Consider the following 56,020-nt stretch of genomic DNA (forward strand, 5'->3'; position numbering starts at 1 on the left):
CCCGCGCGCGCCGGCGGCGCGGGTGCGCCCCCCCCCGGGCGCCGGCCCCCCCCGCCCCCCCCCGGGGGCCCCCCCGGGCCAGGTGTTCGTCAACACCTACGGTGCCGCGGGCGGCGTCGAGCTGCCCTTCGGCGGCTGGAAGCGCTCGGGCTACGGCCGCGAGAAGGGCGTCGAGGGCCTGCTCGGCTACACCCAGACCAAGACCGTCGTCGTGGGGATCTCGTGATGCTGCCCCTCGACGGGATCACGGTCGTCTCCTGCGAGCAGGCCGTCGCCGCGCCGATGGCCACGCGCCACCTCGCCGACCTCGGCGCCCGGGTCATCAAGATCGAACGCCCCGGGACCGGTGACTTCGCGCGCGACTACGACGAGACGGTGCAGGGCATGTCGAGCCACTTCGTGTGGCTCAACCGCTCCAAGGAGAGCGTCGCGCTCGACCTCAAGGCGCCCGGGGCGGTGGAGTCGGTCCTGCGGCTGCTGGAGCGCGCCGACGTCTTCGTGCAGAACTTCGCCCCCGGGGCGGCCGAGCGGCTCGGCCTCGGCACCGAGGCGCTGCGGGCCCGCTTCCCCCGGCTGGTCACGTGCTCCATCTCCGGCTACGGGTCCTCGGGGCCCTACCGCGACGCCAAGGCCTACGACCTGCTCATCCAGTCCGAGACGGGCCTGGTCGCGGTCACCGGTACCGAGGACGAGGCCGCGAAGAGCGGCATCCCCGCGGCGGACATCGGCGCCGGCATGTACGCGTTCTCCGGGATCCTCGCCGCGCTCTACGAGCGGGAACGCACCGGCGAGGGCACCGACGTCGAGGTCAGCCTGTTCGACGCGCTCGTCGAATGGATGGGCTACCCGCTCTACTACGCCGGCTACGGCGGGACGGCGCCCGCGCGCACCGGGACCCATCACGCCGCGATCGCGCCGTACGGCACGTTCGTCGCGGGCGACGGGACCGAGGTGGTCCTCGCGATCCAGAACGAACGCGAGTGGGCGCGGTTCTGCGAGCGGGTCCTGCTGCGTGCGGACCTCGCGGCCGACGCCCGCTTCTCCACCGGTGCGCGGCGGGTGGCGCACCGGCCCGACCTGCACGCGGAGATCGCGAAGGTCCTCGACGGCCTCACCGGCGAGGAGGTCACCCGACGTCTGGAGGACGCGGACGTCGCGTACGCCCGGCGCCGCGGCCTCCAGGAGGTGCTCGACCACCCGCAGCTCGCGGCCCGCGACCGCTGGAGGACGGTCGACTCACCCGTCGGCCCGCTCCGCGCGGTGCTGCCCCCGATCTCCTTCGCGGGCCGCACGGCCCGCATGGACCGTGTCCCCGCCCTGGGCGAGCACACCGACGTGGTGCTCGCCCGACTCGACCGGGATGGGCCGGAACCATGAGCGGAACCCGAACCCGTGGCCCGGGCGCGGCTCCCACGGCGGGCATGCGCCGGGGTGGCCGTTGACCGACCGGGGTGCGGCTATGGTGGCGGCACGAGCCCGCAGATCATGGCCCGGGCACCGCTGATGGTTGGGGGTTCGGTCGATGCGCGCGGGTCTCCCGACCAAACGCGACCAGATCGTCGACGAGCTGCGCCGACAGATCCTCGCCGGTGACCTCCCGCGGGGGGCTCGGATGCCCCAGGACGAGCTCGCCCGCGAGTTCGGGGCGAGCATCACCCCGGTCCGGGAGGCCCTGCGCCTGCTGGAGGCCGAGGGCCTGGTCGTCGCGGAGCCGCACCGCGGGGTGCGGGTGGCCGGCGTCGACGTCGACCAGGTGACCGCCACCTACGTCGTCCGGCGCCTCACCGAGACCTACGCCATGCGGCGGGCGACACTACGCCTGTCCCGCCGCGACCTGACCCGGGCGCGCGGGCTGCTGGAAACCGGCGCCGCCGCCGCCGATCCGGCCGCCGCTCGCGACCGCAACCGCGAGTTCCACTTCCTGCTCTACGAGCGGTGCGGCATGCCCGGACTCGTCGAGCGGATCGCGACGATGTGGCAGGCGTTCCCGTGGGACCTGATGCTGCACTCCGAGGCCCGTTCCGCCGCCTCGCACCGCGAGCACCTCGCCATGGTGGAGGCGCTGGAGGTCGGCGACCCGAATGCCGTCGCCGCCGCCACCGAGCAGCACCTGCGCAACGGCTTCGCCGCGATCCTGCTCCAGCTCAGCGGCCGTGAGGGGCCGGACCCGTTCGACGTCGACGTCGACTGAACCCGCAACTGGCGGTCCGACCGACGAAGGGAACGCCGAGTGAGTGCACGTTTCGCCGAGCTCGACTGGAGCGACTCCCCGCTGGGGGCGATCAGTCTGCGGAGGCGACGGGAGCCGTCGCTCGGGATCGACGTCTACGAGGCGAAGCTCGGCGACGAGTTCCTCATGTCGAGCCTGTTCACCGTGGCCGAGGTCGAGCTCGCCCGCCTCGGCCTCGCGGCGACGTCGGGCGGCGACCTCGACGTCGTCGTCGGGGGGTTGGGCCTGGGCTACACCGCACAGGCGACCCTGCAGGATCCGGCCGTCCGCTCCGTGGTGGTCGTCGAGGCGCTCGGCGAGGTGGTCGGGTGGCACGAGCGCGCGCTGCTCCCCGACACCGCGGGCCTGGCGGCGGATCCGCGGGTCCGGCTGCAGTGCGGCGACTTCTTCGCCATGTCGGATTCCGGCCCCGGATTCGATCCGGACCGGCCCGGACGGCGGTTCGACGTGGTGCTGCTCGACATCGACCACACGCCGCAGCATGTCCTGCATCCCAGCCACGCGGCCTTCTACAGTGCCCGGGGGCTGCGTCGCCTCACCCACCACCTGCACCCGGGCGGTGTCTTCGCGCTGTGGTCCGACGCTCCCCCCGACCCAGGGTTCGAGGAGCTGCTCGCGGAGGTGTTCGGCCGGTGCGAGTCCCACGTCGTGACGTTCGCCAACCCGCTGACCCGGGGGACCTCGGCCAACACCGTGTACGTCGCGAGGTGACGGGGGATCGGCCCCGGCCGCCCGTCGTGACGACCTGGTCGCGCCCGTCGCAGGCGGTCGGGCTGTTCGTGCGGGGCCGCACCGCGCGCACGGCGGCGCCGGTGGCCCTGGTGGTCGGCACGATCCTGTCGGCGGTGAACCAGGGTGACGTGCTGCTCGCCGGCGCCGGCCCCGGCACCTGGGTCCGGGTCGCGGTCAACTACCTGGTGCCGTTCTGCGTCGCGAGCCTCGGGTTCCTCTCGGCCCGCCGGGTGCCGGCGGACGGCGCGACCGAGCGGGACCCGGTACCGAACCGTTCCGGTGACGATCCCGGACGCCGGGGGTGCGGGCAGGACCCGGGTGGCAACCTGTACCCGCCCGCTCCCCGGAGGAAGGACAGCCCCGTGCCCCACCGACCGCACACCGTGGCCTTCGACGTCGTCGAGACCCTCATCTCGCTCGAGCCGCTGCACGACCGTTTCGTCGACGTCGGCCTGCCCGGCCCGGCGTGGCAACGCTGGTTCGACCGGATGCTGCGCGACGGTATGGCGCTGACGCTGGCGGGGGACTACGCGCCGTTCCCCGAGGTGGCGGCGTCGGCGCTACGGGTGATCGGTGGTGGCCGGCTCTCCGACGACGACGTCGCCCACGTGCTCGACGGCTTCGCGACGCTGCCCGCCCAACCCGACGCCGAGCAGGCGATGCAGGTGCTCACCGAGGCCGGGATCTCGGTGACGTGCCTGACCAACGGGGCCCGGGAGTCCACCGAGGCGTTCCTCGGCCGCAGCGGCCTGGACCGCTTCGTCGACCAGGTGATCAGCGTCGCCGAGGTGCGGATGTGGAAGCCGCCGCGCGCGGTCTACGACCACGCGCTGGCCCGAATCGGCCGCCCGGCGGCGGACGTGGCGCTGGTGGCGGTGCACGCCTTCGACTGCCACGGGGCCCACGCGGCCGGGCTGACCACCGGGTGGGCCGCGCGGCTGGAGCGGCACTACGCGGAGATCTTCACCCGGGCCGACGTGATCGGTGACGATCTGGTGGACGTGGCCAGGGCTCTTGCGGCCCTGCCGGCCCCGGCCTGACCGAGCAGCGCCCGACACGACGCAGCGGTGCCCGGCGCGGCGGTCGTGGCCGAACTGGTGGGATGGCCGGGTGGACTACCCCTTGCTGGTCGGGAAGGACTATCCGGCGTCGTCGCGGTTCGAGCCGGCGAACCTGCTGCGGGAGGCCCGCCGGCAGCGGGGCCTTCCCGAGGTGCGGGTCCCGGAGGTGTGCCTGCTCGACCCGGACGGTGACATCGTCCGGTTCCTGTCCGGAACCGGCCGCGGGCGCCGGCACCCGGGTTGGGCCTGCTACCACACCGACATGTGGACGGCCGATCTCGACGGGGTCGCGCTCGGGGTGGTCGGGATGGCGGTCGGCGCGCCGTTCGCGGTGCTGGTCGCGGAGCAGTTGGCCGTGTCCGGCGCGGAGCTGGTCGTGAGCATCACCTCCGCGGGACAGCTCGCCCCGCTGCCGCGCACGCCGTGCTTCGTGCTGATCGAGCGGGCCCTGCGCGACGAGGGCACCAGCGCGCACTACCTGCCTCCCGCCCGCTGGGGGCGGCTCGACGACCGGCTGCGCGCCCGCCTGGAGGGCGCGTTCGGGGAGCTGGGCGAGCCGGTCCTGGCCGGGGCGTCGTGGACGACCGACGCCCCGTACCGGGAGACCGCGACGGCCATCGACGCGGCGCAGGCCGCGGGCGTCGTGTGCGTGGAGATGGAGGCCGCGGCGCTCTACGCCTACGCGCAGGCCCGTGACCGTCGGGTGGTCTGCCTCGCCCACATCACCAACACGATGGCGACCGACGGTGACGACTTCGAGAAGGGCCGCGACAACGGCGCACCCGATGCCCTCGCGGTCGCCCGGGCGGTCGCGCTCGCCCTGCGGTGATCGCTCAGCCGGACGCGGTGGCGACCGGGAGCCCGGCCAGGCGCCATTCGAGCATGCCCTGTTCCAGGCGCAGGGCGCGGCGGCCGTGCCCGGTGAGCAGCCGGACGGCATCGTGGGCGAACACGCAGTACGCCCCCCGGCAGTAGGCGACCACGTCGACGTCGGCGGGGAGCTCGGCGATCCGGTCGGCGAGCTCGTCGATCGGGATGGACCGGGCTCCCGGGATGTGTCCGGCGAGGTACTCCGTGGTGGGGCGCACGTCGAGCACCACGACCTCGCCCGCGCGGGCGCGGCGGAGCAACTCCGCCCGCCCGAGCTCCTCGTCCGCGTCCTGTCCGAGATAGCGGGTGCGGGCGGCGGTGACGTCGGGCAGGTGCGTGTCGGCGACGTCGCGCACGTGCGCGTACAGCGCGGCGACGTCGTCGCCCGCCAGCCGGTACCGGATCGTCGTGCCGGACCGGCTGGTGGCGACGAGACCGGCGCGCTTGAGCGTCTGCAGGTGGGCCGAGGTGGTCGTGACCCCGAGCCCGGCGGTGGCGGCGAGATCGGCGACGCCGCGCGGGCCCTGGGCCAGCAGGTCGAGCAGTTCCAGGCGCTTCCCGCTGGCGAGTGCCCTGCCGACCCGGGCCAGGTGCTCGAACAGCTCAGCCTTGGTGCGTGCGTCCCCCATGGGCATCCTCCAACATTCTGTGGAATACGCTAGCAGGAGTCATCCCCCGGCCGTCGTGACCACCTCCCGGGCCGAGGGGGCGACCAGCCACCGGTCGCCGATCTCGACGGTCGGCGCGGTCGCGTCCCCGCCCGCCCCGGCGCGGACCGCGTCCGCCGCGCCGGGGGCACGCCCGATGTCGACCTGGGCGAACGACACCCCGCGCCGGCGCAGGCCGCGGACCAGCCGGGCGCAGCGACCGCACCCGTCGCGCGTGTAGACCGTGGCCAGGGGCGCCGTGGTGGCCGGGCGCCCGGCGAGGTGGTCGACCACGAACCGGGCGTCGGCCCCGACGCCCCCGACCAGGTGCGAGGTGATCGAGGACTGGTGCGGCATGCCGACGACGTACAGGCCGGGGGCGCCGGTCACACCGCGGTGGTGGATCAGCCCACCCGCGTCGTCGCGCACCGGGAGCCGCACGAACCGGTGGTCGGGCCGGAACCCGGTGCACCAGACCACCCCCGCCACGCGCAGCGTGCGGCCGTCGGCGAGCAGGGGCAGTCCGTCGCGGGTGCCGGCCACCCGCGGCACCCGCCGGACCCCGGCCGCCTCCAGATCGCCGGGCCGGATGCGCCCCAGGGGCTCCGCCCCGCCGCGCAGCCCCCGCCGCGCCAGCGTCGAACCGGGCCGGCCCAGCCCGCGCATGAGCGGGTAGGTCCAGGTCCCCAGCGGCGGGACGTGGCCGACGTCGCGTCCGGCCAGGTACACCTGCCGATCCGGGGACGCGAGGTCGACCGCGATCTCGGCACCGGAGTTGCCGGCCCCGACGACCAGGACCGGACCGGTCGGCAGCTGCTCGGGCCGCCGGTACTGGCCCGAGTGCACCTGCAGCACGGCCGGATCGATGTCGGCGGCGAGATCGGGGACGTGGTGGCGACCGTGTGCGCCGGTGGCGACCACGACGTCGCGTGCCTGCCACGCCCGGCCGTCGGTCGCGACCACCCGCAGGTCGGCACCCGCGCGGTCGACGGCGACGACGACGGTGGACAGCTCGACGGGGAGCGCGAAGCGACGGGCGTAGGCGGCGAGGTAGTCGGCCATCGCGTCCTTGGTCGGCGACTCGCGCCGGTCGGCGGGGAAGGGCATGCCCGGCAGGTGGCTGAACCCGGCCGGGGTGAACAGTCGCAGCGAGTCCCACCGCCGCCGCCAGCTCCCCCCGATCTCGGAGTCCGCGTCCAGCACGACGAACGCGCGGCCGCACCGGCGCAGGTGGAAGCCGACGGCCAGCCCGGCCTGGCCCCCGCCGATCACGACGGTGTCGACGTCCTGCGGGTCGGTCATGACACCGGCCTGCGGGCGGCGAGTCGCTCCACGATCCCACCGGCGAACCGCTCCCGCTGCTGCACCAGCAGACCCTGCGCCAGTACCTCCTCCGCCGGGCGCCGGCGGAAGTGCTCACCCATCAGCGGGACCGAGGCCACCTCGGCCAGGCGCTGCACGGCCCGCACCGGCGCCGCCGTCGCGGCCACGTGGTCGGCGAGCAGCAACAGCCCGCCGGGGCGCAGCACCCGTACCATCTCCGCGATCGCCCGGCGGGGGTCGGGGATCCCGCAGAGCGAGAACGTGCACACCACGGAGTCGAACGACGCCTCGGGCAGGTCGAGGGCCTCGGCGTCCCCCACCCGCAGGTCGGCGTCGCGCCCGAGCTCGGCGGCCCGCCGCCGGGCCAGCTCGACCATGGCCGGGCTCAGGTCCACCCCCAGCAGGGACACCCCGGCCGGGTAGTGGCCGAGGTTGAGGCCGGTGCCGACGGCGACCTCCAGCACCGCGCCCTCGGCCTTCCCGCACACCCACGACCGGCTGTCCCGGAACAGCACCCGGTCCAGGAACCGCATCGACGCGTCGGTCTTCGGCGCCGCCCGGTCCCAGTACCGCGCCCACCGCTCCCGCTCCGCACCCGTCGGCATGTCCGGCACCCCCTGACTCGATGTTTACTTCAGCATATACATGCTGGCGCCTACACTGGGCGGATGATCGCGAGCGGGGGGACCGGTCCGGCCCGGTCCGCGGCCTCCGCGCCGCGGCTCCCGCGCGCCGCTCGCCGCGAGCAGATCCTGGCCGCGGCTACCGAGGCGTTCGCCCGTGGCGGGTTCGCCGGGACCGGTCTGGAGGCCATCGCCACCGAGGCCGGTGTGACCCGGGTGATCCTCTACCGGCACTTCGACTCCAAGGCCGACCTCTACCGGGCCGTTCTCGCGCGGGCGCGGGACAACCTCGGCGCCGCCGTCGGACCGCCCGGCTACACCGGGCAGATCGTCGACGCCCTGCTCGCCGGCGCGGCCCGCGACCCCGCCGGGTTCCGGTTGCTGTTCCAGCACGCGGCCCGGGAGCCGGAGTTCCGCGCCGAGGCCGACCGCCACCGGGAGGAGATGTACGCCGCCGCCCATCAGCAGCTCGCCCCGATGATCCCGGACCCGGGCTGGCTCCGCTGGGCCGCGCACCTCACCCCGGCCGCCACGATCACCGCGATCGCGGCCTGGCTGGACGCGGGGCAGCCGGAACCGGACCGAGCCGCGGAGCGCATCCGGCACGCCCTGGTCGGGATCGTCGACGCCGCACGTCGCGGGCCCGGTCGAACCGGGTAGCCGGGCGAGGTGCTCAGATGCCGATGCGGTCGGCCAGCGTCGTCCGGCCGGGTCCGGGCCGGTCCCCGGCGACGCCCGCGCCCGGCCATCGCCGTGAACGGCGCCTCGGCAGGCCGCGACGACCGGGCCCTGCGGTCGCTCCCGCGCCGACGTCGCTAGCCTGCGCACCCAGCCACACCGACCGCGGAAGTGCCGCTTGTCCACGTTGCGCCGCGTCCTGGTCCTCGGGGCGCTCACCGTCATCGCCGTGCTGCTGGCCGGGCTGTCGCTGCTCGATCCCTTCCACCTGCGCCACGCGTCCTGGTTCACCGCGGGCACCGTGCTGCTGGCGATCGTGCTCGCCACGGCCACCCTGACCGTCGCGGTCACGATCTATGTCGCCCGGGTGCTGGTCCTGATGCTCGGGGGCACCCTGGCACTGGGCTGGGCTGTGATCGCCTGGCTGTCCATCGGCCTGGACGAGGAGGGCCGGTCGGTGTCGGAGGTGGTGTCCGGCGGGCAGCGCCTGGTGGTTCTCGAGGGCCTCGAGCGCTTCTCCCCGGACCCGGTGACCTGGGTCGTGCTGCGGGCCGGGAACGGGCCCTTCGAGCAGGAGGCACCCGTCTGGCAGGGGCTGCCCGAGGGCGGCGGGCCCGACACGGTGGCCTTCCGCGGCTCCGACGAGCTGGAGATCCGCAGCGGCACCTGCGTGCTGGTGTCGCGGGTGGAGCCGGTGACGCTGCGCGTGGACCCCGTCCACCGGGCCTCCGCCGCCTGCTGAGCCCAGCGGCTCCCGGGTCGCCTGGAGCGGTCGTGGCGAGGGGAACCGTCCGGGTCACGTCCGGGGCTCGGCCGTACGGGCGTATCCGGCGCGGCCCGGCGCGGGTCGGGGGTGCTCCGGTGTCGGCACGGGCTTACATTGTGGGGATGCCTCAGTCCGGTCCGGCGCAGTCGACGAATCTCGACGAGCAGCTGTGCTTCGCGCTGTACGCCGCGTCTCGGGCCATGATCAGCAGCTACCGTCCCCGGCTCGACGCACTCGGACTCACCTATCCCCAGTACCTGGTGATGCTGGTCCTGTGGGAGCGCGAGGAGGCCACCGTCACCTCGATCGGTGCGGCGCTGCAGCTGGAGACCGGCACGCTGTCGCCGCTGCTCAAGCGCCTGGAGTCGGCGGGGTTCGTCGCGCGGCGGCGTCAGGAGGTCGACGAGCGCTCGGTGCTGGTGTCGCTCACCCCGGCGGGTCGGGCGCTGCGCGAGCGGGTGCCCGCGGTGCAGCGCCAGGTGGTCGAGGCCACCGGCATGTCCGGCGCGGAGATCGCCGAGCTGCGCGAGGCCCTGCACCTGCTGACGGTGCGGCTGCGGGCCGCCACGAACCATGAAAGTTCAACTTTCATCGCGTAGGATGGTCCTCGTGGCGGACGACGGGAAGTGGCTCACCGACGAGCAGCTCGACGCGTGGCTCTCCTACGTCGCGGCGTCCGCGTTGCTCGAGGCCGCCCTCGACCGCCAGCTCCAGCGCGACTCCGGGCTCCCCCACGCCTACTACCAGATCCTGGCGATGCTCTCCGACGTGCCCGGTCGCACGCTGCGGATGAGCGACCTGGCCGCCGCCACGCAGAGTTCGCAGAGCAGGCTGTCGCACGCCGTCGCCCGGCTGGAGCGCAACGGCTGGATCCGGCGCATCCCGTGTCCGGACGACCGGCGCAGCACCCTGGCCCGGCTCACCGACGCCGGGTTCGCGGTGCTCGCCGCGGCGGCGCCCGGGCACGTCGACGCCGTCCGCAGGCACCTGTTCGCAAGGCTCACCGCCGAGCAGGTCGGCCAGCTGCGGGAGATCAGCCGCGCGGTCCTCTCCGGGCTGGCGAGCTCGGGTGACCTGCCCGGTGCCTGTCCGGGGAGTCCGTCACCGCTGGCCGGGTGAGGCCCCATGGCAGAGTTGGCGCCATGGGAACACTGGTGCTGCTCCGCCACGGCCAGAGCACGTGGAACGCGCTGAACCTGTTCACCGGATGGGTGGACGTGCCGCTGTCGGAGACCGGGGAGCAGGAGGCCCGCCGCGGCGGCGAGCTGCTCCGCGACGCCGGGCTGCTGCCCGACGTGCTGCACACGTCACTGATGCGCCGGGCCATCTCCACCGCGAACCTGGCCCTCGACGCGTGCGACCGGCACTGGATCCCGGTGACGCGCGACTGGCGGCTCAACGAGCGTCACTACGGCGCGCTGCAGGGCAAGGACAAGAAGCAGACGCTCGCGGAGTACGGCGAGGAGCAGTTCATGGCGTGGCGCCGCTCCTACGACACCCCGCCGCCGCCCATCGAGGACGGCACCGAGTTCGCGCAGGACACCGACCCCCGCTACGCCGACCTCGGCCCCGACCTCCCCCGCACCGAGTGCCTCGCCGACGTGGTGAAGCGGTTCCTGCCGTACTGGGAGTCCGCGGTCGTCCCCGACCTGCGGGCCGGCAAGGTCGTGCTGCTCGCCGCGCACGGCAACTCGCTGCGCGCGCTCGTCAAGCACCTCGACGGCATCTCCGACTCCGACATCGCCGGGCTCAACATCCCCACCGGCATCCCGCTGCGCTACGACCTCGACGAGTCGATGCGCCCGACCGTGCCCGGCGGGCTGTACCTCGACCCGGACGCGGCGGCGGCCGCCGCCGCGGCGGTGGCGGCCCAGGGCCGCTGATCCGGGGACCTGTCCGCCGGTCACCTGGCCACCCGGTCCCCGCCCGGTCGCCGGGTGGCCGTGCCGCCACGGGAAGGTGCTCGCCGCACCGGTGAACGGGGCGTGAACGGGCGCGGAAATGTCGCTGTCCACGGCGTCACCGCCGTCACGCCGGGGCCTCATGACTGGCCCTGCACGGCCCCGGCCTGCCTACGATGCGGCCCGTGACCGCGCTGCTGTGCGTGCTGATCGCGGCCGCTGCCCTCCTGCTCGGCGTCGCCGTCGGCCTGCGGATGGCGAGGCGGCGCGATGCCGCCGTCCCCGAACCCGCTCCGCCGGTGCCCGGCCCGCCGATGGCCGATCTCCTGGAGCGGGTCTTCCGCTCCTCCGACACCGGGCTCGCGGTGCTGACCCGGGCCGGGGACGTGACGCTGCACAACCCGCGCGCCGTCGAACTCGGACTGGTGCACTCCGGGCGGCCCGACGCGCGGGCGTGGGCGGGGTGCCAGGAGGCGCTGAGGTCGAGGCAGCCGGTGGAGGTCGATCTCTCCCCGCTCAACCAGCGTGGCCGCAGGCCCGCCGCCGTCGTCGCGCACCTGCGGCCGGTCGGCGACGGCTACACCGTCGCCGAGGCCACCGACACCTCCGACGCCGTCCGGCTGGAGGCCACCCGCCGCGACTTCGTCGCCAACGTGAGCCACGAGCTGAAGACCCCGGTGGGCGCGGTCGGGCTGCTGGCCGAGGCCGTGCTCGACGCGGCGGACGACCCGGTCGAGGTGCACCGGTTCGCCACCAAGATCCTCAAGGAGTCGACGCGGCTCGGGGCGCTGGTCACGGAGCTGATCGCGCTCTCCCGGCTGACCGGGGCCGAACGGCTGCCGGAGCTGTGCGTCGTCGACGTCGACGAGGTGGTGCGCGAGGCCATGGCGCGCAGCAGGCTCTCGGCGGAGTCGGCGAGCATCGACATCACCGTGGACCGGCCGACCGGCCTGGAGGTCGAGGGCGACCGGACGCTGCTGGTGACCGCGCTGTCGAACCTGATCGAGAACGCGATCGCGTACTCGCCGGCGGAGGCGTCGGTGTCGGTGTCGCGGCGCAGGTCCGGCAAGTGGGTGGAGATCTCGGTGACCGACCGGGGCATCGGCATCGCCCCCGAGCACCAGACGCGCGTGTTCGAGCGGTTCTTCCGCGTCGACCCGGCCCGCTCCCGGATCACCGGGGGCACCGGGCTGGGGCTCGCGATCGTCAAGCACGTGCTGGCCAACCACGGCGGCGAGGTGCGGTTGTGGAGCAGCCCGGGCACCGGGTCGACGTTCACCATGCGCCTGCCGGCGCACACCGCGGAGCTCGACGAGGTCGACTTCCCGGCCGAGTCGGACGAGCTGGAGGAGATCTCATGACCAGGGTGCTCATCGTCGAGGACGAGGAGTCCTTCGCCGACCCGCTCGCCTTCCTGCTGCGCAAGGAGGGCTTCACCACCGCGGTGGCGACCACCGGCCAGGACGCGCTGGAGGAGTTCGACCGCAACGGTGCCGACATCGTGCTGCTCGACCTCATGCTCCCCGGCATGAGCGGGACCGACGTCTGCAAGGCGCTGCGCACCCGCTCCGCCGTCCCCGTGATCATGGTGACGGCGCGGGACAGCGAGATCGACAAGGTCGTGGGCCTGGAACTGGGCGCCGACGACTACGTCACCAAGCCCTACTCCGCGCGGGAGCTCATCGCGCGCGTGCGCGCCGTGCTGCGGCGCGGGGGTGAGGCGGGACCCGAGGTGGACGGCCCGGGCGGCTGGGGCAACGGCGCGGTGCTGGAGGCCGGGCCCGTGCGGATGGACGTGGAGCGGCACGTGGTGTCGGTGGGCGGTGCGGACGTGGCGCTGCCGCTCAAGGAGTTCGACCTGCTGGAATACCTGCTGCGCAACGTCGGCCGGGTGCTCACCAGGGGACAGCTGATCGACCGCGTCTGGGGTGCGGACTACGTCGGGGACACCAAGACGCTCGACGTGCACGTCAAGCGGCTGCGCAGCAAGGTGGAGACGGACCCGAGCGCGCCCAAACACCTGGTGACGGTCCGCGGCCTGGGCTACAAGTTCGAGGGCTGAGGTAGCCGACCACGGCCCGGCGGCATGCCGTGAACCCGCCGATCAAGGGCAGATGGTCGCCCGTGGATCACCCGGCGCCGCCATCTGCCCTTGATCACCGCGGTCGGGGTGGGTTGCTGCGGCTGGGCGCAGGTTGTCCACATGGCTGCGTGGCCGTCCACAGATTTGCCGACGGCCCGCCGAAGTGGTGCGCCGGCCCCCATCGTCAGGTTCGTGCGATCACCACTGCGCGAGCTCGCGGCTTCGCAGCGCGGCGCGTTCAGCACCGCACAGGCCATGCGTTGCTATACCCGGGCCGAGGTGCGGGCCCGCGTGCGGTCCGGCCGCTGGGTCCCCGTGTTCACCGGCAGCTACCGCCTGGCCGAGAGCGAGCCGGACGCGCGCCTGCGCCTGGCCGCCGCGGGCCTGAGCATCGGGCGCCCCGTCGCCGCCTGCCTGCACACGGCGGCCGAGCTGCACGGCTTCGGGGTCCTCGACACCGGCGTCACCGAGGTGGCGGTCGACCCCGGGGCGCCGTGCCTGCACCGCGACGGGCTGTGGCCCCGCCAGCTCGTGCTCGCGGCAACGGACCTGACCCGCCTGTGGTGCGGTGCGTGCGTCACCACCGCCGACCGCACCGCGATCGACCTGTCCCGCACGCTGTCCCGGCTCGACGCTCTCCCCGTGCTCGACGCCGCCCTGCAGACCGGGAAGTGCACCCCGGAGTCGCTGGCCGCGGAACTCATCCGCCACGTCGGGTTGCCGGGGGTGCGGCAGGCCCGCGAGCTCGTACCGCTGGCCCGCACCGGGTCCGAATCGCCGCAGGAGTCGCGGATGCGGCTGCACTGCCACGACGCCGGCCTGCCCGAGCCCACGGTCCAGCTCCCGGTGCTCGACGCGCGGGGCCGCGTGCACCGGTGGCTGGACCTCGGCTGGCTGCGGGAGAGGGTCGGCCTGGAGTACGACGGCGAGCAGGCCCACGGCAACGATCGGCGCCGGGCCGACCGGCGCCGGCACAACGTCCTGGCGGACGACGGCTGGGCGATGTTCTACGCCACGGACCAGGACGTCCACGACCCACGCACGCTCATGGCCCAGATCGATCGGGCGATCGCCCGCCGATCAAGGGGAGACGGTCGCTCGCGGTGATCCACCGGCGACCATCTGCCCTTGATCGGCGGGGTGCGCAATCGGCGGGGTGCGCACCGGCGACTGCGTGCGGTGTGTGACGGGTTCGGTCACGGGTTCGTCACGGCGCGCAGTAGCCTGGGCCGGTGCGCCTGGGTGTGCTCGACGTCGGGTCCAACACCGTCCATCTGCTCGTCGTGGACGCGCACCGCGGTGGGCACCCCACCCCCATGACGTCGGAGAAGGACGAGCTGCGGCTCGCGGAGAACCTCGACCGCTCCGGGGGGCTCACCAAGGCCGGGGCCGACGCGCTGGTCCGCACCGTCGGGAAGGCGGGTGCCGCAGCCACGCGGGCTGGCTGTTCCGACCTGCTCGCCTTCGCCACCTCGGCCCTGCGCGACGCCACCAACTCCGCCGCGGTGCTCGCGAGGGTCCGCGACGAGACCGGCGTCGCGCTGCAGGTCCTGCCGGGCGAGGACGAGGCGCGGTACACCTTCCTCGCGGTGCGCCGCTGGTACGGCTGGTCCGCGGGCCGGCTGCTGGTGCTCGACATCGGCGGCGGGTCGCTGGAGCTCGCGGCGGGACGTGACGAGCATCCCGCCGTCGCGGCGTCGCTGCCGCTGGGGGCCGGCCGGCTCACCCGCGAGTGGTTCCGCTCCGACCCGCCGTCACGGCGCGAGATCGACGCGCTGCGCGCTCACCTCGACGTCGAGCTCGCCGGGGTCGCCCGCAAGGTGCGGCGGGCAGGTAGCCCGGACCTCGTGGTGGGCACCTCCAAGACGTTCCGCTCGCTCGCGCGACTCACCGGCGCGGCGCCGTCGAGCGCAGGCCCCCGCGCCCGGCGCCTGCTCACCGACGTCGGGCTGCGGCAGCTGGCCGCGTTCATCACCCGGATGTCGGCGGGCGACCTGGCCGAGCTGGAGGGCGTCAGCCCGAGCCGTGCGCACCAGCTCGTAGCGGGTGCACTGGTGGCGGAGGCCGCGATGCGGGCACTGCGGATCACCCAGCTCGAGATCTGCCCGTGGGCGCTGCGCGAGGGCGTCATCCTGCGGCGACTCGACACATTGGACGCGTCGACGCACCCGCCCTCGACACAGACGGACCGTTCGGCGCAGAACACGCCGGACGCACTTGGACGCTTGACGACGTACGAGGCACGGTGTACTGGATGAGTTCCGAGACCGACCACCCACGTCAGCGCACCGTCGCCGAGCTCCTTGCCGAGCACGGCGGCGGTACCGGTGCGACCGGTCGCCGTCGCCGCCGCCGGGAGCCCGACGAGCCGGACGAGGGCCCCGCCCCGCCCGGCGCGGGCACGTTCGCCGGTCAGGCTCCCGCCGGCGAACAGCGCGCCCCCGAGCGCCGCGTCCCGGTGCTGCCGGACCGGTCGGTGCTGCGGGAGCCGGTGCCCCGGACGCCGCACGCTCCGCCGCCGGCCCCCCCGGCGGCGCCCCGGCCGGCCGTCGAGGACGTTCCGCTGTTCACCTCCGGCCCCGATCGCGGTCCCGAGCGCGAGCACCCCACCGACGTGATGCCCCGCTTCCGTGATGCGGCGCCGGCGGTGGATGAGGACCTCACCGGCCCGATGCCGCAACAGAACGGCGTCGATCCGGACGGCGTCGACGAGGGCCCGTCCACCATGATCGGTGCCGCACCGGTCGGGGCCGAGGCCTGGCACGACGCGCGCACCGCGGACGCGCGGCGGGCGGGCACCTCCGTCGACGACGCCCCCCCGCTGCCCCGCGGCCCGGTCGACGCCGACGACGGTCCCGCCGGGCTCGACCCGGACGACCCCTTCGCCGACGAGCCGTCGCCCGTCGATCTCGAGAAGCACGACGACGCGGTCGAGGCGCCGAAGCCGCGCGAGCGACGGCTGGGGCGGGCGGCCCAGGCGAGTGCGGGGCCCGCGTGGGCCACGGTGATGATGCAGTGGATCGGCGGCGCGCTCGGCGGCGCGGTGCTGTGGGTCGCGTTCCGCTTCCTGTGGCGCAACCTGCCGGTCGTCGCGCTGGCGTCGGCGGTGCTCGTCACGGTCGGGCTCGTGGTGATCGTGCGCGCGTTGCTGCACAACGACGACCGCCGCACCACGATCTTCGCGGTGCTGGTGGGGCTGCTGCTCACCGTGTCGCCCGCGATCCTGGTACTCCTGGGCAGATGACCGCGCCGCCGCCCGTCGCCCTCTCCACCGCCTCGGTGTACCCGGAGCCGGTTGCGGCGGGCTTCGAGGTGGCCGCGGAGCTGGGCTACGACGGCGTCGAGTTGATGGTGTGGTCGGACCCGGTCAGCCAGGACGTCGCGGCGGTCGATCGGCTCGCCGAGACCCACGGCGTGCCGGTACTGGCCCTGCACGCCCCGTGCCTGGCCGTCACGCAGCGGGTGTGGGGCGCCGACCCGCTGGTCCGGCTGCGGCGTTCGGTCGATGCGGCCGCGCGGCTCGGCGCGTCCACGGTGGTCATGCACCCGCCGTTCCGCTGGCAGCGCCGTTACGCCGCGGCCTTCGCGGACGAGGTCGCCCGTGCGGGCGAGCACGCCGGTGTCGCGATCGCCGTCGAGAACATGTTCCCGCTGCAGCGCGGCGGGCTGCGCACGGTGCCCTACAGCCCCGGCTACGACCCGACCGCCGTCGGTCACGCGCACTACACGCTCGACCTCTCCCACACCGCCGCCGCCGGGTCCGACGCGCTCGCGATGCTCGACCGCATGGGTGAGCGACTCAGCCACCTGCACCTCACCGACGGCAGCGGATCGCCGCGGGACGAGCACCTCGTGCCCGGGCGCGGCACGCAGCCGTGTGCCGAGGTGTGCGAGCGGCTCGTCGCGTCGGGCTTCTCCGGGGTGGTCGTGCTGGAGGTCAGCACGCGGCGCTGCCGCACCCGCTACGAGCGCACGTCGTTGCTGGCCGAGTCGCTGCTGTTCGCCCGGCTGCACCTGCAGCCCGCGCGCGACGCCGATCACACCGACCGGGTGTCGCTGCCCCTGCGGTGATAGAGCTGTCCCCATGACGACCGGGACGGAGACCGCGCCGCCCTTCCGCCGCGCCATCGCCATCGAGCCGCGGGGTGCGGGCCGCTACGTCGCCGAGCTGGGCCCGGACTGGACCGTCGGGCCCAAGGCGCACGGCGGGATCCTGCTGGTGCTGCTGGTACGCGCCGGTCTGGCCCGGCTGGCGGCCGACGCCCCGGGCGCGGCGCCGGACCCGTTGGCGGTCGCCGCCGACTTCCTGCGCGCCCCCGACCCGGGCCCCGTCGAGCTGCAGACCGAGGTGCTCAAGATCGGGCGGACGGTGTCGGTCGTCTCCGTGCGGATGACGCAGGCGGGCCGGACGATGCTCGCGGCCACCGTCACCGCCGGGGTGCTGCCCGGCGACGAGCCGCTGTGGGTCGATCTGCCGGACCTGCCGGCCGAGCCCCCGGCCGACGCGATCGACCCGGCCGCCGGTGCCACGGTGTTCGGCCTCGCCGGTTCCTGCGACCTGCGATTCGACGCCGCCACCGCCGCGTTCGCGCGCCACGAGCAGGCACCGCCGGTCCTCCACGGCTGGACGCGGCCGCGCGACGAGCCCGTGGACGTCCTCTACGCGCTGCTGGCCGGCGACATCCTGCCGCCCACGGTGTTCAACGTCGCCGGCCGCTTCGGCTGGGCGCCCACGGTCCAGCTCACGGCGCTGCTGCGGGCCCACCCCGCGGAGGGCTGGCTGCGGCTGGAGAGCCGGTCGACGGTGGTGGCCGGCACCTGGTTCGACGAGGACGTCACGGTGGTCGACTCGGCGGGCCGTCTGATCTGCCAGGCACGCCAGCTGGCCCTGGCCCCCCAAGTCACGTCCTGAACCCGGTCGTCGCCGCGCCGCCGTCGCCGTCGGGGTCGCCGTCGGGGTCGCCGTCGGGGTCACAGCAGGGTGGCTCTACTCCGGTCCAGTCGGAGCACAGCCACCCCGCTGTGACCGGGCGCGGGCCGGGGCGGGCGCCGGCGCGGGGTTACCGTGCTCCCATGACGCGTATCGCGGTGCTGGGGGCGGGCAAGATCGGCGAGGCCTTGCTGGCCGGGCTGCTGGCGGCGGGGCGGTCCCCGGCCGATCTCGTGTTCACCGAGCGGCACCCCGAGCGGGCGGCCGAACTGGGCGCTCGGCTCGGGGTGGGGTCGGTGGACGTCGCGGGCGCGGCGCGACACGCCGAGATCGCGGTCATCGCCGTGAAGCCGCAGGACATCGTGCCGGTGCTCGCCGAACTGGCGACGGCGATCACGCCCGGCACGCTGGTGGTGTCGCTGTGCGCCGGGGTCCCGCTCTCGGTGATCGAGGGCGCGCTGCCGGCCGGCACCGCGGTGGTGCGGGTCATGCCGAACACACCGATGCTCGTCGGGGAGGCCATGAGCGCGGTGTCCGGCGGAGCGCACGCCGACGACGCGCAGCTGGCCGCGGTCGAGAAGATGCTCGGGGCGGTGGGCCGGGTGGTGCGGGTCCCGGAGTCGCAGCAGGACGCCGTCACCGCACTCTCGGGATCCGGGCCGGCGTACTTCTTCTTCCTGGTCGAAGCCATGATCGACGCGGGGATCCTGCTCGGTCTGCCGCGCGCTGTCGCCGCCGACCTCATCGTCCAGTCGGCGTTCGGGGCGGCCCGGATGCTGCGCGAGTCCGACGACCACCCGGTGATCCTGCGGGAGGCCGTCACCTCGCCCGCGGGCACGACCATCGCCGCGATCCGCGAGCTGGAGAAGCACGGCGTGCGGGCCGCGTTGATCGCCGCGATCGAGGCCGCCCGCGACCGATCGGCGGAGCTGGGTCGCGCGGCGGCACGGGCTTGACCCGAACGGTTGACCACGCTTCACCCGGACGCGAGGCTGAATTCCCCGCCAGAGTGGTACCGGGTGTCGAAGTCGTCACACGGGCACCGCTAAGCTCACACAGAACACCAGGGCACAGGTCTGGTGACCCACGAAAGCGGTGATCGGATGGCGTCCGAGCAGCCTGAGCTCCATCTCGCCCAGGTCCAGTTCCTGACCGTGGCCGAGGTCGCGGCGGCGATGCGTGTGTCGAAGATGACGGTGTACCGCCTCATCCACTCCGGCGAGCTGCCGGCGGCGCAGGTCGGCCGCTCCTTCCGCGTGCCCAAGCGGGCGGTGGAGGACTACCTGCGCAATGCCTACTTCGACGCGGGCTAGCGCCGTCCGCGCCGGGCATCCCGCGCAGGCTCCCCCGTCCCGCGGCTGGTGCCCCGACGGTCCCGGGAGACCACCCCGGTAGGGTGGAGGTTCGGTCTTGATCCGTACCACCGTCCCCGACCAGGAAGGGCGCCAGCATGGGCTCAGTCATCAAGAAGCGCCGCAAGCGGATGTCGAAGAAGAAGCACCGCAAGCTCCTGCGCAAGACCCGCGTGCAGCGTCGCAAGCTCGGCAAGTGACCGGCGGCCGGCAGGGGACTGCCGGCCGGGCCGGTCGAACCATCGGGCCGGGGTGTCGGTGCCCACGACCCGGCCCGCGGTGAGCGCGCAGGGTCTAGCATCGGCCACTCACCGCAATCGAGTAGTTCCCGGAGTGGGTCCGTGCCGCCTTCCGTCGTCCTCGTCACCGGGGTCAGCCGTTTTCTCGGCGGGCACCTGGCGGCCCGGCTGGCCGCCAATCCCGACATCGACCGGGTGCTCGGCGTCGACACCGTGCCCCCGCCCCGCGACCTGCTGAGGCGCATGGGGCGTGCGGAGTTCGTGCGGGCCGACATCCGCAACCCGCTCATCTCCAAGGTCATCGAGCACGCCTCGGTCGACACCGTCGTGCACGCCTCGCTCTCGGCGAACCCGGCGTCGTCGGGCGGGCGGGCGACGATGAAGGAGATGAACGTCATCGGCACGATGCAGCTGCTCGCGGCGTGCCAGAAGGCGCCCACCGTGCAGCGCATGGTGCTCAAGTCCACCACCGCGGTGTACGGCTCCAGCCCGCGCGACCCGGCGCTGTTCGTCGAGACCACCACGCCCAAGGACCTGCCGTCGGGCGGGTACGCGAAGGACGCGGTCGAGATCGAGGGCTACCTGCGCGGGTTCGCCCGCCGGCGTCCCGACGTCGGGGTCACGGTGCTGCGATTCTCCAACTTCATCGGGCCGCGCATCGACACCGTGCTCACGCGCTACTTCGCGCTCCCGGTGATCCCGACCGTCCTCGGCTACGACGCCCGCGTGCAGCTGCTGCACGAGGAGGACGCCCTCGCGGTGCTGGAGCGGGCCACCAATGCCGACCTGCCCGGCGTGTTCAACGTGGCCGCCGACGGGGTGCTGCTGCTCAGCCAGGCCATCCGCCGCGCCGGACGGGTCGCGCTGCCGGTACCGACCTTCGCGGTCGGACCGGCGAGCCGGGTCTTCCGCGGCGCGCGGCTCGTCGACTTCTCGCCCGAGCAGATGCGGTTCCTCAACTTCGGCCGGGTCGTCGACACCGGGCGGCTGCGCCGCCAGTTCGGTTTCACGCCACGCTGGACCACCACCCAGGCCTTCGACGACTACGTGCGCGGCCGGGCCCTGCGCCCGGTCGTCTCGGCCGAGCGCATCGAGTCGGTCGAGCGAGGCGTCCTCGCGGCCGCGCGGAGCCTGCGATGACGAGGGGAGCGGCCGTGCCGGACGCCAAGGTCATCCCGCTGCACGCCGACGAGACCGGGGGACGCACGCGCTGGCGGCTGGGCTCCGGCCCGCGCGCGGCGCGCCCGGAGCCCGTCGCCGCGCCCGCGCCGGAGCCCGAGCCCGAGGCGACCACCCAGGAACTGCCGCCGGAGTGGGAGGAGGCGCTGGCCGAGACGCTGGCGTTCCTGCGCCGCAGGCTGTCGGGCGAGTACGCCGTCGACGACTTCGGTTTCGACGCCGAGCTCACCGACAACGTCCTGCTCCCGGCGTTGCGACCGCTCTACTCGCGGTGGTTCCGGGTCGAGACCATCGGCATGCACCACGTGCCCGACACGGGTGGCGCGTTGATCGTCGCCAACCACTCGGGCACGGTCCCGCTCGACGCGCTGATGACCTCGGTCGCCCTGCACGACGAGCACCCCGCGCAGCGGCACCTGCGGATGCTCGGCGCCGACCTGATGTTCAAGCTCCCGGTGCTGGGCTCGCTGGCCCGCAAGCACGGCAGCACGCTGGCCTGCATGCCCGACGCGGAGCGGTTGATGTCGGCCGGTGAGGTCGTCGGCGTGTGGCCGGAGGGCTTCAAGGGCATCGGCAAGCCCTTCCGGGACCGCTACAAGCTGCAGCGTTTCGGCCGGGGCGGTTTCGTCTCCGCCGCGCTGCGCACCGGCGTGCCGATCATCCCGTGCTCCATCGTGGGGGCGGAGGAGACCTACCCGAAGATCGGCGACATCGCGCCGCTGGCCCGGCTGTTCGGGGCGCCGTACTTCCCGGTGACGCCCACGTTCCCGCACCTGGGGCCGCTGGGGATGGTCCCGCTGCCGTCGAAGTGGTACATCGAGTTCGGTGAGCCGATCTGCACCGAGGGCCTGGGCGCCACCGAGGCCGACGACCCGATGCTCGTGTTCAACCTGACCGACCAGGTACGCGAGACCATCCAGCACACCCTCTACCGCCTGCTCAGCCAGCGCCGCAACGCCTTCCTGGGCTGACGGTCACCCGCCCGTACCGCTCAGCGCTTGCGGACGACGAACCCCGCGGCGGCGGCCACCGCGCCCGCGCCGAGCACCGACGGCACGCCGATGCGGGCGGCCTTGCGCCCGGTCCGGAAGTCGCGGATCTGCCAGCCGTGCTTGCGGGCGGCGTCACGCAGGTCGCCGTCGGGGTTGACCGCCACAGCGGTGCCGACGGCCGAGAGCATGGGGACGTCGTTGACGGAGTCGGAGTACGCGGTGCAGCGTCGCAGGTCCAGCCCCTCGGTGGCGGCCAGCGCGCGTACCGCGTGGGCCTTGGCCGGGCCGTGCAGGATCTCACCGACCAGCCGCCCGGTGTAGACACCGTCGATGCTCTCCGCCACCGTGCCCAGCGCCCCGGAGAGCCCCAGCCTGCGCGCGATGATCAGCGCCAGCTCGACGGGCGTGGCCGTGACCAGCCAGACCCGCTGCCCGGCGTCGAGGTGCATCTGGGCCAGCGCACGGGTGCCGGCCCAGATGCGGTCGGCCATCAGCTCGTCGTAGATCTCCTCGCCGAGCGTGGTGATCTCCTCGACACCGCGGCCCGCCACGAATGAGAGGGCGGTGTCGCGCCCGGTGGTCGTCGAGTACGTGCTCTCCCGGCCCCCGATCCGGAACTTCACCTGCTGCCAGGCGAAGCCGACGAGGTCGGAGGTGGTGAAGAACTTGCGCGCGGCGAGCCCGCGCGCGAAGTGGAAGATCGAGGCACCGACCATCATCGTGTTGTCGACGTCGAAGAACGCGGCGGCCGTGAGGTCGGTGAGCGGGACGTCGCCGGGTCCGCTGTCGCCCGCGGCGACCGCCGCCGCCGCCGACGCCTCTCCCGCCCGCACGGCCGGGTCGAGAGCCGTGGACGCGTCGATCGGGGTGCCTCCCGGTGTCGTGCCCCCCGGCGTCGTGTCTGCTGCTCCTGCCACCTGCGGTCCTCCGAATGGCACGACGGTCTGGCGGCTCACCATAACGAAAGGGACCGCCGCGGAGATGCCCCACGACGGTCCCGGTCGTACCCGGGTGGTGCCTGGCGCGCGCACCAGGCACAGGTCAGCCGATGCTGACGCCCGGCATGCCGGGGAGCAGCGGCGGCAGCTGGATCGGCGGCACCAGCGGCAGCGGGACCGACACCTGGTCGTCCCGGTCGCTGCCGTCGCTGCCGCCGCTGGTGGACAGACCGTCGCCGTCGGTGCCCGGGAGCGGGAGCCCGTCCGGCCCGAGCTCGGGCAGCACCCCGCTGTCGGGGGCGTCGGACTCCTGCGGGGTGCTGGTCCCGGGGCCGGAACTCGGGGCCGACGAGCCGGTGCCGCTGTTGTCCGGCGTGGTGGTGGGGCTGCTCTCGTCGACGGCCGTGTCGGGGTCGTCGGCGACGGCCGGGCGCGGGCTGCAGGTGCCCTCCGACGGCAGGGGGCCGAGATCGTCGGTGACGTTCGAGGTGACCTCGGAGCACTCCGACCGCGCCTCGAGGGCCTCGGTACGACCGAGCAGGCGGTCGAGCAGGGCGATCGAGGTGTCCGCCTCGGCGACCGCGGGCTCGGGCAGCGAGGAGCGCAGCACCGCCAGGCGCGCGACCTGCTCGGAGGCCCAGGTGCGCAGGTCGGCCAGCGCGGCCGGGCCCGACGCGTCCTCGGCGGCCAGCAGCATCCGCGAGCCCTCGCCGGTGGACGAGTCGAAGTCCCGCATCGCGGTCTCGACCCGCTCGGCGTCCGCGGCGTCCCCGGAGTCCCGGCCGACGAGCTGCTCCACCTCGTTGATGCGGGTCGTGGCCAGCTCGAGGTGCCGCTGGGCGCGGGCGGTGTCGTCGAAGGTCAAGGCCAGCGCGGTGTTCTCCGAGATCCGCTTCATCGCGTACAGCATGTCGCCGGGGAGCGCGTCGCGGCTGGCGACGGAACCGAGGGTGGCGAGCGCGACGAGGGCCGCGAGCGCGGAGGCGCCGACGACCGCGACGCGGCGGCGCAGCCCGCGGGAGCCGGGGCGCTTCGAGGCACGTGACCGGCCTGCGGGCCGCGTCGGCAGGCTGTGGCGGCCCGCCCGCCCGGCGCGCGACGGGGGTGCGCCGGGCGAGCCGGCGTCGTCGTCGGCCGCGGCCGCCTCGGCGACGACGGTGGGCGCCGGCTCGGGATCGGCGTCGGCGATGCGGCCGATCACGGCGGTGTCGTCCTCGGCCGCCACCGGCTCGATCGGCGCCGTCAGCTCGGCCGCGGCGGGCGCACCGCCCGACGGGAAAGCCCCGTCGGTGTTCGCCGCCATCAGGGCGGCCATCAGCCGCTGCTTGGCCTGTGCGCGATCGGTGGGGTGCGGATCGAACGCCGCTCCACGCGTACGCAGCATCGCCACGATGTCGAGATCACGTGCGAGCTCGACGTCCGCGACCGACGCGGGGGATCTCCCCTGGTCGATCGCAGCGGCGAGCCGCTCTGCGTCCCCGTTACGGTCGGGGCCCTGTCCCGCGGACATGTTGGCCGTCCTCACTGCAATCCTGCACTGGGTGTCCCCGGGCTCGATTCTGGGCCCGGTCGTGCTGCGCTTTCTCGACGTTCACCAGTACAACGACGCTGCGCGCTCGGGGATACGGCTGTGAGACCGTTCACCGCATCGAGTTGTTCGTTCGCCGCACCCGTAACGCGGATGCCTGCAGAACCGATAGAAGGGCCGGTCATCGGAGCCCCTCCGGAAGTAGCTGGGCGAGCCGGCGTACCGCCCGGTGCTGCAGGGCCTTGACCGCACCCTCGTTGCGATCCATGATGCGCGCCGTCTCGGCGACCGACAGGCCCTGCAGGAACCGGAGCTGGATGCATTCCTGCTGGTCGGGGTTGAGCTTGCGCACGCACCGGATCAGCTCGTCGTTCGTGGCGCCGTCGAGCACCTGCTGCTCGGGTCCGTGCGTGCTCGGCGAGATGTCCACGATGTCTGCCGTGGTCGACTCGAGCCGGAAACGGCTGGACTTCACGTGATCGAAGATCAGGTTGCGGGCGATGGTGACGAACCAGGCCGCGATGTCGCGGCCCTGGTAGGTGACCGAGCTGATCCGGCGCAGCGCCCGGACGAAGGTCTCCTGGGTGATGTCCTCGGCGAGTGTCCGGTCGTTCATGCGGAACAGGACGTAGCGGAACACGACGTCGTAGTAGCGCTCGAACAGCTCGCTGAAGGCGCTCATGTCGCCCTCTTGCGCGCCCTTGACCAGCGTCCAGGCGCCGTTGTCGGTGGTCTCGGGCTCCGAGTCCGGTTCCGGCTCCGCCGCGGCGGCGGCCACCTCGGCGACGACCTCGGCGGCCGGCCTGGCCAGCTCGCCGGAGTTGTGGGCACGGGGCCGGGGCAGCGGCATGGCCGCTTCGGCCGTAGGTGGCTCCTCGGTCCGGCGGCCGGATCTCGTGGGTGCGTCGAGCGGCCCGCCCGCGGCGGAGCGGGCGGCGGCATCGGTGCGGAGCAGCCGGGGCGGTCGCATCGGGTGGGTCATGCCCCCCGACCGGTCCGGTGACCGCGCCGGGCGGGGCGCTGCGGAACTGCCCGCGGTGCGCTGTCGACAGGCTGCATGCCACTCCCTTGGGTGAATCGCGCGTCTACGGGGGAGCTGACGCGTTGAACCGTCTGAAGTGGGGTGAGCATACGGGCGGCCGGGTGTGTGCAAGCACGCAGCATCCACTTGCGGTGCTCCTGTTCCGGTGAGCGGACGGTCACGCGCGGTCAGCGTCATGGTGTCGCGTGTGTTGCCGCGCCCGCGGCGCGTCGATCGTCACGGCGTCGTGCCGCCGACCGTCCGAGTGTCCGTGCCAGACTCGGCATGCGGTGGCCGTACCCGCGGCCCCGCCGCAACGCCGAGACACGCCGAGACGGACCGACCGCGACAGGAGAGCCGTGGACAGCCCGACCAGGTCCGAGGTCGCCGGAGAACCCACGCACCTCGCGCAGCTCGTCACGCGCGCCGCGGCGCGCACCCCCGACCACTCCGCGATCGTCGACACCACCTCCGGAATCACGTTGACCTGGGCGGATGTCGATGCGGCGGTGTCCGCGGAGGCCGCCAGGCTGCGCGCTCGCGGGGTGTCGCCGGGTGACCGGGTGATCGTGCGTCTGGCCAACGGGGCGCCGTTCTGCATCGCGGTGCTCGGGGCGGTGCGGGCGGGCGCGGTGGCCGTCCCGACCGGTCCGATCGCCGTGCCCCGTGAGCTCGACATCGTCTTCGCCGACTGCCGACCGACGGTCGTCGTGGCCGCCTCCGACGACGGCGACGCCGGCACCTGCGCGGCGACGGTCGGGGCCACCCTGATCGGGCCTGCGGACGTGTCCGCGCGTGTCGCGGACGCCGCGCCGGTCACGCACGGTGGCGACCCCGAGGACGTCGCGCTGCTCGTCTACACCTCGGGCACGACGGGGTTGCCGCGCGGCGTCCGCCTGTCGCACCGGGCCCTGCTCGCCAACCGGCGCCAGGCCGCGGAACTGCGACCCGCCCCCGTCACGGCGGTCGACCGGGTGCTGCTCGCGCTGCCGCTGTTCCACGTCTTCGGGCTGGCCGCGGGCTTCCTGCAGGTGTGCTGGGCGGGGGCCACCGCGGTCCTCACCGAGCGCTTCGACCCGGCCCACACGGCGCAGCTGCTCGTGGCCCACCGCGTCAGCGGGGTGGCGGGCGTGCCGTCGATGTTCCGGTCGTTGCTGGACCTGCCCGCCGACGAGTTGCGGGCTGCCACCGCGGGCCTGCGCCTGTGCACCTCGGGCGGCGCCCCGCTGCCGGCACGATGGCTCGCCGACTTCCGGGAGGCCACCGGCTTGTGGATCTTCGAGGGCTACGGCCTCACGGAGGGCGGGCCGGTCGTCACGACCAACGGGGTGGACGGCGCTGCGAAGCCGGGCTCGGTCGGGCGTGCGCTCCCGGGGATCGAGCTGCGGCTCGTGGACGCCGAGGGCCGGCCGCTGGACGCCGTCGACCCGGAGGACGACGACGAGCTCGACTCGGTCTCCGATCCCACCCACGACACCGGGCTGGTCGCGCTGCGCGGACCGAACCTGTTCTCCGGTTACTGGCCCGACGGCGCGGGCGGTCCGGACGAGCAGGGCTGGTTCCGCACCGCCGACGTCGGGTTCCTCGACGCCGACGGCGACCTGCACCTCGTCGACCGTTCATCGGACCTGGTGATCGTCAACGGGTTCAACGTCTACCCGCGGGAGGTGGAGCGGGTGCTGGTCGAGCTCGACGGCGTGGCCGAGGCCGCGGTCGTCGGCGTGCCCGACGACCGCACGGGCGAGGCGGTCAAGGCGGTGCTGGTGCGGGCCGACGGCGTGGACCTGAGCGAGGAGGCGGTGCGCGAGCACTGCCGCGTGCGACTGGCCCGGTTCAAGACGCCCACCGTGATCGCCTTCGTCGGCGCGCTGCCCCGGACACCCACGGGCAAGGTCGCGCGCCGCCGGCTCGCCCGGATCCCGTCGGACTCCTCGTGAACCGGGTGACGGTCTACACGCGCGCCGCCTGCTCGCTGTGCGTGGCCGCCGAGGCCGACGTCGGGCGCATCTGCGCCGAGCTGCGGGTCGGCTGGGACACCGTGGACGTCGACACCGACCCGGAGCTGCGCGCCGAGTACGGCGACCGCGTCCCGGTGATCATGGTGGACGGCCGCGAGCACGGTTTCTGGCGGGTCGAGGAGCCGCGCCTGCGGCGGGCGCTGGACCCGTCCTGAACGCCGGGGCCGAGGGGGCTCACGAGCGGCCGCGCCGCAGGCGGTCGGGCTTCTGGCGTGAGCTGCCGCTGCTGATCGTCGTCGCGCTGCTGATCACCTTCCTGATCCAGACCTTCCTGGGGAAGGTCTACGTCATCCCGTCGGGCTCGATGGAGACCACGCTGCACGGGTGCGCGGGCTGCGACAACGACCGGATCCTGGTCGACAAGATCACCTACCGGTTCACCGACCCGGCCCCGGGCGACGTCGTCGTGTTCCGCGGCCCGGCGGGCTGGAGCGTCGGCGAGAACGCCGTCGCACCCCCGGACAACGCGCTGGTCGCGGGGTTGCAGCAGTTCGGCTCGCTCGTCGGCATCGCCCCGCCCGACGAGAACGACTTCGTCAAGCGGGTGATCGCCGTGGGCGGGCAGACGGTGCGGTGCTGCGACCCGCAGGGCCGCGTGCTCGTGGACGGCGAGCCGCTCGACGAGCCCTACATCCACTACGTGGCCGGCCTGGCCGCCGAGCAGGAGCCCTTCGAACCGGTCACCGTCCCCGCGGGGCAGCTGTGGGTGATGGGGGACAGCCGCAACGACTCAGCCGACTCCCGGGCGCCCGGGCACGGCACGGTCCCCGTCGCGAGCGTGGTCGGTCGGGCCCGGCTGGTCGTGCTGCCGTTCCCGCGGTTCGGGCCGATCCCCACGGTCGATCCCCAGCGTGGGGGCCCCGGATCGGCACCGCCGGGCTGAGTGGCCGCGGGGCCACCGGGTGCGGGGGTGAACCGCAACCGCCTTCCGGGCGAACCCTTCCCCGTGAGCACCACGGCAGCACCTCCCGAGCAGCCCGTCGGATCCGCCCGTCCGGGGGCGATCCCACGCGTGGTCGCCGCGCTGCTCGGCGTGCTCGGGGTGGGGCTGGCGCTGGGCGTCGGGCACCTGGTGGCCGCGCTCGCCGCGCCGTCCTCCTCGCCCTTCCTCGCGGTCGGCGACACCGTCATCCGGTTCTCGCCGCAGTTCCTCACCGAGTTCGCCAAGAACACCTTCGGCACGGCCGACAAGCCGGTCCTGCTGGCCGGGATGGGAGTGGTCATCCTCGGGATCGCCGCGGCGGCGGGGATCGCCGCGCGGCGCCGACCCGCCCCCGGCCTGCTGATCGTCGTCGCCATGGGAGTGCTCGGCCTCCTGGCGGTGTGGTTCTCGCCCACGTTCGGGTCGCTGAGCCTGCTGGCCCCGACGGCGTCGCTGGTGGCCGGGGTCGTGGGATTCGGCCTGCTGCACCGCGTCGCGTCGCGCGTCTACGCGCCGGCGCCGTCCGGCGGGCCGGCGGTGTCCCGGCGCGGCCTGCTGATCGGGTCGTCGGCCGCGGTGGGCGTCGGAGCGTTGGCGTCGGCCGGTGTCGGGGTCCTGCGGGGGGACGGTATCGCCGGGTCCCGGGCCGCGGTCACGGCGCGGCTGGCGCAGATCCCGCTGGCGGAGACGGCCCCGCCCATCCCGGCGGCCGCGGCGTTCCCGGAGTCCGGCTCGGTGCCGTTCATCACCTCGAACGCGGACTTCTACCGCGTGGACACCGCGTTGCAGCTGCCCACCACCACCGCGGAGAGCTGGTCGTGCCGCATCGGCGGGATGGTCGACAACCCGATCACGCTGACCTTCGAGGACCTGCTGTCCCGCCCGCTGGTGGAACGCACGATCACGATGACGTGCGTCTCCAACGAGGTGGGCGGGCCCTACATCTCCACCGCGAACTTCATCGGCGTGGAGCTGCGCGACGTCCTCATGGAGGCCGGTGTGCAGCCGGGCGCGACCCAGGTGCTGAGCACGAGCCGGGACGCCTGGACCGCGGGCTCGCCGACGGACGTGATCATGGAGCCGGATCGCGGCGCGCTGATCGCGGTGGGCATGAACGGTGAGGCGCTCCCGCCCGAGCACGGCTTCCCCGTCCGGCTGATCGTGCCCGGGCTCTACGGGTTCCTCTCGGCCACCAAGTGGCTCGAGTCCATCGAGCTGACCACGTTCGAGGCAGAGCAGGGCTACTGGCTGCAGCGTGGCTGGGGCCAGTTCGCCCCGATCAAGACGCAGTCGCGGATCGACAGCCCGAAGCCGTTCGGGCGCGCCACCGCCGGCGTCGTCACCATCGCGGGGATCGCCTGGTCGCAACCCATCGGCATCAGCAAGGTCGAGGTGCGGATGGACCAGGGTCCGTGGCGGGAGGCGGAGCTCGCCGCCGAGGTCAACGACAGCACCTGGCGGGTCTGGCGCATCGACTACGAGCTCGGCCCGGGCAGCCACACCGTCCAGTGCCGGGCCACGGACTCCGACGGCGTCACCCAGACCGCCGAGCGCGCCATGCCCATCCCGGATGGTGCGACCGGATGGCCGGGCACTATCTTCACCGTTGCGTAGACCAAATGCGTCACGTGGCTAGGCTGATCGGTCTAGCGCTTCCCGCGTGAGAGATTTCCCTGCGGGACCTCGGCCGTCGTAGCCGAAACGTTACGTCCCGTGAGTGAACCACCTTCGGCGCGATGTCGAAGGTTCTGATGTACAGGCCCGGAACTACCGGGCCGAGCTCTAGGAGGAACACCCGTGCGAAAGATCCAGCGACTGGCCGCCGTCGGCGCCATGGCCGCCCTGACCGTGGCGCTGGGCGCATGCGGCAGCTCTGAGACCCCCTCCGCCGAGGCGCCGGCCAGCTCGGCCCCGTCCGCTGCCGCGGAGCCCACCGAGGACATGGCCAGCGACGGCGTCACGACCATCGCCGACATCTTCGGCCCGGCCTGCGACCAGGTCCCGACCGAGGGCGAGGGTTCGGCCGAGGGCATGATCGACGACCCGGTGGCCACCGCCGCGTCGAACAACCCGCTGCTCGAGACCCTGGTCGCCGCGGTCGGTGCGGTCGACGGGCTCGCCGACACCCTGAACTCCGCCGAGGCGCTCACCGTCTTCGCGCCGTTCAACGGTGCCTTCGAGGCGCTCCCCGCGGGCACCGTCGACACGCTGCTGGCCAACCCCGACCAGCTCGCGCCCATCCTGCAGGGCCACGTCGTCGGCACCCGCTACGACGCCGCGGGCCTGGTCGAGGCCGGGACCGTCGACGTCCTCTCCGGTGGCACCGTGACCATCGGTGGCACCGCCGACGCCCCCACGTTCGACGGTGGCAACGGCACCGCCGCCATGAACCTGTGTGGCAACGTGCCCACCGCGAACGCCACCGTGTTCGTGATCGACACCGTGCTGATGCCCGCCAGCTGATCGCAGGCGACGCTCGCCGCAGGGGCGGCTCCGGATTCCCGGAGCCGCCCCTGCGGCGTCTAGTCTCCGAGAACACGAGAGGGAGTGATGGACCGGACGTTCGGGCCGTACCGGCTGGTGGCATTGCTCGGCCGGGGCGGCATGGGCGAGGTCTACCGGGCCGTCGACACGCGGAAGGGTCGCACCGTAGCCCTCAAGGTCCTCGGGGCCTGGTTGGGCGACGACCCGGACTTCCGCAAGCGCTTCAGGCGGGAGGCGGAACTCGCCGCCCGGCTACATGACCCGCACGTCGTCCCGATCCACGACTACGGCGAGATCGACGGCCTGCTCTTCATCGACATGCGGTTCGTCGAGGGCCGAGACCTCGGTCAGGTGCTGAGCGAGGACGGTGCGCTGGCACCGGCCGATGCGGTGGCGGTCGTGGCGCAGGTCGCGAGCGCCCTCGACTCCGCACACGCCGCGAGGATGATCCACCGCGACGTCAAGCCGTCCAACGTCCTGCTCGTCGAAGCCCAGACCGGTCCGTCGTTCGCCTACCTGGCCGACTTCGGCATCGTCCGGGACCTCGCGGGCACCACGGGCGCCTCCGCGGCTCTCGTCGGGTCCTTCGACTACATGGCGCCCGAGCGTTTCGCCGGCGGGTCCGGAGATCTGACCGTCGACGTCTACGCGCTGGCCGCGGTGCTCCACGAATCCCTGACCGGGCGCAAGCCCTACCCCGCTCGCGAGATCGCGGGACTGATGCACTCCCACCTCTACGGCGATGTCCCCGTTCCTTCGGCGGTGCTCGGGTCGATCCCTCGAGCCCTCGACGCCGTGGTCGCACGCGGCATGGCGAAGGATCCGGCCCAGCGCCATCCCAGCGCGGGAGCGCTGGCGGACGAGGCCAGGGCCGCCCTGTCGACGACACCCGCCCCGGTCACGGTCGGCCGTTCGCGGCCCGCGCCCGTGCTGCCACCTCCTGAGTCGGTCCCCTCCGTCCCGACAGCCCGACGTGCTCGGCTCTACCGGGGCGTCGGCGCGGTGGTCGCGGTGGTCGCGGTCGCGGTCACGTCGGTGTGGCTCGCGACGACGCTCTCCGCCCCGCCCGACCCGGTCACCTCGGCAGATCCCTCCGCCGAGGTGACCGCGAGCCCACCGATCCCGGCGACGACGGCGGTCGCGGCCGGGGACGGCGTCACCGAGATCGCCGACATCTTCGGCCCGGCCTGCGACCAGGTCCCCGCCGAGGGCGAGGGTTCGGCCGCGGGCATGATCGACGACCAGGTGGCCACCGCCGCGTCGAACAACCCGCTGCTGTCCACCCTGGCCACTTCCGTTGCCGCGGTGCCGGGTCTGACCGACACCCTGAACAACGCCGAGGCGCTCACCGTCTTCGCACCGTGGAACGGGGCCTTCGACGCGCTCCCCGCGGGTACCGTGGAGGTGCTGCTGGCCAACCCGGAGCAGCTCGCACCGATCCTGTCCGGTCACGTGGTCGACGGCCGCTACGACGCCGCGGGCCTGGTCGAGGCCGGGACCGTCGACGTCCTGTCCGGTGGCACCGTGACCATCGGTGGCACCGCTGATGCCCCCACGTTCGACGGTGGCGATGGCAGAGTCGCCATCAACCTGTGTGGCAACATCCCGACCGCGAACGCCACGGTGTTCATCATCGACACCGTGCTGATGCCCGACGCCTGACCGCAGGCGACGCGTCGCCGCGGAGGTCGGGTGCGACCGTGGACCTGCTCAGGGCAGGAACTCGTCGTCGCGCCGGGAGCGGCGCCGCCAGGTCAGCAGCAGCGGGGTGCCGAGCAGCCCCATCGCCAGCGGGACGCCGACGTCACCGGCGAGGCCCACGGCCACGTCGGGGTGCGGGTCGATGGAGGGGATCCAGCCGAACCGGGTGAACGGCAGCACGATCAGGCGGGCCTGGCCGATCACGTTCGTCACCGGGACCGGGCCGTGGCCGGGGGCCGTGGAGTCCGCCGAGTTCCTGCGGCTGTCGCCCATCATCCACAGCTGTCCCGCGGGGACGGTGACCGGATCGAAGGGCTCCTGCCGGTTGCCCGAGCCCTCCACGAAGTAGATGTAGGGCTCGTCGAGCGGTTCACCGTCGACCAGGATCCGGTTGCGGCTGTCGCAGCACTGGACGGTCTGGCCGCCGACCGCGATCACCCGCTTGACGAAGTCCTTCTCGTCGGGCGGGGCCAGGCCGACCAGCGAGCCGAACTGCTGCACGACGTCGACCAGCGCGTTGTCCGCGGTGTCGGGCGCCGAGAACTCGGTGTTGGTCCAGCTGTCGGGGCCGCGGAACACGACGACATCACCCGGGGACGGGTCGGCGAACCGGTAGGTGACCTTGTCGACCAGCACCCGGTCGTTGTTGCAGCCCACGCACCCGTGCAGGGTGGTCTCCATCGAGCCCGACGGGATGACGTAGACCTTCGCGAGGAAGGTCTGGATCAGGAACGTCATCAGCAGCGCGACGACGATCAGCAGCGGCAGCTCGCGCCAGAAGTTCTCGCGTCGCCGCCGTCCGGGACGGACCTTGCGGCCGTTGCGCGCGGCCTCCGCCTGTGCCTTGTACTCGGCGGCCGGGCGGGACTGCGGTGACTGCCCGGCCCGGCGGCGGTGCCGCCCGGGGACCTCCGGCGGCGCCGCGGCGGCCGGGGCGGGCGCGTCGAGAGCGGTGCCGTCGATCGGGTCGTGGACCTCGGTGGGCTCGTCGTCGGGATCGGGGCCTGCGGGGATGCGGGGTACCGGGGCCCGACGCGCCGGGGTGCCGTTCGTCCGGGGGAGTGCGCGCGGTCCGGCCTGCCCGTTGCGTGCGGGCACCCCCCGCCCGTTGGTGGCGGGCGGCGCGTCGGTCCTGGCCCGTGACACCGGACCCGCGTACCCGTTGGTCGCGGCGCGCCCGTCGGGGACCGCACGGCCGGTGGGGGCGGCCCGCCCGTCGGGGGCCGCGTGCCCGTTGGTCGGGGGGCGGCTGCCGGGGGGCGCGTGTCCGTTGGTCGGGGTGTGCCCGTTGGCCGCCGTGCGTCCGCCCGACGCCGGCCCGACGGGAACGCCGCGCCCGTACGCGACGGCGGGGCCGTGGGGCGCGTCCGTGCGGGCCGGGCCGAGCGCGTGCCGGCCCGGCTCCCGCTGCTCCGCCTCGGCCACCCCGTTGCGGGCGGCCCGGTCGTCGCGGGTGGCGCCGCCCGCCGTGATGCGCCGTGGTTGGGCCCGCCGACGGTCGGGGAGCTCAGGGAGGGCCACGAGTACGAGGTTACGGCAACCGGCTGTGCTGATGGCGACACGGATGGCGGTCACCGACCGGCCCGCACGGGTGGTGTTCGGCCAGGCCGACGGGCCGCCACCGGGCCGTGGACGGCCGCGCCGGAGGGCTCCCCGGCCCGTCGTGCGAGCGCCGTGACGACGAACGGGGGGTTCGGCGCGACCACCGGTAGACCTCGCGCGACGCCCGTTCGTGAGCACGCGAACGTTCAAGATCGCAACTTTGTGCGTGTGTTCACAAGCGGCTACCGTGTAAATCAGTCGCCGTCAACGCCCGCATCCGTGGACATCACGCGGGGTACCCGTCAGGGGTGCCGGTTCGCGGGCCACCGACGCACCGCCGCACTGCCGATCCGCCCCGAGGAGCTCGTTTCCGTGACCGTGCCGCCGCAGGCCGACTCCGACGGAGGTGCCGCGAGAACGCGGACGATACCCGAGGCCAGCGTCGCCCGGCTCGCCGTCTACCTGCGCATGCTCGGCGAGCTCGCCGAGCAGGGTGCCGAGACCGTGTCGAGCGACGAGCTGGCCGCCGCCACCGGCGTCAACCCGGCGAAGCTGCGCAAGGACCTGTCCTACATCGGGTCCTACGGAATCCGTGGCGTCGGCTACGAGGTCGCGGCCCTGCTCCACCAGCTGGAGCGGGTGCTCGGGCTGGGGCACAAGCAGGCCGTGGCCCTGGTCGGTGTCGGCAACCTCGGTCACGCGCTGGCCGGGTACACCGGATTCGGCGGCCGCGGCTTCCCGGTCACCGCGCTGTTCGACGTCGATCCCGACCTGGTGGGCATCCACATCAACGGCATCCTCGTGCAACACGTCGACTCGATCCCCGAGGTGTGCGCGCGCCGCGGCGTCACCATCGGCATGATCGCCACCCCGGGGCCGGCCGCGCAGGGCGCCTGTGACCTGCTCGTGTCCGCCGGGGTGCGCTGCATCCTCAACTTCGCCCCGGTGGTCCTGCAGGTGCCCGCCGAGGTCGAGGTGCGCAAGGTCGACCTCGCGGTCGAGCTGCAGGTGCTCGCGTTCCACGTCGCGCGCCGCTACGTCGCCGAGCACCCGCCGGTCGTGAACGGGCACGCCCTCAACGGCCACCGCACCCTGCTGGAGGGGTCGTCGTGAGCGTGCTGGTGGTCGGGCTGTCGCACCGCAGCGCGCCCGTCGAGGTGCTGGAGCGGGCCGCGGTCGGGTCCGTCGAGGTGGCGAAGCTCCTCGACGAGATGCTGCGCGGGGAGCACGTCTCCGAGGTCATGATGCTCTCGACGTGCAACCGCATCGAGGTCTACGCGGTGGTCGACGCCTTCCACGGCGGGCTCGCGGACGTGTCGAACGTGCTCTCGCGCCATTCCGGGATGCCGCTCACCGAGCTCACCGAACACGTGTACGTGCACTACGCGGGCTCGGCGGTCCAGCACCTGTTCGCGGTGTCGGCCGGTCTCGACTCGATGGTCGTCGGCGAGGCGCAGATCCTCGGCCAGCTCCGCGCCGCCTACGCCACCGCCGACGACGCGGGCACCGTGGGGCGCGCGCTGCACGAGCTCGCCCAGCAGGCCCTGCGGGTCGGCAAGCGGGTGCACGCGAGCACCGGCATCGACACCGCGGGGGCGTCGGTCGTGTCCGAGGCGCTGGCCGACGCGGCCGCGGTGCTGGGCGGCGACCTGGCAGGCCGCCGCGCGGTGCTCGTCGGCGCCGGGGCGATGGGCGCGCTGGCCGCCGCACACCTGCGCCGGGCCGGGGCGGCCGAGGTCGTCGTGCTCAACCGGTCCGCCGATCGCGCGCAACGGCTGGCCGCCACCACCGCCGGGCACGGCACCCCCGCGCGCGCAGGCTCCCTGGACGCGCTGGCCGCCGAGCTGGCCGACGCCGACCTCCTCGTCGCCTGCACCGGGGCGATCGGCACCGTCGTGCACCGCGACGTCGTGGCCGGGGCCGTGACGCCGGGCCGCCCGCTCGCGGTGTGCGACCTCGGGCTGCCCCGCGACGTCGACGCCGGGGTGAGCGCGCTGCCCGGCGTCACCGTGATCGACCTGATCGCCCTGCAGCGCAGGCTGTCCGCGGGCGAGCGGGGCGCCTCCGTCGCCGCGGCGCAGGAGCTCGTGGCCGCTGAGGCGCAGGCCTACCTGGCCGCGCAGCGCTCCGCCGAGGTCACCCCCACCGTCACCGCGCTGCGCCGCCGCGCCTCCGAGGTGATCGACGCCGAGCTGCTGCGGCTCGACGCGCGCCTGCCCGACATCGACGACCGCGTGCGCGAGGAGTTCACCCGCAGCGTGCGCCGCGTCGTCGACAAACTCCTGCACACCCCCACCGTGCAGGTCAAGCGCCTGGCGTCGGGTCCGGACGGCACGAGCTACGCCGAGGCGCTGCGCGAGCTGTTCGAGCTCGACCCGCAGACCCCCGCCGCCGTCGCCGTCCCCCGCGGTGGCGACGTGCTGGCCGCCCTGGAAGCCCGCACCGAGGAGGATCGATGAGCGAGCTCGCGCGCGAATCGACGACGCGCCCGCGCGAGGACGCCGACCGGCCCCGGCGCGGGAGTGCACCGATCCGCGTCGGCACCCGGCCGAGCGCGCTCGCCCTCGCCCAGTCCGGTGCGGTGGCCGAGCGCCTGCGCGCCGCGGGGCACGCCTGTGAGCTCGTCGAGATCCGCTCCGCAGGCGACGACTCCGCGGCCCCGGTCGCCGAGCTGGGTGTCGGCGTGTTCGTCTCGGCCCTGCGCGAGGCACTGGCCCGCGGTGCGGTCGACGTGGCCGTGCACTCCTACAAGGACCTGCCGACCGCACCCGATCCGCGGCTCGTCGTCGCCGCCGTGCCGCCGCGGGACGACCCCCGCGACGCGCTGGTGGCCCGCGACGGCAAGGTGCTCGGGGAGCTGCCCAGCGGCTCCCGCGTCGGCACCGGTTCGCCGCGCCGCACCGCCCAGCTCGACGCGCTGGGCCTGGGGCTGCAGGTCGTGCCGATCCGCGGCAACGTCGGCACCCGCATCGGCAAGGTGACCGACGGCGAGCTCGACGCCGTGGTCGTCGCCGCGGCCGGGCTGCGCAGGCTCGGGCGGGTCGGCGAGGCCACCGAACTGCTGGACCCGGTGCAGATGCTCCCCGCCCCCGGGCAGGGCGCGCTGGCGATCGAGTGCCTCGCCGAGGACGTGGAGCTGGCCGACGCGCTGGCCGCCGCCCTGGACGACCCCTTCACCAGGGCCGCCGTCACCGCGGAACGCGCGGTGCTGGCCACCCTGGAGGCCGGCTGCCACGCGGCTGTCGGGGCACTGGCCGACGTCGTCAGCGACCTTGACGACGACGGGAACGTGCTGGACCGCATCTCGCTGCGTGCGGTGGCGGGCACCGATGACGGTTCACTGGTCCGCGCCTCCATCACCGGAGACCTGGACGTCGCCGAGAAGCTCGGGGCGGCACTCGCCGCCGAGCTGATCGACATGGGCGGCCTCTCGCTGCCCCTGGTTCGTTGACAGACATTGCTGAAACATTCTTTGGGGAGCTCGAAGAACAGATGAACCGCGCACCTACCACCGGACGGGTCGCCTTCGTGGGCAGCGGCCCCGGCGATCCCGGCCTGCTCACCGTCCGAGCTCGCGAGGCGATCGCCGCGGCACCACTGGTCGTGACCGACCCCGACGTCCCGGAGGCGATCCTGGCGCTGGTGTCCGAGGGCGCCGAGGTCCGGCCCGCCGTGGGCCAGCCCGCCGACGTCGCGCGTGACCTGGTCGCCGAGGCCCGCACCGGGCGTACCGTCACCCGGCTGGTCAGCGGCGACCCGCTGACCGTCGACGCCGTGGTGGCCGAAGCCCTCGCGGTGGCCGGCGCCGAGGTGGCGTTCGACGTCGTCCCCGGGGTGCCGTCGGGAACCGCGGTGCCCGCCTACGCGGGCGTGCCGCTCGGGTCCGCGCACCTCGAGGCCGACGTCCGCGCCGGCGTCGACTGGGCCGCGCTGGCCGCGGCGCCCGGCGTGCTCGTGCTGCACGCCGGACCCACGCAGCTGGTGGAGATCGCCGGCGGGCTCACCCAGCACGGCCGGGCGGCCCAGACGCCGGTGGCCGTCACCGCCAGCGGTTCGCAGACCACGCAGAAGACCGTGCAGACCACCCTGGCCACGCTCGCCGCCGAGGCGTCGGAGCTGGAGGGCCCGCTGGTCGTCACCGTCGGCGACGAGGTCGGACTGCGGTCCGAGCTGTCGTGGTGGGAGTCGCGTGCCCTCTACGGGTGGCGCGTGCTCGTGCCCCGCACGAAGGACCAGGCGGGCGCGATGAGCGAGCGCCTGGCCGTGCACGGGGCCACCGCCGAGGAGGTGCCGACGATCGCCGTCGAGCCGCCGCGGTCCCCCACGCAGATGGAGCGTGCCGTCAAGGGCCTCGTCGACGGCCGCTACCAGTGGGTCGTGTTCACCTCCACCAACGCGGTGCGCGCCGTGTGGGAGAAGTTCGCCGAGTTCGGGCTCGACGCCCGCGCGTTCTCCGGTGTCAAGATCGCCTGCGTGGGGTCGGCGACCGCCGAGGCCGTGCGCAACTTCGGCATCGTCCCCGAGCTGGTGCCCGACTCCGAGGAGTCGCAGGAGTCCAGCTCGGAGGGGCTGCTCGGCATCTTCCCGCCCTACGACGACGTGCTGGACCCCGTGGACCGCGTCCTGCTCCCGCGGGCCGACATCGCCACCGAGACCCTCGCCGCCGGCCTGCGCGAGCGCGGCTGGGAGATCGACGACGTCACGGCCTACCGCACCGTCCGGGCCGCGCCGCCGCCCGCGCCGATCCGGGAGGCGATCAAGACCGGCGGGTTCGACGCCGTCTGCTTCACGAGCTCGTCGACCGTGCGCAACCTGGTGGGCATCGCGGGCAAGCCGCACGCCCGCACGATCGTCGCCTGCATCGGCCCGCAGACCGCGGAGACGGCGCGCGAGTTCGGCCTGCGGGTCGACGTCCAGCCCGAGGAGGCGAGGGTCCCGGCCCTGGTCGACGCCCTGGCCGCGCACGCCGCGAAGCTGCGCGCCGAGGGCGCCCTCCCACCCCCCCGCAAGGCCAAGGCCCGCCGCCGCTGACCCGCCAACCGCACTTCGGAGCCACAGCGCTGTTCTCGCCACCTCAGAACAGCACTATGGATCCGAAGTGCGTTGCGCGGTCCGGGTTCTAGGGTGGCGCGTATGGCCTTTCCCACCCAGCGGCCCCGGCGGATGCGGTCCACCCCCGCCCTGCGGCGGCTCGTCGCCGAGACCGACCTGCGGCCCCGGCACCTCGTGCTGCCCCTGTTCGTGCGGGAGGGGATCGCCGAGCCGGTCCCGATCACGTCGATGCCCGGCGTCGTGCAGCACACCCGCGACTCGCTGCGCAAGGCGTGCGCGGAGGCCGTCGCGGCGGGCGTCGGCGGGCTGATGCTGTTCGGCGTGCCGGCCGAACGCGACGCCACCGGCAGCGCGGGGGTCGACCCGGACGGCGTGCTGAACGCGGCACTGCGGGAGGTCCGCGCCGAGGTGGGCGACGCAGCGGTGCTGATGGCCGACACCTGCCTCGACGAGTTCACCGACCACGGCCACTGCGGCGTGCTCGATGCTGCGGGCGCCGTCGACAACGACGCCACGCTCGCCGTCTACGCCGAGATGGCGGTCGCGCAGGCCGCGGCGGGGGCGCACCTGCTCGGACCCAGCGGGATGATGGACGGCCAGGTCGGCGCGATCCGCGACGCGCTCGACGCCGCCGGACACGCCGACACCGGGATCCTCGCCTACACCGCCAAGTACGCCTCGGCGTTCTACGGGCCGTTCCGGGAGGCCGTCGACTCCCAGCTCACCGGCGACCGCAGGACCTACCAGCAGGACCCGGCCAACGTCCGCGAGTCCCTGCGCGAGCTCGCGCTGGACCTCGACGAGGGCGCCGACCTGGTGATGGTCAAGCCCGCGATGGCCTACCTGGACGTGCTGCGCGCCGTGGCCGAGGCGGCCGACGTCCCGGTGGCGGCCTACCAGGTCTCCGGTGAGTACGCGATGGTCGAGGCCGCCGCGGCCAACGGCTGGATCGACCGCGAGCGCGCGATCACCGAGACCCTGACCGCGATCCGCCGGGCCGGCGCGGACGTCGTCCTCACCTATTGGGCCACGGAGACCGCGTTGCGCCTGGACTGAACGCTGCGCGGGTGTACGCTGCCGCCGCCAGTGATCGGCACCAGGCTTGAGGAGAACAATGAGTTACGACCCCGCGGGTGGTCAGCAGCCCGGAGGCCAGGGCTGGCAGGGCGGTCAGCCGCCGTACCCGCCGCCCGGCGGTGGATACGGCCAGCAGCAGCCGGGCGGATGGGGCCCGCCCCCCGGTGGCGGCGCCCCCGGCGGCGGCATGCCCGGTGGGATGCCTGCCCCCGCCGGCGCCTTCAGCGCCCTCTTCGACTTCAGCTTCAACAGCTTCGCCACGCCCGGCCTGATCAGGCTGATGTACATCGTCGGCACCGTACTGCTCGCGCTCGGTTGGCTGGGCTTCACCGTCACCGCCTTCGTCGCCCAGGGTGCGCTGGCGGGCATCTTCTCGCTGCTGATCGGCGCGGTCGTCGCGCTGTTCTACCTGGCCTTCCTCCGAGTGCTGCTGGAGTTCTACTACGCGGTCGTGCGCATGTCCGAGGACATCCACAACCGCCGCGGCAACCCGTAGGGCGGATCCCGGTGCCCGGCGTGGACAGCGCTCCGCGCCGGGATCTACGGTGACGCCGTGACGACACCGCCGGACCCGCAGCAGGGGCAGCCCCCGCCCGGCCAGCAGCCCCCGCCCTACGGCACGGGCTACGGCGGCGTGCAGTACCCGAACCCGGCCGGACCGGGCGGTCAGCAGCCGGGCGCGCCCTACGGCACCGGGTACGGCGGCGCCCAGTACCCGAACGCCGCGCCCGATCCGGGTGGGGCACCCTACGGCCAGCCACCGGCCGGCGGGTACCCCTACAACCCGTACTCCCCGTACGGCAGTCCCGCGGGCCTGGGCGGGAAGGACACCGCACCGGCCGAGCGGCCCACGATCATGATCCTGGGCCTGGTGCTCAAGATCCTCGCGGCGCTGCCGTTCCTGGCCTTCGGCGTGCTGTTCCTGCTGGCGCCGCTGGACGCCAACACCCTGCCGGCCGAGGTGCTCGACAACCCCCAGCTCGCCGACGCCGGCATCACGACCGAGACGGTCGTCGGGATCGTCCGGGTGGCCGGGGGCATCTTCGTCGTGCTCGCGCTGCTCTACATCGTGTTCGCGGTGCTCGCGTTCACCGGACGCAACTGGGCGCGGATCGTCGTCACCGTCATGACCGTCGGGTTCACCGCGTTCCTGCTGCTCGGGCTGACCGGCGGGGTCAGCGCCAGCGACGTCACGGGCCTGGTGGTCCTGCTGGCGCTCATCCTCCTGCCGGTCGCCGGGGTGGTCATCCTGTACCTGCCGGCGTCGAACGCGTACTTCTCCGCGATCCGCCGCTGAGCGGCCGGACGGGCTGCGCGACGGCGCGGCTGGAAGACTGGGGGTCGTGGCCTCCCGCACTCCTGACCGCTCCGCCGAACTGTTCGCGCGCGCCGGCACCGTCATCCCGGGCGGGGTGAACTCCCCGGTCCGCGCGTTCACCTCGGTCGGTGGAACCCCCCGTTTCATGGCGTCCGCGCAGGGCCCGTGGCTCACCGACGCCGACGGCAACCGCTACGTCGACCTGATCTGCTCCTGGGGTCCGATGATCCTCGGGCACGCGCACCCGGCCGTCGTCGACGCCGTGCGCTCAGCCGCCGGGCTGGGCCTCTCCTTCGGCGCGCCGACCGACGCCGAGATCGAGCTGGCGGAGGCCATCGTCGGCCGGGTGGCTCCCGTCGAGCAGGTGCGGCTGGTCAACTCCGGCACCGAGGCGACGATGAGCGCGATCCGGCTCGCCCGCGGCATCACGGGCCGGAAGGTGATCGTCAAGTTCGCCGGCTGCTACCACGGGCACGTCGACGCGCTGCTGGCCCAGGCCGGCTCCGGGGTCGCGACGCTCGGGCTGCCGACGAGCCCGGGCGTCACCGGCGCGCAGGCCGCCGACACCGTGGTGCTGCCCTACAACGACCTCGACGCCGTGCGCGCGGTGTTCGCCGAGCGTGGCGCCGAGATCGCGTGCGTCATCACCGAGGCGGCGGCGGGCAACATGGGCGCGATCGCGCCCGCGCCCGGGTTCAACGCCGGGCTGCGCGACGTCTGCCACTCCCACGGCGCGCTGCTCGTCGTCGACGAGGTGATGACGGGCTTCCGGGTGTCGCACTCGGGCTGGTACGGCCTCGACGGGGTCGCCGGGGACCTCTACACGTTCGGCAAGGTGATGTCCGGGGGGCTCCCGGCCGCGGCGTTCGGCGGACCCGCGTCGCTGATGGCGCACCTCGCGCCGGCCGGGCCGGTGTACCAGGCGGGCACCCTGTCCGGGAACCCGGTCGCCGTCGCCGCGGGTCTGGCGACGCTGCGCACCGCCGACGACGCCGTCTACGCCACCCTCGACGCCAACGCGAAGCGCCTGGGCACGATGCTCGGCGACGCCCTCGCCGCCGCGGGGGTGCCGCACCGCGTGCAGTACGCGGGGTCGATGCTCTCGGTGTTCTTCGCCGAGGGGCAGGTGCACGACTACGCCGCCGCCCAGGCCGCCGCCACCTGGCGCTTCCCCGCGTTCTTCCACGCGCTGCTCGACCGCGGGGTGTACGCCCCGCCCAGCGCGTTCGAGGCCTGGTTCGTCTCCGCCGCGCTCGACGACGCGTGCTGGGAGACGATCGAGGCCGCGCTGCCGGCGGCCGCGCGCGCCGCGGCGGAGGCCACCCCGTGACGACCACGACCGTGCACCTCCTGCGACACGGCGAGGTGCACAACCCCGGCGGCATCCTCTACGGCCGCCTGCCCGGGTTCCGGCTCTCCGAGAACGGCCGCCACCAGGCCGAGCTGGTCGCGAAGGCGCTGACCGACGCGGACCTCGGCGCGGTCGTCGCGTCGCCGATGCAGCGCGCGCAGGAGACGGCGGCTCCGATCGCCGACGCCCACGGGCTGGAGGTCGGCACCGACGACGGCCTGATCGAGGCGGCGAACCGGTTCGAGGGGGAGCGGGTGGCGGTCGGTGACGGCGCGCTGCGGGTGCCCCGGCACTGGCCGAAGCTGCGCGACCCGTTCACGCCGTCGTGGGGCGAGCCCTACCTGCGGATCGCGCACCGCATGCTCGGGGCCGTGCACCGCGCACGGGAGCTGGCGCCCGGGCGCGAGGTGCTGTGCGTGTCGCACCAGCTGCCGATCTGGACGGTGCGCCGCTTCGTCACCGGGCAGCGGCTGTGGCACGACCCGCGCAAGCGGCAGTGCGGCCTGGCCTCGCTCACGTCGTTCGTCTTCGCCGACGGCGAGCTGACGCAGATCCGCTACTCGGAGCCGGCCGGTGCGAGCGACCCGCGGCGGACCGGGGCATGAGGCGGCTGGCCATCGCGCTCGCCGTGGTCGTGCTGCTGGCCGGGTGCTCGACCAGCCAGGACGCGGTGGCCACGGGTGGGGAGTTCACGTTCGTCGCGCCCGGCGGGCAGACGACCATCACCTACGACCCGCCCGCCGACCGTGGCCGGGTCAGCGACATCCGCGGCGAGAGCCTGTTGCGGCCGGGGGAGACCGTCGGGCTGGAGGACTACGCGGGTCAGGTCGTGGTGCTCAACATCTGGGGGTCCTGGTGCGGTCCGTGTCGTGAGGAGGTCCCCGACCTGCAGTTCGTGCAGGACTCCGTCGACGGCGTCGCGGTACTGGGGATCGACGTCCGCGACGTGCGGGAGGCCGCCACCGACTTCCTGGTCGACCGTGGCGTCACCTACGACTCGATCTTCGACTTCCCGGGCCGCACGCTGGTGGCGCTGTCGGGCTACCCCCGCAACACCACCCCGTCCACGCTGGTGCTCGACAAGCAGCACCGGGTGGCGGCGGTGTACCTGACCCAGATCCGGGTGGCCGAGCTGATCCCGCTGGTGCAGCGGCTGGCCGCCGAACCCGGCTGACGGCCGTCGCCTCGCGGCGATCCGGACCGGCGGTCCGCACTACATGCTGTAGAACCCGGCGCGCGGTGCGCGCGGTGCGCGGCATACCCTGACCGTGATGGACCCTTCGACCACCCTCGCGGTCTCCGGCCCGCTGCTGGTCGCGGCCGCCGTGGCCGTGCTGGCGGGCGCGGTGAGCTTCGCGTCGCCGTGTGTCGTGCCGCTGGTCCCGGGCTACCTCGCCTACATGGCCGGGCTGGTGGGCGCCGACGCCCCGCCGGTCACCGCGGCCGAGGCGCAGCGGGCGCGCCGCGGGCGCTGGCGGGTGGCCGGGGCGGCCGCGCTGTTCGTCGCCGGGTTCACCGTGGTGTTCGGGGCGATCCTGGTCGGGGTCGTCTGGCTGGCCGACACGCTCGTCGCGAACGAGGCGGTGCTGCAGCGCGCGGGCGGGGTCGTGATGATCGCGATGGGGCTGGCCTTCGTGGGGCTGATCCCCGTGTTGCAGAACGAGCGCCGCGTGCACTGGGTGCCGCGCGCCGGGCTCTGGGGCGCGCCGCTGCTGGGTGCGGTGTTCGGGCTGGGCTGGATCCCGTGCATCGGTCCGACGCTCGCCGGGGTCGTCGCGGTCGCCGCGGGCACCGGGGGCGGGTCGCTGCGCGGCGTGGTGCTGACACTCGCCTACTGCGCGGGTCTCGGGCTGCCGTTCGTGCTGATCGCGCTGGGTGCCGCGCGCGCGGTGCGGGCGCTGGGCTGGCTGCGCCGCAACACCCGCCGCATCCAGATCGGCGGCGGCGTGCTGATGGTCGCCGTGGGCGTCCTGCTGCTGACCGGGCTGTGGGGCGGGATGCTCGCCCAGCTCCAGGTCTCCGTCGCCGGCTTCACCCCGGTGCTGTGAGGGCGGCGTGACCCAGACCCCGACACGCCCGCACGCAGACCCCGACTCGCGCGCACGGAAACCCCGACTCACGGAGGGGTGGGCGGGTGTGCGCAACGCGTGGCGCACGCTCACCTCGATGCGCACCGCACTGGTGTTGCTGTTCCTGCTCGCGCTGGCCGCGCTGCCCGGGGCGCTGCTGCCCCAGCGCTCGCTCAACCAGCGCCTCGTGGACGACTACTTCGCCCAGTACCCGCAACTGGCCCCGCTGCTGGACCGGGTGGGTGCGTTCGACGTCTTCGCCGCCCCGTGGTTCGCCGCGATCTACCTGCTGCTGATGGTGTCGCTCGTCGGTTGCGTGCTGCCCCGCACCGTCGACGACGCCCGCGCGCTGCGGGCGGTCCCCGTCGCCACCCCGCGCAACCTCGCCCGCCTGCCCCACCACGGCCGCGCGGTCCTCGACTCCGACGTCGACGACGCCGCGGCCGCGGTGCGCGGCAGGCTGCGTGGCTGGCGGGTCGCCGAACGCACCGAGGACGGCGGCGTCCGCACGATCAGCGCCGAGAAGGGCTACCTCCGCGAGGTCGGCAACCTGGTGTTCCACCTCTCGCTCGTCGGGCTGCTGCTCGGGTTCGCGGCCGGCAAGCTGTTCGGCTACGAGGGCCAGGTCATCGTGCTCAGCAACGGCGGCCAGTTCTGCAACACCGGCATCCTGGGCTACGACTCGTTCCGGGCCGGCATCCGGGTCGACGGCACCGAGCTGCACCCGTTCTGCGTGCGCGTCGACGGCTTCTCCGCCGAGTACCTGCCCACCGGCCAGGCCGACCGCTTCGACGCGGCGCTGAGCTACCAGACCGGCGCGGACCTGGCGGCCGGTCGCGTCGAACAGTGGCGCTCGTTCCCGCTCGCGGTGAACAACCCGCTGCGTGTCGACGGCGCCCGCGTCTACCTGCTCGGCCACGGCTACGCGCCGATCTTCACGGTCACGTTCCCGAACGGCGAGCAGCGCACCGGCGACATCCAGTGGCGGCCCGTCGACCTGACCACCCTGCTGTCGGAGGGCGCCACCAAGTTCGAGCCGCCCGGCGTCACCGACGACGAGCAGCGGCGCACCGGCCAGCTCGCGATCACCGGGCTGCTGGCTCCCACGACGTCCGGCGGCGACGTGGTCACCTCGGTGTTCCCCGAGGCGCGTGACCCCGAGGTGGCGGTCGACGTGCTGCGCGGCGACCTGGGCCTCGACGACGGCCGCGGGCAGTCCATCTTCGAGATCGACCAGGCCAAGGTCGACTCCGGGGAACTGGTGAGGGTGGCGCGGGCCAACCTGGTGCCGGGGCAGGAGCTCGCCCTCGACGACGGCACGGTCGTGCGGTTCGACGGCCTGCGCGACTGGGTGAACCTGCAGATCAGCCACGATCCCGGGCAGGTGTACGTGCTCGGTTTCGCGGTGACGATGCTGCTCGGGCTCGGGGCGTCGCTCGGGGTGCGGCGGCGCCGGTTCTGGGCCCGCCTCACCCCGTCCGAGCGGCCCGGAACTACCGTGGTGGAGCTCGGCGGGCTCGCCCGGACCGACCGCGCCGGCTACGGCGAGGAGTTCGACCGCCTCCGCGCGGAGGTGCTGCGTGATCCCCAGACCGACCGTTCGGAGAAGGACAGCTGATGCCCACCGAGCTCGCCCTCTACAGCGACCGCCTGTTCATGGCCGCGCTGGCCGTGTACGTGCTGGCGATGGTGCTGCACGCCGTCGAGATGGCGGCGGTGCGCTCGGCCGCTCCCGCCCTGGTGGGAGCGGGCGGCCCGCAGACCCCCGGGGAACGACCCCGCAGCGATCGCTTCGGGCGCATGGCCGTGTCGCTGACCGTGCTGGGGGTGCTGCTGCACGCGGCGTCGATCGTCGGCCGCGGCCTGGCGGCCGGGCGCTGGCCGCTGGGCAACATGTACGAGTTCATCTCGGCGATCTGCCTGTTCGCGGTGGGGGCCTGGCTCGTGGTGCTGTACCGCGCGAAGGGCGTCCGCACCGTCGGGCCGTTCGTGCTGGTGCCGGTGGCGATCCTGATGATCGTGGCCCTGCGCGGCGTGTACACCGACGTGGCGCCCGTGCAGCCCGCACTGCAGTCCTACTGGCTGGTCATCCACGTCACCACGATCAGCATCTCCTCGGGGCTGCTGCTGGTGCCCGGCGTCGCGAGCCTGCTGTTCCTGCTGTGCCGGTCCGGGAGGCTGCCCGCATTCGCCGACCGGCTGCCCGCGGCCGACGCGCTCGACCGGCTGGCGTACCGCGTGACGATCGTCGCGTTCCCGCTGTTCACGTTCGCGGTCATCACCGGTGCCATCTGGGCCGAGGCGGCGTGGGGCCGGTTCTGGGGCTGGGACCCCAAGGAGACCGTGGCCTTCGTCTCGTGGGTCGTCTACGCCGCCTACCTGCACGCCCGCGCCACCGCCGGGTGGCGCGCCGAGCGTGCCGCGTGGATCAACGTGGCGGGCTTCGCCACGATGGTGTTCAACCTGTTCTTCATCAACCTCGTCGTCGCGGGCCTGCACTCCTACGCCGGGGTCGGCTGAGGTTCCACCACCCGTACGCGCCTCGACCGAGGCGAGTCACGCGACTACCGTCGGCGTCCGTGGCAGGGTTGGACGGTCGACGCGGAGGGTTCGGCGGGAAGAGTTGATGACAGAGCGTGATTCCGGCGACGGGGACTACCCCGACGGCTCGGTGGGCCGCTACGTCCGCGAGCAGTGGGGCGCGGCTCCGGCCCCTCGCAAGACCCGCCCGTACGTGGCACCCGTGCAGTCGGACGACGCCGGCGGCGGTGCGGCCGGGGTCGACTCGTCGCTCCCGCTGCGCCCGGCCGACCGCGCGCCGCACGGGCCCGCGGAACGGCCCGCCGACGCGGCCGTCCGGGCGGAGCCGGGACGGGACGCGACCGCACCGGTACCGCCGCCGCGCGCCGAACCGGACCCACCCGTCCCGCCGCCCGCCGCCCCGGTGCCCGCCCCGCAGACCGTGAACGGCGCCGCCGGGCACGCTCCCCGGACACCGCCGCGCGGTGCGGGCTGGACCGACCCCGGCGCGGTCGCCGCGCAACAGGCCCAGCAGGCGCGCAGCAGCGGAGCGGAGCGGCCTACCGACCTGTCTTCGGCGCGGCTGCTGCGGCCCAGCAAGCGGCCGCCACAGTCCGGTTGGCGGCGGCTGGTCTACGTGCTGTCCGGTCGCCTGATCAACCCCGGGGAGAGCCCGTCGGACGTGCGGCGCCGCGAGCTCACCGTGCGCGTCAACCAGCCCCTGCTGGGCTGCTACAAGATCGGGGTGCTGAGCCTGAAGGGCGGCGTCGGCAAGACGACGATGACGGCGACCCTCGGCGCCACCTTCGCATCGCTGCGCGGCGACCGGGTGGTGGCCGTCGACGCCAACCCCGACCGCGGCACGCTGAGCCAGAAGATCCCCCTCGAGACCAGCGCCACCGTGCGCAACCTGCTGCGTGACGCCCAGCGCGTGCGCCGCTACACCGACGTGCGGGCCTACACCTCGCAGGGCCCGTCGCGGTTGGAGGTGCTGGCCAGCGAGCAGGACCCGGCCGTGTCGGAGGCGTTCAGCGAGGACGACTACCGCCGGACCGTCAACCTGCTGGAGCACTTCTACAACATCGTGCTCACCGACTGCGGCACCGGCCTGATGCACTCGGCCATGTACGGGGTGCTGGGGGTGGCCGACCAGCTGATCATCGTGTCGTCCAGCTCGATCGACGGGGCGCGCAGCGCGTCGGCGACCATGGACTGGCTCGACGCCCACGGGCACGGCGACCTCGTGCGCAACGCGGTGGCCGTGGTCAACAACGTGAGCCGTTCGTCGGGCGGGGTGGACCTGGACCGGGTGGCGGAGCACTTCGCGGCCCGGTGCCGCGAGGTGGTGCGCATCCCGTTCGACGCGCACCTGCAGGAGGGCGCCGAGGTCGACCTCGACCGCCTCGATCCGGCGACCCGGCTGGCGCTGCTGGAACTCGCCGCGGCGGTGGCCGACGCGTTCGCGTCGGCCCACACCCCGTAGGCCCGGGTCAGGCGGGCGGATCGTCCTGACGTCGCACGCGCTCGTCGAGCTGGCGCAGGAAATCGGGATCGTCGTCCGGCCCGCTCACCCGCGCCCGGCTGGGACCGGGTGCCTGGGGACCGCGGTCGCCCGGACCGTCACCGGGCATCGCGCTCATCGCCTTCCACAGCACGAGCGCGATGACCGCGGCGCCGACCAATGCGATGAGGAACAACATCACACCACCTCCGCCGTCGAGATTAGCGGAGACCAGGCGTGCTCGGCGTCAAGTACGCCGGTCGGTCAGCCGTGCGTGGGGGGTAGCGTCGCCTCGCTGGTGAGGTCGGCGAGCAGGCTGCGGACCTCGGACTCGCGGAACCGCCGGTGCCCGCCGGGGGTGCGGATGGAGCCGATCCGGCCGGCCGAGGCCCACCGGGTGACGGTCTTGGGGTCGACGCGGAACAGGCCCGCGACCTCGCCCGGGGTGAGCAACCGCTCATCGCTGCTGCTGGGTGCTGCCATGTCGTGCCTCCTGACGGGATTTCCGTGCCATCGTGACACTCGGGACCCCGAGTACTCGAACGGTTGTCCGGAGGTAATGGGAACGCAAAGGACGAATCGGACGCTGCGTCACCGTCGCGCACGGGCCGTAGCCTGGGGGCATGACCTCCACGCCGCCACCGGGGCCGGGGCTGCTGCCGACCGTCGTGCTCTACACACTGGCCCGGCTCGGGCTCGTCGCCGTCATCACGCTCGTGCTCACCCTGTTCGGGGTGCCGGCGATCATCGCGGTGCTGGTGGCCCTGATCGTCGCGCTACCGCTGTCGATGGTGCTGTTCCGCGGCATGCGGTCCCGACTGGATGCCGCGATCGCCGAGACCACCCGTCGCCGCGCCGTCGAGCGGGAGGCGTTGCGGGCCCGGCTGCGGGGCGAGGCGGAGTAGCTCAGAGGATCCCGCCCACGGCGGCACCCGCCGCGGTGAGCAGGGACCACGCCAGCAGCAGCAGGCCGGTACGGCCCAGCACGCGGACCAGGGCGCGGCCGTCGGCGCCGCCGAGGACGTCGCGGACGAGCAGCGCCGCAGGCGGCAGGGCCAGCAGGGTGAGCAGCAGCGGCCAGCTGCGCAGTCCGGCCAGCAGCGAGAGCAGGAACGGCGCGATCACCAGACCGGCGTAGAGGCGACGGGTGTCGGTGTCGCCGAGCAGCACCGCGAGGGTGCGCTTGCCGGCGACGGTGTCGGTCGGGATGTCGCGCAGGTTGTTGCTGACGAGCACCGCGCAGGCCAGCATGCCCACGCCCACCGCCCCGATCACCGCGGGCGCCCCGAAGGGCCCCTCCTGCTGGGTGATCACGGTGCCCAGCACGGCGACCGGTCCGAAGAACACGAACACGGCGACCTCGCCGAGGCCCGCGTAGCCGTAGGGGCGTCGGCCGCCCGTGTAGAACCAGGCGCCGGCGATGCACGCCGCGCCGACCGCGATCAGCCACCACTGCCGCGACAGCGACACCAGCGTCAGTCCGGCCAGCCCGGCGACGACGAAGCAGCCCAGCGCGGCGTTGCGCACCTGCGCCGGGGTGGCGGCCTTCGATCCCACCAGCCGCAGCGGGCCGACGCGCTCGTCGTCGGTGCCGCGGATGCCGTCGGAGTAGTCGTTGGCGAAGTTGACACCGATCACCAGCGCCACGGCGACGAGCAGCGCGAGCAGTGCCCGCCCCGGGGCGACGGTGCCGTTGCCGATGGCCACACCCGTGCCGACCAGTACGGGGGACACGGCCGTCGGCAGGGTGCGCGGCCGGGCGCCCTGCACCCACTGGCTCGGAGTTGCCACGCGCGAACGCTATCCGTTCGCTCCCGGTGCGCGGCTGGGCGCCCGCATCGCGGCGGCGTGCCCGGCGGCCGAACCCGCGGCGGGCACGGCGGCGGGGGCGGCGTCGCACGCCGCCGTGTCCTCGGTGCCCGGGACGGCCCCGGCGCTGACGTACTGGTCGGCACCGACCCGCAGCCAGGTGTCCCCGCCCGCGGCGAGCGCGCACTCCACCGGCAGCGCGGCCCGGTCGGCGGCGACGCCCACCACCTCGGCCGCGGCGTCGGGCGCGGCGAGCACGTCGACCGGCGCGTCGGCGACCACCGCGGAGAGCCGGACGGAGCCGGTCCACAGGTAGTCCACCGTGACCCAGGCGTTGTCGGTGAGGCCGAGCGCGTCCCAGAACAGGCCGTCGCCGAGATCGATGCCGGCCGGGTTGACGACCCGGCGGTCGTACTGGTCGCGGCCGCCGTTGTAGCCGTCGGTGTGCGCGGCCTGGGCCTGCGGCAGGCCCTGCGGGAGGTCCTTCCACTCCTGGCGCAGCTCGGTGGGGTTCCAGTAGTCGTCACGGGTGTTCCACGGGCCGACGTCCCAGACGGGGGCGAACGCGCAGCGGCCGTTGGGGGCGCAGACCTTCACCGAGTAGTCGCTGGTGTTGCGCGGCGAGAGCGCGCGGCGCGAGGGCAGCGCGACGAAGTGGTCCCGCTCGGCGATCACGTGACCGTTGGCGGTGGTGCCGCCCACCAGGCCCTCGCGGGTGGCGAACACGCGGTAGTTCAGCGTGGCCTGTTCGACGACGGCCTCGGTGCGGGCGGCGGCCGGGTGCGCGGTGAGGGTCAGCGAGCGGACGGCGGGTTCGGTGCCCTCGTCGCCGGTGAGCACGAGCCTGCTCTGCACCTCCGAGGTCGCCTCGGGCAGCGTCACGGCTCCCGGGGTGGCCGAGCCGGACCCGGCCGGGATCCACTCGGTCCAGCCGCCGGTGGAGCGGCGTCCCCGGACGTCGACGGCCGCCGCGCTGCCGGCCGGCAGGTCGCCGTCCACGACGGTTTCCACGCGGTCGGTCGGGGCGTCGAGGACGTGCGTCGGCAGCGTGAGCAGGCCGGTGGGGACCGGGCTGCCGTCGGTGTCGGAGGGCAGGAGGTGCGTGCCCGTGCGGTCCAGGCGGGCGGTTCCGCCGTCGACCTGTACCCCGGCGGACTCGCCGGCGACGAGGTCGGGCGACCAGCGCGCCACGGCGGGTTCCGTCGCCACGGCCGGTACGGCGGTGCCGAGCAGGAGCGCGCCGGTGACGGCCAGCAGGGTCGTGGTGCGCAACCTCATGCGGTGAACTCCCGGTGTGACTGATGGTGCTCGTGAGACTGACGAGAGCGCAGCACATCGGTTGGGGGAGTAGTGGTCAATCAACGCAGAGTGAGCAACGCTGTGGGGTGTACCCCGGTGTCACCCGTGCGGGTGGTTCGGCTCCGATGTCACCGTGACGAGTCGCGCCACCGCGGACCGGTCGGGCTTGCCGACACCCCGCAGCGGGATGCGGTCGACGTCGACGAGGCGCCGCGGCACGGCCGCGCGACCGAGCGCGGCGCGCACGGCGGCACGCAGCACGTCGTCGCCGGGGCGGCCCGCCCCGGCCACCACCGCGGCCACGACGGCCTGCCCCCACTCCGGGTCCGGCACGCCGACGACGCAGGCGCCACGGATCCCCGGCTGCGCGGCCAGCACCCGCTCCACGGCGGCCGGGGCGACGTTCTCGCCCCCGGTGACGATCATGTCGTCGGCACGGCCGAGCACCTCGAGGCGGCCCGCGCGCCAACGACCGAGGTCGCCGCTGCGGAACCGGCCGCCGAACGGCGGGCCGCCGAGGTAGCCCTCGGCGAGGGTGGGGCCCCCGAGGACGATCCGTCCGTCGGCCTCCAGGTCGACGGTGACGCCGTCGAGCGGCACCCCGTCGTAGACGCAGCCGCCCGCGGTCTCGCTCATGCCGTAGGTGGTGACGACCCGCACGCCCGCGCCCCGCGCGCGGGAGCGCAGGGTGTCGTCGAGCGCGGCCCCGCCGACGAGCACGGCGTCGAACCCGCACAGCGCCTCCAGGGCCGCCCCGCCCGCGTCGAGCAGCCGGGCGAGCTGGGTGGGGACGAGGCTGGTGTGCCGGCGGCCGGTCGGCGGCAGGGTCGCGGCGGTGGCGGCGAAGTCGGCGGGCCGGAACCCGCCGCGCAGGTCCTGCACCGCGGGCGGCGCACCGGCGAGCAGCGCCCGCACGATCACCTGCACCCCCGCGACGTGCTCGGCAGGCAACGCGAGCAGCCAGTGCGCGGCACCCCCCAACCGCACGGCGGTGGCGGCGGCCGAGGCCCGCAACGCAGCAGCCGAGAGCACGACGAGCCGAGCCGCACCGGACGACCCCGAGGTGGCCACGACCACCCCGCCCCCGCCCGCCCCGCCGCCCGTCACTTCGGAGCCGCAGTGCTGTTGCGGGGCCTGCGCGACAGCACTGTGGCTCCGAAGTGCGGGCGGGAGGGGGAGCACGGCGGGGCCTGTGCCGGAAAGGGCCGGGCGCAGGGCGTCCGTCAGGTTGGTGACCGCGGCCGGTGACCCGTCGACGTGCACGGTGCGGATCACGGCCACCCGCCGCCGACCGGCTCGCACACACCCCGCGGGGTCGGCACACAGGTCCGGGCCCGTGTGCGGGCCCCGGAGCCTGTGTGCGAGCCCGCGGGGGTGACCGTGGGGCGGGCGCGGCCCGTCAGTGGTGCCATGGAGTCAGTAGTGCCATGGATAGGCCGACCAGTCGGGTTCGCGCTTCTGCAGGAACGCGTCCCGGCCCTCGACCGCCTCGTCGGTCAGGTACGCCAGCCGTGTGGCCTCGCCCGCGAACAGCTGCTGCCCGACCAGGCCGTCGTCGGTGAGGTTGAACGCGTACTTGAGCATGCGCTGGGCCGTCGGGGACTTGCCGTTGATCTCCTTCGCCCACTGCAGCGCCACCGTCTCCAGCTCCGCGTGCGGCACGACCGCGTTGACCGCGCCCATGCGGTGCGCGTCGGCCGCGGAGTACGTGCGCCCGAGGAAGAAGATCTCGCGCGCGAACTTCTGGCCGACCTGCTTGGCCAGGTAGGCCGAGCCGTAGCCGCCGTCGAAGCTGCCCACGTCGGCGTCGGTCTGCTTGAACCGGGCGTGTTCAGCGCTGGCCAGGGTCAGGTCGGCGACGGCGTGCAGCGAGTGCCCGCCGCCGGCGGCCCAGCCGTTGACGACGGCGATGACGACCTTCGGCATGAACCGGATCAGCCGCTGGCACTCCAGGATGTGCAGCCGGCCCGCGCGCCCGGCCTGCACGGTGTCGGCGGTCTCGCCGGCGCGGCCGGTGGCCGGGTCCGTCATCGTGTACTGGTAGCCGGACCGGCCGCGGATGCGCTGGTCACCGCCCGAGCAGAACGCCCACCCGCCGTCCTTCGGCGCCGGGCCGTTGCCGGTGAGCAGCACGCAGCCGACGTCGGGGGTCTGGCGGGCGTGGTCGAGCGCGGTGTAGAGCTCGTCGACGGTGCCCGGGCGGAACGCGTTGCGCACCTCGGGCCGGTCGAACGCGATGCGCACGGCCCCCGTGTCGACGGCGCGGTGGTAGGTGATGTCGACGAAGTCGAAGCCGTCCACCGGACGCCACGCGGAGGGATCGAAGATCTCGGAGACCTGTTCGGGCACGACACGCACAGTACGGATCCCGTACGGGAGGGCCGCCGGGCCCACGGCCCGAGCCTCGCACAGCCACCGGTTCCTCGCAGAGCACACGACCGCTGCGACCGTCCGATCCCTCTGCGAGGAGCCCGGCGCCCGGCACCCGCGCCCGCCCCGGCACTGGCAGGATCGGGGGCGTGCAGACCCTGTCCAAGGGCGCCAACGCGCCGCTCCCGCCCGGTCCGGTCTCGGTGCGCGTCAGCGCCGCATCGCCCGTCGACATCTCCGCGCTGCTCGTGGCCGCCACCGGCAAGGTGCGCGACGACTCCGACTTCGTGTTCTACAACCAGCCCGAGGCGGCGGGCGTGCGCTACGACCCCGACGGTGTCGACGTCGTGCCGGACGCGGTGGACGCCGCGATCGAGAAGGTGGTCGTCACCGCCAGCCTCGACGGGCGCGGCCCCGCCACCTTCGGCGCGCTGGGTGGGCTGCGGATGGACGTCGCGGTCGCCGGCGCGCCGCTGCTCACGTTCACGCCCGACGGCCTGGGCCCCGAGACGGCCCTGCTGTGCGTGGAGATCTACCGGCGGGACGCGCAGTGGAAGGTGCGGGCGGTCGGCCAGGGCTACGCGAACGGGCTGGCCGGGATCGCGACCGACTTCGGCATCACCGTGGACGACGAGCCGGCGCCGGTCGCGGAGCCCGCGGCCCCGGCCACGCCCGCCGCACCGTCGGTGATCAACCTGGACAAGGGGAAGGTGTCGCTGGCCAAGCGGCAGACGGTGTCGTTGACCAAGACCGGCGCACCGGCGCTGCGGCGGGTCGCGATGGGCCTGGGCTGGGACCCGGCGGCCGGCGGGCGCAGCATCGACCTGGACGCCTCGGCCATCGTCATCGGGAGCAAGGGCCGCAAGACCGACGCGGTCTGGTTCATGAGCAAGAGCGCGTTCCGGGGCGCGCTGGAGCACTCCGGCGACAACCTGACCGGCCACGGCGAGGGCGACGACGAGACGATCGAGGTCGACCTGTCGAAGCTGCCCGCCGACGCGCAGGCGATCGTGTTCGTCGTCAACTCCTTCCAGGGGCAGCGGTTCACCGAGGTGCAGCGGGCCTACTGCCGGCTGATCGACCTCGACACGCGGGCCGAGCTGGTGCGCTTCGACCTCACCGACTCCGCCCCGCGTACCGGCGTGGTGATGAGCGTGCTGCGCCGCTCCGGCGACGCGTGGACGATGACCGCGATCGGCGAGTTCCACGACGGCAAGACGGTGCGCGCGATGTACGGCGCCGCGGAGGAACTGGTGCGCGGGCTGGCGTAGGCCGCGCACGGCACCGATTGCGGTGGGACGGGTCGCGTGCCACGGTGCGGGAGGCCCACCGGCCGCGCGCCGCAGGGGGAGAGGACAGCCCGCATGAGTGCCGCAGGAGCCGACCGCACCGAGGAGACGATCTTCACCTGGGGTGCGCCGCCGCTGAAGTTCGGCGCGGGCGCCACCGACGAGATCGGCTTCGAGATGGCGCAGTACGGCGTGCGCCGCGTGCTGATCGTCACCGATCCGGGCGTGAGCGCGCTGGGCATCCCGCAGCGCATCGCCGAGACGCTCGCCCGCTACGAGATCACCTCCGAGGTGTTCGACGGCGTGCACGTCGAGCCCACCGACGACTCGATGAACAAGGCCGTGGAGTACGCCCGCGCGCAGGGGGAGTGGGACGGGTTCGTGGCCGTCGGCGGCGGGTCGGCGATCGACACCGCCAAGGCGATCAACCTGCTGACCAGCCACCCCGGCGAGCTGATGGACTACATCAACAAGCCGATCGGTGCGGCCAAGGTTCCGCCCGGGCAGCTCAAGCCGCTGATCGCGGTGCCGACGACGGCGGGCACCGGCTCGGAGTCCACCGCGATGTGCGTGCTGGACATCCTGTCGATGAAGGTCAAGACCGG

General features: G+C 74.1%; 58 protein-coding genes and 1 pseudogene (1 of these 59 cut by a window edge). 46 read left to right on the forward strand and 13 right to left on the reverse strand.

Annotated elements, in window-relative coordinates; all coding sequences use genetic code 11:
- The 6 genes from Q1K26_RS06095 to Q1K26_RS06120 all read left to right on the forward strand — a co-directional run.
- Positions 1–226 (forward strand): aldehyde dehydrogenase family protein (locus Q1K26_RS06095; protein WP_300008295.1); only part of this gene is annotated, 226 nt, incomplete at its 5' end.
- On the forward strand, positions 226–1,377 hold the full coding sequence (locus Q1K26_RS06100; protein ID WP_300008297.1) for a CaiB/BaiF CoA-transferase family protein: 1,152 nt from the start codon (positions 226–228) through the stop codon (positions 1,375–1,377). The genes Q1K26_RS06095 and Q1K26_RS06100, both read left to right, overlap by 1 nt.
- Before the next feature lie 145 nt (positions 1,378–1,522).
- Positions 1,523–2,191: a GntR family transcriptional regulator gene (locus Q1K26_RS06105; protein ID WP_300008298.1), complete on the forward strand. Its 669-nt coding sequence runs from the start codon at positions 1,523–1,525 to the stop codon at positions 2,189–2,191.
- Between the two features lie 39 nt (positions 2,192–2,230).
- Positions 2,231–2,941 (forward strand): spermidine synthase, encoded by a 711-nt coding sequence (locus Q1K26_RS06110; protein WP_300008299.1) that lies wholly within the window; start codon positions 2,231–2,233, stop codon positions 2,939–2,941.
- Between the two features lie 26 nt (positions 2,942–2,967).
- Positions 2,968–4,002 carry a haloacid dehalogenase type II gene (locus Q1K26_RS06115; RefSeq protein WP_300008300.1) on the forward strand — a complete coding sequence of 345 codons (1,035 nt, stop codon included), beginning with the start codon at positions 2,968–2,970 and terminating at the stop codon, positions 4,000–4,002.
- Positions 4,003–4,072: 70 nt separating this feature from the next.
- Positions 4,073–4,852, forward strand: coding sequence for a nucleoside phosphorylase (locus tag Q1K26_RS06120; RefSeq protein ID WP_300008302.1), 780 nt, complete (start codon positions 4,073–4,075; stop codon positions 4,850–4,852).
- 4 nt (positions 4,853–4,856) lie between these two features.
- Here the strand turns inward: Q1K26_RS06120 and Q1K26_RS06125 are convergent, their stop codons facing one another.
- Genes Q1K26_RS06125 through Q1K26_RS06135 form a run of 3 tightly spaced genes read right to left on the reverse strand, consistent with a single transcriptional unit; the run spans position 4,857 to position 7,468 of the window.
- The gene (locus Q1K26_RS06125) at positions 4,857–5,522 is read right to left on the reverse strand and encodes a metalloregulator ArsR/SmtB family transcription factor (RefSeq protein WP_300008401.1); all 666 of its coding nucleotides are present in this window, start codon (positions 5,520–5,522) and stop codon (positions 4,857–4,859) included.
- Positions 5,523–5,561: 39 nt separating this feature from the next.
- Complete coding sequence (locus Q1K26_RS06130) at positions 5,562–6,842, reverse strand: NAD(P)-binding domain-containing protein (protein ID WP_300008304.1); 1,281 nt, start codon at positions 6,840–6,842, stop codon at positions 5,562–5,564.
- Positions 6,839–7,468, reverse strand: a complete 630-nt coding sequence (locus tag Q1K26_RS06135; RefSeq protein WP_300008306.1) for a class I SAM-dependent methyltransferase — start codon at positions 7,466–7,468, stop codon at positions 6,839–6,841. The genes Q1K26_RS06130 and Q1K26_RS06135 overlap by 4 nt, the downstream gene beginning before the upstream one ends.
- A 63-nt stretch (positions 7,469–7,531) precedes the next feature.
- Between Q1K26_RS06135 and Q1K26_RS06140 the strand changes: the two genes are divergently transcribed.
- The 17 genes from Q1K26_RS06140 to Q1K26_RS06220 all read left to right on the forward strand — a co-directional run bounded on the left by Q1K26_RS06140 (position 7,532) and on the right by Q1K26_RS06220 (position 21,585).
- The gene (locus tag Q1K26_RS06140) at positions 7,532–8,146 is read left to right on the forward strand and encodes a TetR/AcrR family transcriptional regulator (protein WP_300008307.1); all 615 of its coding nucleotides are present in this window, start codon (positions 7,532–7,534) and stop codon (positions 8,144–8,146) included.
- Positions 8,147–8,342: 196 nt separating this feature from the next.
- Positions 8,343–8,906: a hypothetical protein gene (locus Q1K26_RS06145; RefSeq protein ID WP_300008309.1), complete on the forward strand. Its 564-nt coding sequence runs from the start codon at positions 8,343–8,345 to the stop codon at positions 8,904–8,906.
- A 146-nt stretch (positions 8,907–9,052) separates the two neighbouring features.
- Complete coding sequence (locus tag Q1K26_RS06150; protein ID WP_300008311.1) at positions 9,053–9,529, forward strand: MarR family transcriptional regulator; 477 nt, start codon at positions 9,053–9,055, stop codon at positions 9,527–9,529.
- A gap of 1 nt (position 9,530) precedes the next feature.
- On the forward strand, positions 9,531–10,049 hold the full coding sequence (locus tag Q1K26_RS06155; RefSeq protein WP_300008313.1) for a MarR family transcriptional regulator: 519 nt from the start codon (positions 9,531–9,533) through the stop codon (positions 10,047–10,049).
- A gap of 23 nt (positions 10,050–10,072) precedes the next feature.
- Positions 10,073–10,813 carry a phosphoglyceromutase gene (locus Q1K26_RS06160; protein WP_300008315.1) on the forward strand — a complete coding sequence of 247 codons (741 nt, stop codon included), beginning with the start codon at positions 10,073–10,075 and terminating at the stop codon, positions 10,811–10,813.
- A 194-nt stretch (positions 10,814–11,007) separates the two neighbouring features.
- Positions 11,008–12,192: an ATP-binding protein gene (locus Q1K26_RS06165; RefSeq protein ID WP_300008317.1), complete on the forward strand. Its 1,185-nt coding sequence runs from the start codon at positions 11,008–11,010 to the stop codon at positions 12,190–12,192.
- Positions 12,189–12,893: a response regulator transcription factor gene (locus Q1K26_RS06170; RefSeq protein ID WP_300008319.1), complete on the forward strand. Its 705-nt coding sequence runs from the start codon at positions 12,189–12,191 to the stop codon at positions 12,891–12,893. Before Q1K26_RS06165 ends, Q1K26_RS06170 begins: the two co-directional genes overlap by 4 nt.
- 213 nt (positions 12,894–13,106) lie before the next feature.
- Positions 13,107–14,021, forward strand: a complete 915-nt coding sequence (locus tag Q1K26_RS06175) for a type IV toxin-antitoxin system AbiEi family antitoxin domain-containing protein (protein WP_300008321.1) — start codon at positions 13,107–13,109, stop codon at positions 14,019–14,021.
- A 125-nt stretch (positions 14,022–14,146) separates the two neighbouring features.
- Positions 14,147–15,172: a Ppx/GppA phosphatase family protein gene (locus Q1K26_RS06180; protein WP_300008323.1), complete on the forward strand. Its 1,026-nt coding sequence runs from the start codon at positions 14,147–14,149 to the stop codon at positions 15,170–15,172.
- Positions 15,169–16,158 carry a hypothetical protein gene (locus tag Q1K26_RS06185; protein WP_300008325.1) on the forward strand — a complete coding sequence of 330 codons (990 nt, stop codon included), beginning with the start codon at positions 15,169–15,171 and terminating at the stop codon, positions 16,156–16,158. Before Q1K26_RS06180 ends, Q1K26_RS06185 begins: the two co-directional genes overlap by 4 nt.
- A complete protein-coding gene (locus Q1K26_RS06190) occupies positions 16,155–16,985 on the forward strand; it encodes a sugar phosphate isomerase/epimerase (protein ID WP_300008327.1) in 831 nt (276 codons plus the stop codon). The genes Q1K26_RS06185 and Q1K26_RS06190 overlap by 4 nt, the downstream gene beginning before the upstream one ends.
- A 13-nt stretch (positions 16,986–16,998) precedes the next feature.
- The gene (locus Q1K26_RS06195) at positions 16,999–17,826 is read left to right on the forward strand and encodes a thioesterase family protein (protein ID WP_300008328.1); all 828 of its coding nucleotides are present in this window, start codon (positions 16,999–17,001) and stop codon (positions 17,824–17,826) included.
- A 161-nt stretch (positions 17,827–17,987) separates the two neighbouring features.
- Positions 17,988–18,800, forward strand: a complete 813-nt coding sequence (gene proC, locus Q1K26_RS06200; RefSeq protein WP_300008330.1) for a pyrroline-5-carboxylate reductase — start codon at positions 17,988–17,990, stop codon at positions 18,798–18,800.
- Positions 18,801–18,947: 147 nt separating this feature from the next.
- Positions 18,948–19,157, forward strand: coding sequence for a helix-turn-helix domain-containing protein (locus tag Q1K26_RS06205; protein WP_300008331.1), 210 nt, complete (start codon positions 18,948–18,950; stop codon positions 19,155–19,157).
- Between the two features lie 137 nt (positions 19,158–19,294).
- Positions 19,295–19,396, forward strand: coding sequence for an AURKAIP1/COX24 domain-containing protein (locus Q1K26_RS06210; protein WP_010241351.1), 102 nt, complete (start codon positions 19,295–19,297; stop codon positions 19,394–19,396).
- Positions 19,397–19,537: 141 nt separating this feature from the next.
- Entirely contained in the window at positions 19,538–20,575 is a 1,038-nt protein-coding gene (locus Q1K26_RS06215; protein ID WP_300008333.1) for an NAD-dependent epimerase/dehydratase family protein, read from the forward strand.
- Positions 20,572–21,585: a lysophospholipid acyltransferase family protein gene (locus tag Q1K26_RS06220; protein ID WP_300008335.1), complete on the forward strand. Its 1,014-nt coding sequence runs from the start codon at positions 20,572–20,574 to the stop codon at positions 21,583–21,585. Before Q1K26_RS06215 ends, Q1K26_RS06220 begins: the two co-directional genes overlap by 4 nt.
- Positions 21,586–21,605: 20 nt before the next feature.
- On the opposite strand, the gene Q1K26_RS06225 is transcribed toward Q1K26_RS06220, so the two are convergent.
- The 3 genes from Q1K26_RS06225 to Q1K26_RS06235 form a co-directional block, all read right to left on the reverse strand.
- Positions 21,606–22,469, reverse strand: coding sequence for an HAD-IB family hydrolase (locus Q1K26_RS06225; RefSeq protein WP_300008403.1), 864 nt, complete (start codon positions 22,467–22,469; stop codon positions 21,606–21,608).
- A gap of 178 nt (positions 22,470–22,647) precedes the next feature.
- On the reverse strand, positions 22,648–24,054 hold the full coding sequence (locus tag Q1K26_RS06230; RefSeq protein ID WP_300008336.1) for a DUF5667 domain-containing protein: 1,407 nt from the start codon (positions 24,052–24,054) through the stop codon (positions 22,648–22,650).
- A gap of 199 nt (positions 24,055–24,253) precedes the next feature.
- Entirely contained in the window at positions 24,254–25,054 is an 801-nt protein-coding gene (locus Q1K26_RS06235) for a sigma-70 family RNA polymerase sigma factor (protein WP_300008338.1), read from the reverse strand.
- A gap of 398 nt (positions 25,055–25,452) precedes the next feature.
- Between Q1K26_RS06235 and Q1K26_RS06240 the strand changes: the two genes are divergently transcribed.
- The 6 genes and pseudogenes from Q1K26_RS06240 to Q1K26_RS06265 all read left to right on the forward strand — a co-directional run bounded on the left by Q1K26_RS06240 (position 25,453) and on the right by Q1K26_RS06265 (position 32,179).
- Positions 25,453–27,030, forward strand: coding sequence for an AMP-binding protein (locus Q1K26_RS06240; RefSeq protein ID WP_300008340.1), 1,578 nt, complete (start codon positions 25,453–25,455; stop codon positions 27,028–27,030).
- Complete coding sequence (locus Q1K26_RS06245; protein WP_300008342.1) at positions 27,027–27,266, forward strand: glutaredoxin family protein; 240 nt, start codon at positions 27,027–27,029, stop codon at positions 27,264–27,266. The genes Q1K26_RS06240 and Q1K26_RS06245 overlap by 4 nt, the downstream gene beginning before the upstream one ends.
- A 22-nt stretch (positions 27,267–27,288) precedes the next feature.
- Positions 27,289–27,961 (forward strand): annotated as a pseudogene (gene lepB, locus Q1K26_RS06250) (signal peptidase I); the annotation flags it as partial.
- A 96-nt stretch (positions 27,962–28,057) separates the two neighbouring features.
- Complete coding sequence (locus Q1K26_RS06255; RefSeq protein ID WP_300008343.1) at positions 28,058–29,647, forward strand: molybdopterin-dependent oxidoreductase; 1,590 nt, start codon at positions 28,058–28,060, stop codon at positions 29,645–29,647.
- A gap of 183 nt (positions 29,648–29,830) precedes the next feature.
- Positions 29,831–30,496, forward strand: a complete 666-nt coding sequence (locus Q1K26_RS06260) for a fasciclin domain-containing protein (RefSeq protein WP_300008345.1) — start codon at positions 29,831–29,833, stop codon at positions 30,494–30,496.
- A gap of 87 nt (positions 30,497–30,583) precedes the next feature.
- Entirely contained in the window at positions 30,584–32,179 is a 1,596-nt protein-coding gene (locus tag Q1K26_RS06265; protein WP_300008346.1) for a protein kinase, read from the forward strand.
- A 48-nt stretch (positions 32,180–32,227) separates the two neighbouring features.
- On the opposite strand, the gene lepB (Q1K26_RS06270) is transcribed toward Q1K26_RS06265, so the two are convergent.
- The gene (lepB, locus tag Q1K26_RS06270; protein ID WP_300008347.1) at positions 32,228–33,739 is read right to left on the reverse strand and encodes a signal peptidase I; all 1,512 of its coding nucleotides are present in this window, start codon (positions 33,737–33,739) and stop codon (positions 32,228–32,230) included.
- A gap of 399 nt (positions 33,740–34,138) precedes the next feature.
- Here lepB (Q1K26_RS06270) and Q1K26_RS06275 point away from each other — a divergent pair, with 399 nt between their 5' ends.
- From Q1K26_RS06275 to Q1K26_RS06340, 14 genes are all read left to right on the forward strand, one after another.
- Positions 34,139–34,873 carry a redox-sensing transcriptional repressor Rex gene (locus Q1K26_RS06275; protein WP_300008405.1) on the forward strand — a complete coding sequence of 245 codons (735 nt, stop codon included), beginning with the start codon at positions 34,139–34,141 and terminating at the stop codon, positions 34,871–34,873.
- Positions 34,870–36,219, forward strand: a complete 1,350-nt coding sequence (locus tag Q1K26_RS06280; protein WP_300008348.1) for a glutamyl-tRNA reductase — start codon at positions 34,870–34,872, stop codon at positions 36,217–36,219. Before Q1K26_RS06275 ends, Q1K26_RS06280 begins: the two co-directional genes overlap by 4 nt.
- Positions 36,216–37,211, forward strand: a complete 996-nt coding sequence (gene hemC, locus Q1K26_RS06285; protein ID WP_300008350.1) for a hydroxymethylbilane synthase — start codon at positions 36,216–36,218, stop codon at positions 37,209–37,211. The genes Q1K26_RS06280 and hemC overlap by 4 nt, the downstream gene beginning before the upstream one ends.
- A gap of 41 nt (positions 37,212–37,252) precedes the next feature.
- Entirely contained in the window at positions 37,253–38,791 is a 1,539-nt protein-coding gene (locus Q1K26_RS06290; protein ID WP_300008352.1) for a bifunctional uroporphyrinogen-III C-methyltransferase/uroporphyrinogen-III synthase, read from the forward strand.
- A gap of 102 nt (positions 38,792–38,893) precedes the next feature.
- Positions 38,894–39,868: a porphobilinogen synthase gene (gene hemB, locus Q1K26_RS06295; protein WP_300008354.1), complete on the forward strand. Its 975-nt coding sequence runs from the start codon at positions 38,894–38,896 to the stop codon at positions 39,866–39,868.
- A gap of 58 nt (positions 39,869–39,926) precedes the next feature.
- Complete coding sequence (locus Q1K26_RS06300) at positions 39,927–40,385, forward strand: DUF4282 domain-containing protein (RefSeq protein WP_300008356.1); 459 nt, start codon at positions 39,927–39,929, stop codon at positions 40,383–40,385.
- A gap of 57 nt (positions 40,386–40,442) precedes the next feature.
- The gene (locus Q1K26_RS06305; RefSeq protein WP_300008358.1) at positions 40,443–41,186 is read left to right on the forward strand and encodes a proline-rich domain-containing protein; all 744 of its coding nucleotides are present in this window, start codon (positions 40,443–40,445) and stop codon (positions 41,184–41,186) included.
- Positions 41,187–41,232: 46 nt separating this feature from the next.
- Positions 41,233–42,537, forward strand: a complete 1,305-nt coding sequence (gene hemL, locus Q1K26_RS06310; RefSeq protein ID WP_300008360.1) for a glutamate-1-semialdehyde 2,1-aminomutase — start codon at positions 41,233–41,235, stop codon at positions 42,535–42,537.
- Positions 42,534–43,163: a histidine phosphatase family protein gene (locus Q1K26_RS06315; protein WP_300008362.1), complete on the forward strand. Its 630-nt coding sequence runs from the start codon at positions 42,534–42,536 to the stop codon at positions 43,161–43,163. Before hemL ends, Q1K26_RS06315 begins: the two co-directional genes overlap by 4 nt.
- Positions 43,160–43,732 (forward strand): TlpA disulfide reductase family protein, encoded by a 573-nt coding sequence (locus Q1K26_RS06320; RefSeq protein ID WP_300008364.1) that lies wholly within the window; start codon positions 43,160–43,162, stop codon positions 43,730–43,732. The genes Q1K26_RS06315 and Q1K26_RS06320 overlap by 4 nt, the downstream gene beginning before the upstream one ends.
- 97 nt (positions 43,733–43,829) lie before the next feature.
- Positions 43,830–44,606, forward strand: coding sequence for a cytochrome c biogenesis CcdA family protein (locus Q1K26_RS06325; protein ID WP_300008366.1), 777 nt, complete (start codon positions 43,830–43,832; stop codon positions 44,604–44,606).
- 118 nt (positions 44,607–44,724) lie between these two features.
- Positions 44,725–46,245 (forward strand): cytochrome c biogenesis protein ResB, encoded by a 1,521-nt coding sequence (locus Q1K26_RS06330; RefSeq protein ID WP_300008407.1) that lies wholly within the window; start codon positions 44,725–44,727, stop codon positions 46,243–46,245.
- A complete protein-coding gene (gene ccsB, locus Q1K26_RS06335) occupies positions 46,245–47,147 on the forward strand; it encodes a c-type cytochrome biogenesis protein CcsB (RefSeq protein ID WP_300008368.1) in 903 nt (300 codons plus the stop codon). The genes Q1K26_RS06330 and ccsB overlap by 1 nt, the downstream gene beginning before the upstream one ends.
- Before the next feature lie 106 nt (positions 47,148–47,253).
- Positions 47,254–48,630, forward strand: a complete 1,377-nt coding sequence (locus Q1K26_RS06340; RefSeq protein ID WP_300008369.1) for an AAA family ATPase — start codon at positions 47,254–47,256, stop codon at positions 48,628–48,630.
- 7 nt (positions 48,631–48,637) lie between these two features.
- Here the strand turns inward: Q1K26_RS06340 and Q1K26_RS06345 are convergent, their stop codons facing one another.
- Together Q1K26_RS06345 and Q1K26_RS06350 are read right to left on the reverse strand one after the other, a co-directional pair.
- The gene (locus tag Q1K26_RS06345) at positions 48,638–48,847 is read right to left on the reverse strand and encodes a hypothetical protein (protein ID WP_300008371.1); all 210 of its coding nucleotides are present in this window, start codon (positions 48,845–48,847) and stop codon (positions 48,638–48,640) included.
- Positions 48,848–48,912: 65 nt separating this feature from the next.
- Positions 48,913–49,131, reverse strand: a complete 219-nt coding sequence (locus tag Q1K26_RS06350; protein ID WP_300008373.1) for a BldC family transcriptional regulator — start codon at positions 49,129–49,131, stop codon at positions 48,913–48,915.
- A gap of 140 nt (positions 49,132–49,271) precedes the next feature.
- On the opposite strand from Q1K26_RS06350, the gene Q1K26_RS06355 reads away from it, so the two are divergent.
- Positions 49,272–49,553: a DUF4229 domain-containing protein gene (locus Q1K26_RS06355; protein ID WP_300008375.1), complete on the forward strand. Its 282-nt coding sequence runs from the start codon at positions 49,272–49,274 to the stop codon at positions 49,551–49,553.
- A 1-nt stretch (position 49,554) separates the two neighbouring features.
- Here the strand turns inward: Q1K26_RS06355 and Q1K26_RS06360 are convergent, their stop codons facing one another.
- From Q1K26_RS06360 to Q1K26_RS06375, 4 genes are all read right to left on the reverse strand, one after another.
- Positions 49,555–50,439, reverse strand: coding sequence for a 1,4-dihydroxy-2-naphthoate polyprenyltransferase (locus Q1K26_RS06360; RefSeq protein ID WP_300008376.1), 885 nt, complete (start codon positions 50,437–50,439; stop codon positions 49,555–49,557).
- A 9-nt stretch (positions 50,440–50,448) separates the two neighbouring features.
- The gene (locus Q1K26_RS06365; protein ID WP_300008378.1) at positions 50,449–51,735 is read right to left on the reverse strand and encodes a hypothetical protein; all 1,287 of its coding nucleotides are present in this window, start codon (positions 51,733–51,735) and stop codon (positions 50,449–50,451) included.
- Positions 51,736–51,855: 120 nt separating this feature from the next.
- Entirely contained in the window at positions 51,856–53,058 is a 1,203-nt protein-coding gene (menE, locus tag Q1K26_RS06370; RefSeq protein WP_363320431.1) for an o-succinylbenzoate--CoA ligase, read from the reverse strand.
- 114 nt (positions 53,059–53,172) lie between these two features.
- Positions 53,173–54,105 (reverse strand): 1,4-dihydroxy-2-naphthoyl-CoA synthase, encoded by a 933-nt coding sequence (locus tag Q1K26_RS06375; protein ID WP_300008380.1) that lies wholly within the window; start codon positions 54,103–54,105, stop codon positions 53,173–53,175.
- Between the two features lie 170 nt (positions 54,106–54,275).
- Here Q1K26_RS06375 and Q1K26_RS06380 point away from each other — a divergent pair, with 170 nt between their 5' ends.
- Positions 54,276–55,397 carry a TerD family protein gene (locus tag Q1K26_RS06380; RefSeq protein WP_300008382.1) on the forward strand — a complete coding sequence of 374 codons (1,122 nt, stop codon included), beginning with the start codon at positions 54,276–54,278 and terminating at the stop codon, positions 55,395–55,397.
- A 93-nt stretch (positions 55,398–55,490) separates the two neighbouring features.
- Positions 55,491–56,020 carry the 5' portion of a hydroxyacid-oxoacid transhydrogenase gene (locus Q1K26_RS06385; RefSeq protein ID WP_300008384.1) on the forward strand. The gene runs 757 nt beyond the window's last position, so the window shows 530 of its 1,287 coding nt (coding positions 1–530); its start codon is at positions 55,491–55,493; its stop codon lies off the right edge, out of view.

This window comes from Pseudonocardia sp., assembly GCF_029263155.1.
Lineage (GTDB): Bacteria > Actinomycetota > Actinomycetes > Mycobacteriales > Pseudonocardiaceae > Pseudonocardia.

Coding starts and splice junctions, on each gene's coding strand:
- Q1K26_RS06170 (WP_300008319.1), top strand. CDS start 12,189: ATGACCAGGGTGCTCATCGTCGAGGACGAGGAGTCCTTCGCCGACCCG.
- Q1K26_RS06365 (WP_300008378.1), bottom strand. CDS start 51,735: ATGAGGTTGCGCACCACGACCCTGCTGGCCGTCACCGGCGCGCTCCTG.
- Q1K26_RS06325 (WP_300008366.1), top strand. CDS start 43,830: ATGGACCCTTCGACCACCCTCGCGGTCTCCGGCCCGCTGCTGGTCGCG.
- proC (WP_300008330.1), top strand. CDS start 17,988: ATGACGCGTATCGCGGTGCTGGGGGCGGGCAAGATCGGCGAGGCCTTG.
- Q1K26_RS06235 (WP_300008338.1), bottom strand. CDS start 25,054: ATGACCCACCCGATGCGACCGCCCCGGCTGCTCCGCACCGATGCCGCC.
- Q1K26_RS06190 (WP_300008327.1), top strand. CDS start 16,155: ATGACCGCGCCGCCGCCCGTCGCCCTCTCCACCGCCTCGGTGTACCCG.
- Q1K26_RS06165 (WP_300008317.1), top strand. CDS start 11,008: ATGCGGCCCGTGACCGCGCTGCTGTGCGTGCTGATCGCGGCCGCTGCC.
- Q1K26_RS06320 (WP_300008364.1), top strand. CDS start 43,160: ATGAGGCGGCTGGCCATCGCGCTCGCCGTGGTCGTGCTGCTGGCCGGG.
- Q1K26_RS06350 (WP_300008373.1), bottom strand. CDS start 49,131: ATGGCAGCACCCAGCAGCAGCGATGAGCGGTTGCTCACCCCGGGCGAG.
- Q1K26_RS06105 (WP_300008298.1), top strand. CDS start 1,523: ATGCGCGCGGGTCTCCCGACCAAACGCGACCAGATCGTCGACGAGCTG.
- Q1K26_RS06205 (WP_300008331.1), top strand. CDS start 18,948: ATGGCGTCCGAGCAGCCTGAGCTCCATCTCGCCCAGGTCCAGTTCCTG.
- Q1K26_RS06230 (WP_300008336.1), bottom strand. CDS start 24,054: ATGTCCGCGGGACAGGGCCCCGACCGTAACGGGGACGCAGAGCGGCTC.
- Q1K26_RS06265 (WP_300008346.1), top strand. CDS start 30,584: ATGGACCGGACGTTCGGGCCGTACCGGCTGGTGGCATTGCTCGGCCGG.
- Q1K26_RS06330 (WP_300008407.1), top strand. CDS start 44,725: ATGCGCACCGCACTGGTGTTGCTGTTCCTGCTCGCGCTGGCCGCGCTG.
- Q1K26_RS06155 (WP_300008313.1), top strand. CDS start 9,531: ATGGTCCTCGTGGCGGACGACGGGAAGTGGCTCACCGACGAGCAGCTC.
- ccsB (WP_300008368.1), top strand. CDS start 46,245: ATGCCCACCGAGCTCGCCCTCTACAGCGACCGCCTGTTCATGGCCGCG.
- Q1K26_RS06140 (WP_300008307.1), top strand. CDS start 7,532: ATGATCGCGAGCGGGGGGACCGGTCCGGCCCGGTCCGCGGCCTCCGCG.
- Q1K26_RS06220 (WP_300008335.1), top strand. CDS start 20,572: ATGACGAGGGGAGCGGCCGTGCCGGACGCCAAGGTCATCCCGCTGCAC.
- Q1K26_RS06185 (WP_300008325.1), top strand. CDS start 15,169: ATGAGTTCCGAGACCGACCACCCACGTCAGCGCACCGTCGCCGAGCTC.
- Q1K26_RS06290 (WP_300008352.1), top strand. CDS start 37,253: ATGAACCGCGCACCTACCACCGGACGGGTCGCCTTCGTGGGCAGCGGC.
- Q1K26_RS06135 (WP_300008306.1), bottom strand. CDS start 7,468: ATGCCGACGGGTGCGGAGCGGGAGCGGTGGGCGCGGTACTGGGACCGG.
- Q1K26_RS06100 (WP_300008297.1), top strand. CDS start 226: ATGCTGCCCCTCGACGGGATCACGGTCGTCTCCTGCGAGCAGGCCGTC.
- Q1K26_RS06195 (WP_300008328.1), top strand. CDS start 16,999: ATGACGACCGGGACGGAGACCGCGCCGCCCTTCCGCCGCGCCATCGCC.
- Q1K26_RS06340 (WP_300008369.1), top strand. CDS start 47,254: ATGACAGAGCGTGATTCCGGCGACGGGGACTACCCCGACGGCTCGGTG.
- Q1K26_RS06125 (WP_300008401.1), bottom strand. CDS start 5,522: ATGGGGGACGCACGCACCAAGGCTGAGCTGTTCGAGCACCTGGCCCGG.
- Q1K26_RS06355 (WP_300008375.1), top strand. CDS start 49,272: ATGACCTCCACGCCGCCACCGGGGCCGGGGCTGCTGCCGACCGTCGTG.
- Q1K26_RS06130 (WP_300008304.1), bottom strand. CDS start 6,842: ATGACCGACCCGCAGGACGTCGACACCGTCGTGATCGGCGGGGGCCAG.
- Q1K26_RS06345 (WP_300008371.1), bottom strand. CDS start 48,847: ATGTTGTTCCTCATCGCATTGGTCGGCGCCGCGGTCATCGCGCTCGTG.
- Q1K26_RS06150 (WP_300008311.1), top strand. CDS start 9,053: ATGCCTCAGTCCGGTCCGGCGCAGTCGACGAATCTCGACGAGCAGCTG.
- hemC (WP_300008350.1), top strand. CDS start 36,216: ATGAGCGAGCTCGCGCGCGAATCGACGACGCGCCCGCGCGAGGACGCC.
- Q1K26_RS06300 (WP_300008356.1), top strand. CDS start 39,927: ATGAGTTACGACCCCGCGGGTGGTCAGCAGCCCGGAGGCCAGGGCTGG.
- Q1K26_RS06210 (WP_010241351.1), top strand. CDS start 19,295: ATGGGCTCAGTCATCAAGAAGCGCCGCAAGCGGATGTCGAAGAAGAAG.
- hemB (WP_300008354.1), top strand. CDS start 38,894: ATGGCCTTTCCCACCCAGCGGCCCCGGCGGATGCGGTCCACCCCCGCC.
- Q1K26_RS06160 (WP_300008315.1), top strand. CDS start 10,073: ATGGGAACACTGGTGCTGCTCCGCCACGGCCAGAGCACGTGGAACGCG.